This window comes from Priestia koreensis (assembly GCF_001274935.1).
Lineage (GTDB): Bacteria > Bacillota > Bacilli > Bacillales > Bacillaceae_H > Bacillus_AG > Bacillus_AG koreensis.
Genome location: NZ_LILC01000021.1, coordinates 57,672 through 115,342, shown reverse-complemented (window position 1 = coordinate 115,342; position 57,671 = coordinate 57,672). Strand labels below are relative to the sequence as shown.

At 40.9% G+C, this 57,671-nt stretch carries 59 protein-coding genes, 1 pseudogene and 2 other annotated features (2 of these 62 cut by a window edge); of the genes and pseudogenes, 47 read left to right on the top strand and 13 right to left on the bottom strand.

Annotated elements, in window-relative coordinates; genetic code table 11:
• The 3 genes from AMD01_RS16015 to fsa all read left to right on the top strand — a co-directional run.
• Positions 1-348: the 3' end of an aldehyde dehydrogenase gene (locus AMD01_RS16015; protein ID WP_053402470.1), read on the top strand. 1,041 nt of this gene lie to the left of the window's left edge; 348 of the gene's 1,389 nt are visible here — the last part of the coding sequence; the start codon falls outside the window, past its left edge; it ends in the stop codon at positions 346-348.
• 157 nt (positions 349-505) lie between these two features.
• Positions 506-2,002, top strand: a complete 1,497-nt coding sequence (gene zwf, locus AMD01_RS16010; RefSeq protein ID WP_053402439.1) for a glucose-6-phosphate dehydrogenase — start codon at positions 506-508, stop codon at positions 2,000-2,002.
• Positions 2,003-2,022: 20 nt separating this feature from the next.
• The gene (gene fsa / locus AMD01_RS16005) at positions 2,023-2,688 is read left to right on the top strand and encodes a fructose-6-phosphate aldolase (RefSeq protein WP_053402438.1); all 666 of its coding nucleotides are present in this window, start codon (positions 2,023-2,025) and stop codon (positions 2,686-2,688) included.
• A 36-nt stretch (positions 2,689-2,724) separates the two neighbouring features.
• Here the strand turns inward: fsa and AMD01_RS16000 are convergent, their stop codons facing one another.
• The 4 genes from AMD01_RS16000 to AMD01_RS24520 all read right to left on the bottom strand — a co-directional run bounded on the left by AMD01_RS16000 (position 2,725) and on the right by AMD01_RS24520 (position 5,908).
• Positions 2,725-3,324, bottom strand: a complete 600-nt coding sequence (locus AMD01_RS16000; protein ID WP_053402437.1) for a response regulator transcription factor — start codon at positions 3,322-3,324, stop codon at positions 2,725-2,727.
• A complete protein-coding gene (locus AMD01_RS15995) occupies positions 3,321-4,466 on the bottom strand; it encodes a sensor histidine kinase (RefSeq protein ID WP_053402436.1) in 1,146 nt (381 codons plus the stop codon). The genes AMD01_RS16000 and AMD01_RS15995 overlap by 4 nt, the downstream gene beginning before the upstream one ends.
• Before the next feature lie 93 nt (positions 4,467-4,559).
• On the bottom strand, positions 4,560-5,591 hold the full coding sequence (gene desA, locus AMD01_RS15990; RefSeq protein WP_053402435.1) for a Delta(5) desaturase DesA: 1,032 nt from the start codon (positions 5,589-5,591) through the stop codon (positions 4,560-4,562).
• A gap of 170 nt (positions 5,592-5,761) precedes the next feature.
• A complete protein-coding gene (locus tag AMD01_RS24520) occupies positions 5,762-5,908 on the bottom strand; it encodes a hypothetical protein (RefSeq protein WP_169775979.1) in 147 nt (48 codons plus the stop codon).
• A gap of 120 nt (positions 5,909-6,028) precedes the next feature.
• Here AMD01_RS24520 and AMD01_RS24760 point away from each other — a divergent pair.
• Positions 6,029-6,229, top strand: a pseudogene (locus AMD01_RS24760) (IS5/IS1182 family transposase); the annotation flags it as partial.
• 157 nt (positions 6,230-6,386) lie between these two features.
• Here AMD01_RS24760 and AMD01_RS15985 read toward each other — a convergent pair.
• Entirely contained in the window at positions 6,387-8,405 is a 2,019-nt protein-coding gene (locus tag AMD01_RS15985) for a penicillin-binding transpeptidase domain-containing protein (protein WP_053402434.1), read from the bottom strand.
• Between the two features lie 488 nt (positions 8,406-8,893).
• Between AMD01_RS15985 and AMD01_RS15980 the strand changes: the two genes are divergently transcribed.
• A complete protein-coding gene (locus tag AMD01_RS15980) occupies positions 8,894-9,799 on the top strand; it encodes a YitT family protein (RefSeq protein ID WP_053402469.1) in 906 nt (301 codons plus the stop codon).
• A gap of 27 nt (positions 9,800-9,826) precedes the next feature.
• On the opposite strand, the gene AMD01_RS15975 is transcribed toward AMD01_RS15980, so the two are convergent.
• Complete coding sequence (locus AMD01_RS15975) at positions 9,827-10,792, bottom strand: LCP family protein (protein WP_053402433.1); 966 nt, start codon at positions 10,790-10,792, stop codon at positions 9,827-9,829.
• A 449-nt stretch (positions 10,793-11,241) separates the two neighbouring features.
• Here AMD01_RS15975 and AMD01_RS15970 point away from each other — a divergent pair, with 449 nt between their 5' ends.
• The 4 genes from AMD01_RS15970 to AMD01_RS15955 all read left to right on the top strand — a co-directional run bounded on the left by AMD01_RS15970 (position 11,242) and on the right by AMD01_RS15955 (position 14,353).
• Entirely contained in the window at positions 11,242-11,595 is a 354-nt protein-coding gene (locus AMD01_RS15970; RefSeq protein WP_157052767.1) for a hypothetical protein, read from the top strand.
• Between the two features lie 2 nt (positions 11,596-11,597).
• Positions 11,598-12,104, top strand: coding sequence for a hypothetical protein (locus AMD01_RS15965; protein WP_053402431.1), 507 nt, complete (start codon positions 11,598-11,600; stop codon positions 12,102-12,104).
• 226 nt (positions 12,105-12,330) lie between these two features.
• The gene (locus tag AMD01_RS15960; protein WP_053402430.1) at positions 12,331-12,783 is read left to right on the top strand and encodes a hypothetical protein; all 453 of its coding nucleotides are present in this window, start codon (positions 12,331-12,333) and stop codon (positions 12,781-12,783) included.
• A gap of 301 nt (positions 12,784-13,084) precedes the next feature.
• Entirely contained in the window at positions 13,085-14,353 is a 1,269-nt protein-coding gene (locus AMD01_RS15955) for a glutathionylspermidine synthase family protein (protein WP_169775978.1), read from the top strand.
• A gap of 241 nt (positions 14,354-14,594) precedes the next feature.
• Here the strand turns inward: AMD01_RS15955 and AMD01_RS24240 are convergent, their stop codons facing one another.
• Positions 14,595-14,825, bottom strand: a complete 231-nt coding sequence (locus AMD01_RS24240) for a hypothetical protein (RefSeq protein ID WP_157052766.1) — start codon at positions 14,823-14,825, stop codon at positions 14,595-14,597.
• A gap of 225 nt (positions 14,826-15,050) precedes the next feature.
• Here AMD01_RS24240 and AMD01_RS15950 point away from each other — a divergent pair, with 225 nt between their 5' ends.
• The 18 genes from AMD01_RS15950 to AMD01_RS15865 all read left to right on the top strand — a co-directional run bounded on the left by AMD01_RS15950 (position 15,051) and on the right by AMD01_RS15865 (position 32,975).
• Positions 15,051-16,106: an oxidoreductase gene (locus AMD01_RS15950; RefSeq protein WP_053402428.1), complete on the top strand. Its 1,056-nt coding sequence runs from the start codon at positions 15,051-15,053 to the stop codon at positions 16,104-16,106.
• Positions 16,107-16,261: 155 nt separating this feature from the next.
• Positions 16,262-17,071 carry an MBL fold metallo-hydrolase gene (locus AMD01_RS15945; protein ID WP_053402427.1) on the top strand — a complete coding sequence of 270 codons (810 nt, stop codon included), beginning with the start codon at positions 16,262-16,264 and terminating at the stop codon, positions 17,069-17,071.
• A 47-nt stretch (positions 17,072-17,118) separates the two neighbouring features.
• Entirely contained in the window at positions 17,119-17,610 is a 492-nt protein-coding gene (locus AMD01_RS15940) for a DUF6843 domain-containing protein (RefSeq protein ID WP_245638963.1), read from the top strand.
• 143 nt (positions 17,611-17,753) lie between these two features.
• Positions 17,754-19,091 carry a sodium-dependent transporter gene (locus tag AMD01_RS15935; protein ID WP_053402426.1) on the top strand — a complete coding sequence of 446 codons (1,338 nt, stop codon included), beginning with the start codon at positions 17,754-17,756 and terminating at the stop codon, positions 19,089-19,091.
• Positions 19,092-19,123: 32 nt separating this feature from the next.
• Positions 19,124-19,660, top strand: coding sequence for a tetratricopeptide repeat protein (locus tag AMD01_RS15930; RefSeq protein WP_342666999.1), 537 nt, complete (start codon positions 19,124-19,126; stop codon positions 19,658-19,660).
• A gap of 183 nt (positions 19,661-19,843) precedes the next feature.
• Complete coding sequence (locus tag AMD01_RS15925; RefSeq protein ID WP_053402425.1) at positions 19,844-21,304, top strand: CAP-associated domain-containing protein; 1,461 nt, start codon at positions 19,844-19,846, stop codon at positions 21,302-21,304.
• A 107-nt stretch (positions 21,305-21,411) separates the two neighbouring features.
• Complete coding sequence (locus AMD01_RS15920; protein ID WP_053402424.1) at positions 21,412-21,858, top strand: GNAT family N-acetyltransferase; 447 nt, start codon at positions 21,412-21,414, stop codon at positions 21,856-21,858.
• Positions 21,859-22,088: 230 nt separating this feature from the next.
• Positions 22,089-22,682, top strand: a complete 594-nt coding sequence (locus AMD01_RS15915) for a TerD family protein (protein ID WP_053402423.1) — start codon at positions 22,089-22,091, stop codon at positions 22,680-22,682.
• A 46-nt stretch (positions 22,683-22,728) separates the two neighbouring features.
• Positions 22,729-23,304 (top strand): TerD family protein, encoded by a 576-nt coding sequence (locus AMD01_RS15910; protein WP_053402422.1) that lies wholly within the window; start codon positions 22,729-22,731, stop codon positions 23,302-23,304.
• 77 nt (positions 23,305-23,381) lie between these two features.
• A complete protein-coding gene (locus AMD01_RS15905; protein WP_053402421.1) occupies positions 23,382-23,960 on the top strand; it encodes a TerD family protein in 579 nt (192 codons plus the stop codon).
• 32 nt (positions 23,961-23,992) lie between these two features.
• On the top strand, positions 23,993-24,712 hold the full coding sequence (locus AMD01_RS15900; RefSeq protein WP_053402420.1) for a TerC family protein: 720 nt from the start codon (positions 23,993-23,995) through the stop codon (positions 24,710-24,712).
• A gap of 310 nt (positions 24,713-25,022) precedes the next feature.
• Positions 25,023-26,621 carry a YceG family protein gene (locus AMD01_RS15895; RefSeq protein ID WP_053402419.1) on the top strand — a complete coding sequence of 533 codons (1,599 nt, stop codon included), beginning with the start codon at positions 25,023-25,025 and terminating at the stop codon, positions 26,619-26,621.
• A gap of 20 nt (positions 26,622-26,641) precedes the next feature.
• Positions 26,642-27,736, top strand: coding sequence for a toxic anion resistance protein (locus AMD01_RS15890; RefSeq protein WP_053402466.1), 1,095 nt, complete (start codon positions 26,642-26,644; stop codon positions 27,734-27,736).
• A 270-nt stretch (positions 27,737-28,006) separates the two neighbouring features.
• Positions 28,007-29,152, top strand: a complete 1,146-nt coding sequence (locus AMD01_RS15885; protein WP_053402418.1) for a site-2 protease family protein — start codon at positions 28,007-28,009, stop codon at positions 29,150-29,152.
• Between the two features lie 114 nt (positions 29,153-29,266).
• A complete protein-coding gene (locus AMD01_RS15880) occupies positions 29,267-29,629 on the top strand; it encodes a cupin domain-containing protein (protein WP_053402417.1) in 363 nt (120 codons plus the stop codon).
• A gap of 18 nt (positions 29,630-29,647) precedes the next feature.
• Positions 29,648-30,514, top strand: coding sequence for an ABC transporter permease subunit (locus tag AMD01_RS15875; protein WP_053402416.1), 867 nt, complete (start codon positions 29,648-29,650; stop codon positions 30,512-30,514).
• Entirely contained in the window at positions 30,507-31,436 is a 930-nt protein-coding gene (locus AMD01_RS15870) for an ABC transporter permease subunit (protein WP_053402415.1), read from the top strand. The genes AMD01_RS15875 and AMD01_RS15870 overlap by 8 nt, the downstream gene beginning before the upstream one ends.
• A 372-nt stretch (positions 31,437-31,808) precedes the next feature.
• Positions 31,809-32,975 carry a C40 family peptidase gene (locus tag AMD01_RS15865; RefSeq protein WP_053402414.1) on the top strand — a complete coding sequence of 389 codons (1,167 nt, stop codon included), beginning with the start codon at positions 31,809-31,811 and terminating at the stop codon, positions 32,973-32,975.
• On the opposite strand, the gene AMD01_RS24235 is transcribed toward AMD01_RS15865, so the two are convergent.
• A complete protein-coding gene (locus tag AMD01_RS24235) occupies positions 32,969-33,118 on the bottom strand; it encodes a hypothetical protein (RefSeq protein ID WP_157052765.1) in 150 nt (49 codons plus the stop codon). The genes AMD01_RS15865 and AMD01_RS24235 overlap by 7 nt on opposite strands.
• A 190-nt stretch (positions 33,119-33,308) precedes the next feature.
• Between AMD01_RS24235 and AMD01_RS15860 the strand changes: the two genes are divergently transcribed.
• The 11 genes from AMD01_RS15860 (at position 33,309) to uptA (ending at position 46,140) form a co-directional block, all read left to right on the top strand.
• Positions 33,309-33,617 (top strand): MTH1187 family thiamine-binding protein, encoded by a 309-nt coding sequence (locus AMD01_RS15860; RefSeq protein ID WP_053402413.1) that lies wholly within the window; start codon positions 33,309-33,311, stop codon positions 33,615-33,617.
• Positions 33,618-33,890: 273 nt separating this feature from the next.
• Positions 33,891-35,501: a gamma-glutamyltransferase family protein gene (locus AMD01_RS15855; RefSeq protein WP_053402412.1), complete on the top strand. Its 1,611-nt coding sequence runs from the start codon at positions 33,891-33,893 to the stop codon at positions 35,499-35,501.
• A gap of 310 nt (positions 35,502-35,811) precedes the next feature.
• Positions 35,812-36,041, top strand: a binding site (T-box leader).
• A 37-nt stretch (positions 36,042-36,078) separates the two neighbouring features.
• Positions 36,079-36,295, top strand: a binding site (T-box leader).
• A gap of 124 nt (positions 36,296-36,419) precedes the next feature.
• Complete coding sequence (locus AMD01_RS15850) at positions 36,420-37,493, top strand: bifunctional 3-deoxy-7-phosphoheptulonate synthase/chorismate mutase (RefSeq protein WP_053402411.1); 1,074 nt, start codon at positions 36,420-36,422, stop codon at positions 37,491-37,493.
• Positions 37,494-37,585: 92 nt separating this feature from the next.
• Positions 37,586-38,752, top strand: coding sequence for a chorismate synthase (aroC, locus tag AMD01_RS15845; RefSeq protein WP_053402410.1), 1,167 nt, complete (start codon positions 37,586-37,588; stop codon positions 38,750-38,752).
• A 17-nt stretch (positions 38,753-38,769) separates the two neighbouring features.
• On the top strand, positions 38,770-39,624 hold the full coding sequence (locus tag AMD01_RS15840; RefSeq protein ID WP_053402409.1) for a prephenate dehydrogenase: 855 nt from the start codon (positions 38,770-38,772) through the stop codon (positions 39,622-39,624).
• A gap of 21 nt (positions 39,625-39,645) precedes the next feature.
• Positions 39,646-40,932: a 3-phosphoshikimate 1-carboxyvinyltransferase gene (aroA, locus tag AMD01_RS15835; protein WP_053402408.1), complete on the top strand. Its 1,287-nt coding sequence runs from the start codon at positions 39,646-39,648 to the stop codon at positions 40,930-40,932.
• A gap of 83 nt (positions 40,933-41,015) precedes the next feature.
• Entirely contained in the window at positions 41,016-41,780 is a 765-nt protein-coding gene (locus AMD01_RS15830; protein WP_053402407.1) for a class I SAM-dependent methyltransferase, read from the top strand.
• A 110-nt stretch (positions 41,781-41,890) separates the two neighbouring features.
• Positions 41,891-42,781 carry a carbon-nitrogen hydrolase family protein gene (locus tag AMD01_RS15825; protein ID WP_053402406.1) on the top strand — a complete coding sequence of 297 codons (891 nt, stop codon included), beginning with the start codon at positions 41,891-41,893 and terminating at the stop codon, positions 42,779-42,781.
• Between the two features lie 229 nt (positions 42,782-43,010).
• Positions 43,011-43,250 (top strand): hypothetical protein, encoded by a 240-nt coding sequence (locus tag AMD01_RS15820; RefSeq protein ID WP_053402405.1) that lies wholly within the window; start codon positions 43,011-43,013, stop codon positions 43,248-43,250.
• A 466-nt stretch (positions 43,251-43,716) separates the two neighbouring features.
• Positions 43,717-45,339 (top strand): M4 family metallopeptidase, encoded by a 1,623-nt coding sequence (locus tag AMD01_RS15815; RefSeq protein WP_053402404.1) that lies wholly within the window; start codon positions 43,717-43,719, stop codon positions 45,337-45,339.
• Between the two features lie 204 nt (positions 45,340-45,543).
• Positions 45,544-46,140, top strand: coding sequence for an undecaprenyl phosphate transporter UptA (gene uptA / locus AMD01_RS15810; RefSeq protein WP_053402403.1), 597 nt, complete (start codon positions 45,544-45,546; stop codon positions 46,138-46,140).
• A gap of 41 nt (positions 46,141-46,181) precedes the next feature.
• On the opposite strand, the gene AMD01_RS24965 is transcribed toward uptA, so the two are convergent.
• Together AMD01_RS24965 and AMD01_RS24230 are read right to left on the bottom strand one after the other, a co-directional pair.
• The gene (locus AMD01_RS24965) at positions 46,182-46,316 is read right to left on the bottom strand and encodes a hypothetical protein (protein WP_281176892.1); all 135 of its coding nucleotides are present in this window, start codon (positions 46,314-46,316) and stop codon (positions 46,182-46,184) included.
• A gap of 135 nt (positions 46,317-46,451) precedes the next feature.
• Positions 46,452-46,682, bottom strand: coding sequence for a hypothetical protein (locus AMD01_RS24230; protein WP_169775977.1), 231 nt, complete (start codon positions 46,680-46,682; stop codon positions 46,452-46,454).
• A gap of 368 nt (positions 46,683-47,050) precedes the next feature.
• Here AMD01_RS24230 and chrA point away from each other — a divergent pair, with 368 nt between their 5' ends.
• The 3 genes from chrA to AMD01_RS15785 all read left to right on the top strand — a co-directional run bounded on the left by chrA (position 47,051) and on the right by AMD01_RS15785 (position 50,775).
• Positions 47,051-48,229 carry a chromate efflux transporter gene (gene chrA, locus AMD01_RS15795; RefSeq protein ID WP_053402400.1) on the top strand — a complete coding sequence of 393 codons (1,179 nt, stop codon included), beginning with the start codon at positions 47,051-47,053 and terminating at the stop codon, positions 48,227-48,229.
• A 216-nt stretch (positions 48,230-48,445) separates the two neighbouring features.
• Entirely contained in the window at positions 48,446-49,717 is a 1,272-nt protein-coding gene (gene egtB, locus AMD01_RS15790) for an ergothioneine biosynthesis protein EgtB (RefSeq protein ID WP_211263403.1), read from the top strand.
• A gap of 170 nt (positions 49,718-49,887) precedes the next feature.
• Positions 49,888-50,775 (top strand): sporulation protein, encoded by an 888-nt coding sequence (locus AMD01_RS15785; RefSeq protein WP_053402399.1) that lies wholly within the window; start codon positions 49,888-49,890, stop codon positions 50,773-50,775.
• A 72-nt stretch (positions 50,776-50,847) separates the two neighbouring features.
• On the opposite strand, the gene AMD01_RS15780 is transcribed toward AMD01_RS15785, so the two are convergent.
• Positions 50,848-51,402 (bottom strand): GNAT family N-acetyltransferase, encoded by a 555-nt coding sequence (locus AMD01_RS15780; protein ID WP_053402398.1) that lies wholly within the window; start codon positions 51,400-51,402, stop codon positions 50,848-50,850.
• A gap of 127 nt (positions 51,403-51,529) precedes the next feature.
• Between AMD01_RS15780 and AMD01_RS15775 the strand changes: the two genes are divergently transcribed.
• Positions 51,530-52,165, top strand: coding sequence for an SDR family oxidoreductase (locus tag AMD01_RS15775; RefSeq protein WP_053402397.1), 636 nt, complete (start codon positions 51,530-51,532; stop codon positions 52,163-52,165).
• Between the two features lie 88 nt (positions 52,166-52,253).
• Positions 52,254-53,231 (top strand): phosphotransferase, encoded by a 978-nt coding sequence (locus AMD01_RS15770; protein WP_053402396.1) that lies wholly within the window; start codon positions 52,254-52,256, stop codon positions 53,229-53,231.
• Here AMD01_RS15770 and AMD01_RS15765 read toward each other — a convergent pair.
• Both AMD01_RS15765 and AMD01_RS15760 read right to left on the bottom strand, forming a co-directional pair.
• Entirely contained in the window at positions 53,228-53,584 is a 357-nt protein-coding gene (locus AMD01_RS15765) for a hypothetical protein (protein WP_053402395.1), read from the bottom strand. The two genes, AMD01_RS15770 and AMD01_RS15765, sit on opposite strands and share 4 nt — an antisense overlap.
• A 38-nt stretch (positions 53,585-53,622) precedes the next feature.
• A complete protein-coding gene (locus tag AMD01_RS15760; protein WP_053402394.1) occupies positions 53,623-53,979 on the bottom strand; it encodes a hypothetical protein in 357 nt (118 codons plus the stop codon).
• Positions 53,980-54,102: 123 nt separating this feature from the next.
• Between AMD01_RS15760 and AMD01_RS15755 the strand changes: the two genes are divergently transcribed.
• The 4 genes from AMD01_RS15755 to AMD01_RS15740 all read left to right on the top strand — a co-directional run.
• Positions 54,103-55,164, top strand: a complete 1,062-nt coding sequence (locus AMD01_RS15755; RefSeq protein ID WP_053402393.1) for a M50 family metallopeptidase — start codon at positions 54,103-54,105, stop codon at positions 55,162-55,164.
• Positions 55,165-55,230: 66 nt separating this feature from the next.
• Positions 55,231-55,554 carry an MGMT family protein gene (locus AMD01_RS15750; RefSeq protein ID WP_053402392.1) on the top strand — a complete coding sequence of 108 codons (324 nt, stop codon included), beginning with the start codon at positions 55,231-55,233 and terminating at the stop codon, positions 55,552-55,554.
• Between the two features lie 2 nt (positions 55,555-55,556).
• On the top strand, positions 55,557-56,432 hold the full coding sequence (locus AMD01_RS15745; RefSeq protein ID WP_053402391.1) for a PhzF family phenazine biosynthesis protein: 876 nt from the start codon (positions 55,557-55,559) through the stop codon (positions 56,430-56,432).
• A 163-nt stretch (positions 56,433-56,595) separates the two neighbouring features.
• Positions 56,596-57,671: the 5' portion of a SulP family inorganic anion transporter gene (locus AMD01_RS15740; RefSeq protein WP_053402390.1), read on the top strand. Its footprint extends 343 nt past the window's final position; 1,076 of the gene's 1,419 nt are visible here — the first part of the coding sequence; the start codon lies at positions 56,596-56,598; its stop codon lies beyond the right edge, outside the window.

Below are 57,671 nucleotides of genomic sequence, written 5' to 3'. Positions count from 1 at the left end.
GTTTTGAGCTACAGCGATCTAGAAACGGTTGTTAATTTTATTCTGAAACGACCAAAGCCACTGGCGCTCTATATGTTCACCACAAATAAGGAAAATGAGCGTAAGGTGATGGATGAAATTTCATTTGGAGGAGGTTGTGTGAATGATACGCTTATGCATATTGCCACTCCATACTTACCTTTCGGTGGAGTAGGTGAGAGTGGAATCGGAAGTTACCACGGTGAATCAAGTTTTACTACTTTTTCACATTATAAAAGTGTGCTGAAGCAAACGAATAAATTTGATTTTAGCTTTCGCTACCCAAATGCAAAAAACGGATTAAAAATTATTAAGAAGCTGTTGAAATAGCGAAGAGCTGTGGTGATACCGCAGCTCTTTTTTTGTTGTAAAAGTGGAAGAAACCCCCGCCATGTTTCAAGACCAAGTAGGGAATAGTAAGAATGGTGTTTCAAGCCGAAATAACACGCGCTCTCCCAAAAGGGTGTAAAGCAAGGGGAAAAGCAAATTGGAATCAATGACATTTGTTTTATTCGGAGCAACGGGAGATCTTGCTAAACGAAAGATTTTCCCCGCGCTCTATAACTTATACATCGATCAAAAAGTGCCAAGCGCTCTTTCTGTGATTGGACTCGGTATGGATGAAATGACACTTGCTGATTTTCATCAGCATGTCAAAGACGCAGTGACATCGTTCTCACGCCGAGACCCGAGCGAAAAGGAGCTACAAGCCTTTTTAGAAAAAATCGTCTACACAACGCTAGATGCGAAAAAAGAGGACGACTACATCAAGCTTTTACAGCTCGTAGAAGAGCAGGAGAAAGCATACGATATTCCTGGTAACCGCCTCTTTTATTTATCGGTCGCCCCGATGTTTTTTGACACGATTGCCCTTCACATAAAGAAAAGTGGGCTCGGATCGACAAAAGGGTTTAAACGATTAATCATTGAAAAACCGTTCGGACATGATGTGGAGTCCGCGCAAGAGTTAAACAATCACTTGAATCATGCGTTTGAAGAAGAAGAAATTTACCGCATCGATCACTATTTAGGAAAGCCAATGGTTCAAAATCTCGAAGCACTTGAGTTTGCAAACCCCGTGCTGCAAGCACTTTGGAATAACCAGTACATTGCAAACGTTCAAATTACCGCGAGTGAAACCGTCGGAGTAGAAAAACGAGCAGGATATTATGACGGAGCTGGAGCAATTCGGGATATGTTTCAAAATCATATGCTTCAACTTCTAATGATGACAGCGATGCACCTACCGAAGAAAATTTGTGCAAGTGATATTCGAGATGAAAAACGTAAAGTGATTGAATCTCTCCGTCCGCTCACCTCAACAGACATTCAACAAAGCGTTGTAAGAGGACAGTACGGAGCAGGAGAGATAAAAGGAAAGACAGTGCCTGCTTACACGGACGAACCAGGTGTTAAGGAACATTCACAAACCGATACGTTTGTTGCCGCTCGTCTATGGATTGACAATGAATTTTGGCAAGGTGTCCCGTTCTATATTCGAACAGGGAAGCGTCTAAGTGAAAAATCAACGCGAATTGTGATCGAGTTTAAAAATCCATTAAAAGATCTGTACGTCGATCAAAATCAAGAGGTCGCACCCAATCTCTTTGTGATCCAAATTAATCCGAATGAAAGCATGTCTCTTCAACTTAATAGTAAAAATCCGCTGAAAAATGGTCAGCTTGAAACGGTCTCCATTCATTTTTCAAGTGATCAAGATGAAATTCCAGAAGCCTATGAGCGATTAATTTATGATGTGTTTCGTGGGGATTCCACGTTTTTTGCTCATTGGAAAGAGGTAGAGCTTGCATGGAAATGGATTGACCCGCTTTTACAAGCATTTCAGAACAATACGCTTCCGCTAAATACGTATGAAGCAGGAACAAATGGACCAAAAGAAGCAGACGAACTCGTTCAAAAAGATGGATTTACATGGTGGACTGGAAAAGATCCCGCAGAATCGAAATTATCGGTTAATTTATAACTTATTTGGAGGGTACCATTATGAAATTTTTTATTGATACAGCAAACATTGATGAAATTAAACAAGCGCACCGATTAGGTATTTTATCAGGCGTAACGACAAATCCGTCATTAGTAGCGAAAGAAGGAATTAAGTTTGAAGATCGTATCGAAGAGATTTGCAAGCTCGTTCCAGACGTTGAATCTGTTTCAGCAGAAGTGACACCTGATATTACCAAGTCAGAAGAAATGATCAAACAGGCAGAAGAGCTAATTAAAATTAACGGCGGAGACAAAAAAATCACCATTAAACTCCCGATGACGATGGACGGTTTGGAAACATGCCGTTATCTAACAAAAAAGGGTGTCAAAACGAACGTTACGCTCATTTTTACCGTGAACCAAGCTCTTCTTGCCGCTCGGGCTGGTGCAACGTATGTATCACCGTTTTTAGGGCGTCTTGACGATATCTCAGAAGACGGAGTACTTCTGGTAGAAAAAATTGCGGAGCTATTTTTAATTCATAATTTAGATACGCAAATTATTGCGGCATCTGTTCGCCACCCAGATCACGTGACACGTGTAGCGTTAGCGGGGGCTAACATTGCGACCATTCCGTATAAAGTAATTGAGCAGCTTACACAGCATCCGTTAACAGATCAAGGAATTGATAAGTTTGCGGCGGACTGGGCGAAGGTAGGGAAATAATAGAAAAAAGAAGCGGGAGGACAACCCGCTTCTTTTTTATTTGAACCAGCCTTTTTCGGTAAAACGAGTAATGGCTTCGATTCGATTTTTAACTTCTAGCTTATCTAAAATCGTGGAAATGTAGTTGCGAACGGTTCCGGTTTTAATGGAGAGTTCGGTCGCAATTTCCTTTGTGTTTTTGCCATCTGCAATAAGCACCAGCACTTCTTTTTCACGAGCAGTGAGCGGATTCTCTTCACCATATGCATCGTCGACAAGCTCGGGCGCATAGACGCGTCTTCCTGACATCACGCTTCGAATGGAGCTAGCTAGCTCATCGCTTGGACTATCTTTTAACAAATAACCACTTACACCTACCTTTAAAGCACGTTGAAAATAGCCTGAGCGGGCGAACGTGGTGAGGATAATGACTTTGCAATCTAATCCTTTTAATTCCTCTGCTGCTTCTAAACCGGTTTTAATCGGCATTTCAATATCCATAATGCATATATCAGGCTGATGTTGTTTTGCGAGTGCAACGGCTTGTTCACCGTTTGATGCTTTTCCGACTACTTCCATATCATCTTCTAGATTAAGAAGGGAACCTAGCGCTCCGAGCATCATTTGCTGATCTTCTGCAATCACAATTCGAATCATTTTTCTACCTCCTTGACGTGTGTTAAAACGTTAGGAACTTTGATAATAAGGGTGGTACCGTTCTCCGTTCGTACATCCAGTGTTCCGTTTACAAACTGAAGCCGTTCCTGCATACCTTGAAACCCATGTCCTCTAGAGCGAAAATGCTCATCCTCAATTCCAATCCCATCGTCACAAATAATAATTTGTACTTCTTTGACGGATTGCGCAAGCGTAATCGTGCAGCGAGTAGCCTTACTGTGCTTCACAATGTTTGTAACCGATTCTTTTACACACATACTTAAAATGTTTTCTACAAACAAGGAAACGCTAGAGAGCGACGTTTTTTTCACGACGTTTAGTTCGATTTCAGCTGCTTTTAAAATTTGCTGTACGTGAATGAGCTCATCGTCTAAGCGAATTCCTCTCATCTGTGAAACCATTTTTCGTACTTCATTGAGTGCTGTCCGAGCGGTTTGCTGCACATCCTTTAGTTCTGATTTTGCCTGTTCGGGATCCTTATACACAAGCTTTCGTGCCAAATCACTTTTTAAACCGATTAGCGAAAGTTTTTGTCCGAGCGTATCGTGCAGGTCTCTTGCGATGCGCTGGCGTTCTTCATGCTTGCTTAACTCGGCAATGCGCTGGTTCGCATCTTGAAGCTTTTCTTCAAGCAATCCACTTTTTTTTCGGTTAAAAATACTAAAGGGAAGCACGACTACGCTAAGGGAGATAACAAAAATGAACGGAAGCTGACGTAAAAACACTTCTGCCTGAATGGCCACGTTGACATTCACACTAATGACCGTAATGACTAAATGCACGATATATAAAATTAAAAACGTTGACCGCTTTTCAATGTTGCCAATAAAGTAGGCAATGAAAAAGGCGAAGTAGAATGCAAAATAAATATAGTTAAAAAGAAAGGTTAGCGTAACGGATAGGGCAATGAGCAAGAACGTCCAGATGTAAATGCTTCGGCCACGTGAAATAAAGGCAAATCGGTAAAAAATAAAAAAGAGAATGGTACACAAAATTCCTAAAATGATGTGGTTGCGGGAGGTAGACTGCACAATAAAATAAAAAGGCAAAATACCAAAGATCGTCCAAATAAACGGGGAGAGACCCGTAATTTTGTGGAAGAAAGACTGCTTTTTTTTCATCAAAAAACCTCTTTGTCTGATAACGTTTATTTCAGTGTATCATAAAACATAAAAAAGGAGTCAAGCCTTATAAGAAAAGGCTTGACGGTTTCATTATAACTCTGCTTTTGTTCGCGTCGCAAACGATTGTTGACGTTGTACTTTCGCGTCTTTAAAACGTACAAAAGTTTTCTGACCTTCATCCCATAATCGGAAGCGTAGGGAAGTAAGACTTGTTTTAAGCGTAATCGTCGGAACATGCTGTAATGGAACACTGCTATTGTGAGCCGCTTCTAAATGATAGTTAGGGACACGTGGGCTTAAGTGATGGATATGGTGGTATCCAATGTTCCCTGTCAGCCACTGCAGTGCTTTCGGCAGTTTATAAAAAGAACTTCCTTCCACAGCTGCCTTCACATATTCCCATTCATCATTTTCTTCAAAATAAGAATCTTCGAATTGGTGCTGTACATAGAACAACCAAATGCCTGCTGCTCCGGAGATCCAAAAAATCGGTAACTGTACAAGAACAAATGCTTTCCAGCCGACAAGTAGGCACATAAGCGCTACAACGCCAACGATCGCTACGTTTGTTACATACGTATTTAATCGTTCTGCTCGCTTAGCACCGCGTCTGTTAAAACGATTCTTTAAAAGGAAGACGTAAATTGGACCAAGACCAAACATGATGATAGGATTTCGGTACAAACGATAACGTAGTTTTGTCCAAAGAGAAGCGTCTTTATATTCTTGAACGGTCAGAATCCACATATCACCTACACCGCGTTTGTCTAAATTTCCACTTGTTGCGTGGTGAACGGAATGATCATGTCCCCATTGATGAAAAGGAAATAGCGTTAGTACACCTGTAATTGTTCCGAGTATTTTATTATGTGAGCGTTTCTTGAAAAACGAGTAGTGACAGCAATCATGAAAAATAATAAAAATCCGAACGAGGAATCCGCCCGCTACGACCGCTAGTAAAAGGGTAAGTGCATAAGAAACCGCTAAACTTTTATAGGCGAGAAACCATAGAGCCATAAAGGGTAAGATCGTGTTTATGAGCTGTTGAACGCTTTGTTTTGTATTTGCTTTTTCGTAAGGAGCCATGTCTTTTCGTAAATTTTTTTGCTGTTGAATAGTCATTATTATATCTCCTCTAAACGTGTTAATAGCAGTATAGAGGAAAAAAGAAACCGCTTTAAGTCATACATGTAATAGTACATATATGACAAATGTCATATATGTATGAAAATTCAATAAAAAGGTGGCAGTAAAAAAAGAAACTGGAGCGATGGATGCCACCAAAAAAGTCCTTAAAGGATTACGTTCATAACAGAGTCGGTTGCTTTCCACTCCAGGTCGCTTCGCTTTCCGCGGGGCGTGCGGTGAGCCTCCTCGCTGCGCTGCGGTGTCTCACCTGCCACGCTAATCCCGCAGGAGTCTCGCACCTTCCGTTCCAAACAACCTATAGAGCGGCTGCATCAGATGTAATGGCCGAGTTTCCGTTTTGAAAGGAACTTGGCTGTCTTTTGTTTTGTAATAAAGAAAATCCATTTATTCAAAAGGGTGGTTCCAATGATTCTGTTTCATTGACGTCAACGGAACAAGCACCTTTTCAAAAAGGAGCATACTTCAAGAATAAATCCAAGGGACGGTCTAAAAATTGAAGGGAAGAATAGCGAATTCAAGCGTAGACACGGATATGATGTAGCCACATCCACGGGTCTCGTTCGCATGGAGATGCAAATGGCATTTTCACCGTCAACCTAAAAAGAATGTGAAAGCGAATGAAGGAAAACAAGGGAAGAAGAATGAATAAAAAGCTGGATCGATTCCAAAGAGCGAAATCGATCCAGCTTTTTTGTCTTACGTTCTACTGATCATCTAAAAAATCCGAAGTTTTTCAGTGGCCCCGGAGCGATGCCCAGTTTCTTTTTATCAGTTATTGTTCGCAAAATACTGTTCAAAAATTGATTTTACCTTTGGTACAACATAATGACTGCCGCCTTTTTTAACATCTGCCACCATCATAGCTACGAGAAGGCGAGGATTATCGGTATTAACGGCTACAAACCAACCGTTTTCTTTTCCGCGTGTTCCTTGCTCTTCTTTTAATTCTGCTGTACCGGTTTTAGCTGCAAGCGTCATATTTGGCAGTTTGGCCGCATGACCCGTACCGTTCGGTGCTTCAACTACTTGAATAAGATCCTGTTTGATAATGGACGCTGTTTCTGAAGACATCGCTTGCTTCTTCCAAACTTCACTGTCTTTGCTATCGGCTAAAAGCGTCGGTTTGATGATATTCCCATCGTTCACTAACGCTGTGTACATCATGGCTAAGTGAAGGGGATTTACTAAAACCTGTGCTTGACCGTAAGCCGTATTTGCTAAATCAATTTCAGAACCTAGAGAGCCGCTGTTGGAAAGCTGTGATTTTTTGAAGGCTGGGTATTCAATCGGCAGTGATTCACCGAAGCCGAATTTTTTGGCGCCTTCTTCGTATTTTGTAAGTCCTAGCTTAACAGCTGTTTCCGCAAAATAAATGTTGTCAGAGGTTACGAGCGCATCGCGCAAATCCACTTCAGGCATACTGCCTACACGGTTTACGTGGAATTTCCCCCAGCTTTCATCTTTTTGCCACGGACCATCAATCTTTAATTTTTCATCAGGCTTAATCGTTTGATTATCTAAAATAAGCGATGATGTTACCATTTTCATCGTTGAACCGGGTGAGAACTTGCTTGTAATTCGATTAATTAATGGTTTTTTCGGATCATTTTCAAGCGCCTGGTAATCGTTTGATGAGATACCGAGTGCAAAATCATTGGAGTCGAATGATGGTGCGCTTACCAATCCAATGACTTCACCTGTTTTAGGCTGAACAGCTACGCCAACACCTGTTTCTGTTTTTAACTGGTCGTACATGGCAATTTGGGTGTCTACATCGATTGTAAGCTTGATGTTTTGCCCATTTTTCGCTTCTGTTCGGGCGATTTCTTTCTTTCGATTACCGCGAGCATCTTGTAAATAGATGAATGCCCCATCCACAGCACGAAGCTTGTCTTCATAGGCCTTTTCCATACCTGCACGCCCAATGGTAGACTGCGCATTGTAACCATCTTTTTCTTTTTCCTTTAAAACATCTGCTGTAATGGAACCTGTATAACCTACGATATGTGAACAAGCTTCTCCACAAGGATACACGCGCGCGTTGATTTGATCTGTTAGCACTCCTTGCAATTTTGTGACTTTATTTAAGAGACTTTGATTGTCAAGCGGTACTGTTTTTAACGGTACAAAGGAATCTTCTTTTGCCCATTTTTGACTGAGCTGCTGGTTAATCCACTCAGAAGAGAGTCCGAGCTGTTGACTAAGAGCTGCTACGGTTTGCTCTTTTTGATCACCTAATTTACCTGGGATAATACCAATGCGCGTTGCAGTTCCATCAGTTGCTAGGGCACGATTATCACGGTCAAGAATATCTCCGCGCTTCGCTTTTAATGTTTCCACACGAACTTTATCATCCTTTGTAAGAGATGGGAAAATAAGAGAAGGAGACCAGTTCACATACCAGTTCTCATCATCCTTTTGTTTTTCGTTCGTTACGTTTACGTTTTGAGAAAAGGAGACCTTACCAGCCACTGTTTGCATATTTACATCAACCTTAAGCGGCAGTTCTCCGTCTTTTTCTTTTACATCTTTTTTCGACGTCACTTTTACGGAAAGATCTTTTACATCAACTCCGCTGTAAATTCGCTTATAGCGGTCTACAAACTCTTTTTTCGAAATTTGTTTTTTTGACTTTGTAGATAAATACGAATACATATGATCAAAATCCTGCTTGTTCCACAGGCTGACATATTCATCGAGTCGCTTTTTGCCGTCATCTGTATTGGAGCAGGCGGCCAAAGCAAAAATGACCATAAGCATCATGGCCAATGCGATGATTTTTTTCATTTAGAATCCCTACTTTCTTTCGACATCAATTTCCATTATATACGATTTTCATTAAAAACATGGAATAAGAATCTCTTTTTTAAAAAAACATACTAGATATACCTTTCTCACAATTCTTGCTTCGTACTCAAAAAGAGGGGATGGAGAGTTTTTAGGCATATACAGATCGCTGCTTGCAAAGTATACAAGGAGTGGGCTTTTTTGATACATATTTTTGAATGAATATAACATGGTATTCGTTTTGTGAAAAAATTAGCAGTGCGTTTGTTTGGTCAGTATAAAGGGAGTTTACGGGATTTTGATGTGAAATCTATTCGTACAGTAGTGCGTATGAGGTGACGGTTATAGGAAAGTTCATGTATACTAGACATATACATAAATAAAGTAAACGACGATAGGAGGCAAGTAGAGGTCATCTTAACAGCACAAGTTCATAAGTAATGAACAACAGCCGGAGATGACAGTTGATTTATTATGAAAAGGGAGGGATGCACATGGAATTAGCGCAAAAAAAACAAGATGCACACGTACAGTCTGTGCACCGAAAATTACCGAAAAGCGCCGTTTTAAAGCGAACGATTTTTATTACGTTTGGTGCGATACTCATGGCATTAGGGCTAGAAGTTTTCCTTGTGCCAAACAATGTTATTGATGGCGGAATTACCGGGATTTCGATTATGCTGTCACATATTACAGGACTAAGTCTAGGGATTTTCCTCTTCTTACTTAACCTACCGTTCTTTTTCCTCGGCTACAAACAAATCGGAAAGACTTTTGCATTTTCCACTTTATATGGAATCGTTGTATTATCTGTCAGTACCGTTCTTCTTCACGATGTGCCAGGCGTAACACAAGATACGCTGCTTGCAACAGTGTTTGGAGGCATTGCGCTAGGAGTCGGAGTAGGGATCGTCATTCGCTACGGAGGATCATTAGATGGAACAGAAATTTTAGCGATTTTGTTTAACAAGAAGCTGCCTTTTTCCGTTGGTGAGATTATCATGTTTATGAACCTGTTCATTTTAAGTGCTGCAGGATTCGTGTATACGTGGGACCGTGCAATGTATTCCTTGATTGCCTATTTCATTGCCTACAAGACGATCGATGTAGTTGTCCAAGGGTTAGATGAATCGAAATCGGCATGGATCATTAGCGATGCGTATCAGGATATTGGTGAAGCGATTATGGCTCGACTTGGTCGTGGAGTAACCTATCTGAACGGAGAGGGTGCTTATACGGGAGATGACAAAAAAGTAGTGTTTTGCGTCATCACACGACTCGAAGAAGCGAAATTAAAATCGCTTGTGGAAGATCACGATCCAAATGCGTTTCTTGCGGTATCAAATATCGCAGAAGTTCGCGGAGGACGATTCAAAAAGAAAGATATTCACTAAAAAAACTGGGCTCTCGGCCCAGTTTTTTTATTCATTCTTATTCGTTTTTTGATCGGATGGTTTTTGGGATAAAAAGTCCTGCATTGCTTCTTTGTTTTTATCAAGATCAATTTTGAGAACGGATCCTGCATTTTCGTAGCGTGCATCTTCATAGCTTCCGTTTACAGGAATACGAAGTGACTCAATTTTACCCGCTTGTTTCGTAATAAAATCTGTACCAATTGACAATAAAGTCATGTTTGGAACGTTACTGTCTAAATAGGGATCCATTGTTCCTAACAACTTCGGTAATTTAACAATACTTGAGACGCTGATCGCCTCGTCTTTTAATTTACCGATCACTTCTTGTTGACGACGCACACGACCGAAATCACTTTCGCGGTCATGACGGAAACGAACGTAGCCCAGCAACTCTTTACCATGGAGTTTTTGTTTACCAGGGTATAGGGTTAAACCAAGACCGTGAGACATTTTATACGGAATGTCTACTTCAATTCCATCCGGTGCGACAATATCCACCATTTTCTCAAATCCTTTAAAATCAACGATTGCATAGTATTGGATATCAATGTCAAAGTTTTCTTTGATCGTTTGGCGTAGAAGTTCTGGACCGCCAAACGCATAAGCAGCGTTAATTTTATTTTTTCCGTGACCTGGAATGTCGACATACGTGTCCCGCATGATGGATACGACCTTTGGTGTGTTCGTTTTTCCGTTGTAGTGAGCAATCATGATCGAGTCTGTACGCGCATGTTTTTCTCCACGAGAATCACTTCCAAGCAATAGTACGTTTATGTTATCAATATTAGGCACTTTTCCGTTGAAGGTTAAATTTCCATCTGATTTAAAGCCATCTCCAGCTTGGGATTTTCCTTGGTAGAATTGAAATACGGAGCATCCGCCAATAATTAGTATTAATAATAACAGTATGGGTAGAACTATTCTTCTAAATCGTTTCTTTTTCTTTCTTCTGGTTCGTCTTTCATTTGTCATTTTCGTTTAGCACCTCTATTAATGTCGAATCTTCTCAAACCTTGGCATATTAAGGCAAATAATATTTATATTACCATACTACTTCAAAAAGGAAAGAAGTTTATCAATAACTTTTTGTTTTAAAGCGAACGATGCCATCATTGTAACATTGAAATATGGTTCAAATATGTTTAAATACCAAAAATGAACCATAATCTTGCGATAGTAAGGAAGAAAAAAAGCGGTTTCTCTATTATTCATTTGCTATTGTGGGAGGGTTTATGCCTTAAATGAATACCTGGCTTGGATTAACACAAACTAAAGTACGATAAAAATTAGGACAGGGACGACAAATTGGGATGACTTTTTTCTTATATACAGTTCTTTCATGGGTAGCAATTATCTGCTGGGTAAGGTGTTCAAAACCATTATCATTGCTCAACAATATCTTTTTGTTTTGTGTCTTTTCCATGCTTACAATGAACGTGATTACAATTCTCGGGTTAAATCTAGGGTTGTTGAAAGTTAATACAGATTATGAGGCGTTTTTATCACTCGTTTTATATCGAAATTTTATCATTCCTTTAAGCTTTCTGTTTATTATTAACAAGTACGTGAATGCTGGCTCAAAAACGAAGAGGCTTTGGGTGATCTGTCTCGGTGAAGGAGTGCTCGTACTAGAAGATTTACTTGCACAATATATGAATGTTTTAACGTATATAAAATGGAGCACATGGTACTCACTAGGCACCATTTTTCTTTACATGGTAGGGGGAATTTACTTGGCACGTTGGTTTGAGCGGGTTGAAAAAAAGGAGGCGTAAGTATGATTACGTATGATACGCATTTTAATGCGAATGAATGGTTTGTGATCATCCTTTCTATTGTTTCTTACGCGCTTGTTTGGTCATTGCCTAAGTATTTCTTAAAAGCTGAAACGATCACGTATATCGCTATAGGAGGATTCATTGGTTTTTTCTTTGATCATACCATTTCTGTCCAACCATTCAATTTTTATGACGTTAATGATCGTTCTGTTTTTCAGTTTATGGATTTTTTGTCCTATGTGATGTACGGACCGTTTGCTTATTTCTTTTTATACATATGGGCGCGTTGTCAGCTGAAGCTGATGAATGCACCAATTTACATTTTTGTGTGGTCGTTTTTTAGTATGCTAATGGAATGGATCGGAGTAAAGTGCGGCGTGTATCATTATCAAATGGGGTACAAGCTTTATTACTCATTTGGCATTTATATTGTTACGCAAATTGTGTTATTGTCGTGCTACTATGTCATACAAAAGCAACTCATTAGCCAAGAAAATAGCGGATAACATCATCTACGGATAGGCTGTTATGATCCGTTAAAGCCTTTTAGGAATTATTTTAAAAAGATGATATAGCAGAGAAACGGGAATGAAAGCCGTTCACTTGCATAGATAAAAGGGGTGCAGAAGGAATTTATTTTAGGAAAGCGTAAAAATATCATGGACAAGCTTATAAATTGCGTGGTAATTTAATAAAATGGATAGGGGAATTTAGTGAAGGTGTGATTCACTTATGATGTACGTAATTATTTTCATTATTACTTTATTCGAGATTGCTTATGTAGTGGTGAATAGCCCTGTCTACGCAAATGTTCCACCAGTAGCCCTGTATTTAATTCCACTTATTATAATCTTAGTAGTGGTTTGTTGTTTGATGAAATTTCGACCACGAATGTCCAAAGTTGTTCGGCGTAGCATTTTAACCGTAGAAATTGTCGGGCTGCTAATCGTTCCAACAGCATACGTGAGAGATGTGCCACTTTATACATATGGTGAAGCGCGTGAGATTATTTCACAGCGTGAGAAGGTCTTCCCAGAGCAATTTAGCAAACGCAAGCTGCTAGAGCTTCCTCATAGAGAAGACGGTCAATACTTATATGTATTGAAAGTAAATACAGGTCAGGATGCTATTTATTATGAGTTTAATCCTTATAACGGCGGATATCATCAACGTATAGAAGAATAAAAGTAAGGAGCTGACCCGCGTGCGAGCGGGTCAGCTTTTTTTGCCTAAATACAAGCAATGTAGTCCTTTCAAAAACCTTGTTTATTTCTTCTCTTATTTGCAGAAGCCTGGCGCAATTTGCGAAATTAAGTGTCACCTGTGAAATCCATACGTATTATACAAATAGAGTAGAGAATTTATATCGGAGCGATCCATTATCCAGACCGTTCCTCATCTCATCATAAGCTTATTGATATTGATGTCATTGTGACTTGCACGGGATGCAGAAGGATCTGAAAAAATGGTTATTTGGGGGGAGAACATGGATCATCGGCACAAAGAAAAGCGACAACAATTTTATGAAGGAATACAGGATTTTTGGCCAGATTTATGCAATCAAGAATATGCTCTATATGACATTAAAGTGGAATCAAAAGCGCAAATTGATAAAATCCGTTTGGCAACGGGCAGGGTAGGCCATATTTTCTTCAAAACCGCTAGGCTCATGAGACATTTAGATGATGAAACGTTGTTGCGTCTAGGTTTCCAAAAGAAAATGCTTTCTTACATTCGCCTTCAAACCATCGCCATGGAAACGGTCGTGTCACGTATGGAGTTTGCCGTGAATAAACGCAGCGTGAAGCTCCTTACGCTACATGCTAATACACCACTTTTGATAAAAGAGAGCTTTTCAGTTAATGGGGATGTGTGTAGTCATTTTAACGTGTTAAATCCAAACGCAGGACTAGAAGAGGATTTGCAAAAAGCGCTGCGTAGCGCCATCTCTTACACAAAAGGGTATGTAGGGAAGGGAAGGAATGCAAATATTGTGTTCACATCGTATGAAAAAAGCCTTGAAGATTACTTAACGACTCAATATTTGATGAAAGTAGCGAATACAGAAGCGCAATATTTGCCGTTTTCGGATCTCCGCTTAATCGAGCAGTCGCTTTCTGGAAATAAAGAAGTGTTGTTTAAAGCGGGTTTGTACGATCCTAAGGGCGATTACGTCGATATTTTGCTTCAGCGTAATCAGTTTAGTACATCTGCTTCTAAAGTAGGGAAAATGGAACATATGGTAATGAGTTTTGTAGAGAGTGGCGTGCTGGGAATTATTAATCCACCATCTGCTTTTCTACTGCAATCAAATGCTGTCCAGGCGCTGATTTGGGGACTGCATGAGGAAACACACCCTTATTTTACGAAGAAGGAACATACGTGGATTGCACGTTATTTTGTGCCGACCTATATGGAAGAGGATTATTTCAAGAAAAACAACGTTAAGTACGTGGAAAAGGATTTGTTCAGCCGAGAGAGTGGTGCGGGACAGATAGGTGTAACAGGTGGCGAGGGTTGGATAGGGAAGGAAATGAAAAAACAGTCTGTGTATCAAAAGCATGTGGATCTTCCGAGTCATGAAGTAAAAACGACAGAGGGATTAAAAGTAGTTAATGTGTTGTACAGCTGTTTTTTAGTGAATGGAAAGCCGAGTGCAGTTAGCATTTTAGCCAAGAAAAATCCGGGTGATCACTGTGACTATTATCTGCCAATTGGTGTAGAGCATCCGGTAGAAGAAAATAAGGAAGAGTAAAAAAGGCGCTTTTTTAAGCGTCTTTTTTGTGTGAGGAAGTAGGTGGTTTCCTTGCTTCTGGATTAGGAAACGTTTGGTGGAACGATGAGTTCCGATTTCCTCTACAGATTGCTCCCTTTCCGCAGGGCAGCCGCTGAGCTTCCTCGTCGCTTCGCGTCCTGCGGGATCTCATTTGGTCTGCTAATCCTGCAGGAGTTTCGCATCTTTCGCTCCAATCCCTGGTGTAGGGAATGGTTGTTTTTTAACGAATGTGCCTCCATTCATCTCTCTTTTTGTAGGGGTATTTAGTCAAACGGTGAGTTGGGATTTCCGCTACAGATTGCTTCGCTTTCCACGGGGCGAGCGGTGAGCTTCCTCGTCGCTTCGTTTCCTGCGGGATCTCACCTGACTCGCTAATCCCGTAGGAGTCTCCGCATCTTCCGCTCCAATCCTTGGTGTGGAGATGGTTGTTTTCAGACAAATGTGCTTCCATTTATCTTTCTTTTTGTAGGGGGCAGTAGAGTGGTGGGGTGGGATCTTCGCTACATATCGCTTTACTCTAATCTTTAGTGTGAGAGAGGGTTCTTTCAGTATAAAAGGCGTGTGTGATGAGTTTTTGATTGTGATGCTAAAAGGTTCGGTAAGCAAATGAATTGAAAGATTAGATTCTCCTTGATAGAATAGGCAACACTTACTTATAGAAAAGGGGAGAGAAACGATGACAAAATACAGTAAATTATTTGAACCAACTAAAATCGGCGCATTTAATTTGAAAACTCGCATAGCAATGGCACCAATGACACGCTCTTTTGCAGATGACAATACGGGAGTAGTCAATGATCAAATCGTCGAGTATTACCGTAAGCGTGCAAAAGATGGAATTGGCTTAATTATTAGTGAAGGGGTCGTCGTTACTCCACGCGGAAAAGGAAACCCAGGCGTGCCTGGATTGTATTCTCGTGAGCAAGTTCATGCGTGGAAACGTGTGACGGACGCCGTTCACGAAGAAGGAGGCACAATCGTTGCTCAAATCTGGCACGTAGGTCGCTTATCTCATCATGAGCTCATTAAAGGATCTGCGCCTGAAGCACCAACTGCTATTCAAGTAGACGCGCTTGTTCCGCGTTTCCGTAAACCGTACGATAAGCCGGAAGAAATGACGATTGGTCGCATTAAAGAGGTTGTGTCTCTTTACGCAGCAGCTGCGAAGAATGCGATTGAAGCTGGTTTTGACGGTGTTGAAATTCACGGAGCACACGGTTACTTAATTGATCAGTTTGCTTCTGACGTTTCAAATAAGCGTACAGATGAATACGGCGGAGACCTTGCAGGTCGTTTAACATTTATGAAAGAGGTTATTAAAGAAGTGATTGATGCAATCGGCGCAGATCGCACAATCATTCGCTTCTCACCTCATAAAGTTGATAACGTTGAGTATCGCTGGGAAGATGCAGATGCAGCGATTCGCACATTTACAGAAGCGTTCAAGGAAGTGGGGGTAAAAATTATTCACCCGTCTGTTCTTGACTTCACAGAAAAATTTGCGGGAGATCAAACGATTTATGATCTTGCTCGTAAATATTGGGATGGCCCAATCATTGGTGTAGGTAGCTTAACGCCAGATCTTGCTGAAGAAGCACTTGAAAAAGGTGTGATTGACGTAGCGGCGATTGGTCGTCCATTGATTTCAAACCCAGATTACCTTGAAAAAGTGAAAAATGGCGAAGAGCTTGTCGAATATGATGCAAAAACTCATTTACCAGAACTTGTGTAAATAAATAGAAAGACTGAAAGCGCGTGTGCAAAGAAGTTTGTACACGCGCTTTTTTTGAGTGAAATTCACCGAAATGAATCTTTTTTTACAAGATGAATGCTTGAACGCCCAGTTTTTCATATAATGAGTGAAAAGAAGTAAGGGAGGATGGAACAATGAAGCACTATATTTGTCAAACGTGTGGAACACAGTACAATGCAAAAAGGCAACCGATCGCGTTCTGTCCCATTTGCGAAGATGAGCGCCTGTATGTAAAAGACGATGGTCAAACGTGGACGACGATTGAAGAAATGAGAGAAAACGGCTATCAAGTTGAGCATCGTGAGGAGGGGGAAGGACTTATAGGGATTGGAATTAGCCCCGCCTTTGGTTTTGGGCAGCGAGCACTATTGCTTAAAACCGAGCATGGAAACATTTTATGGGATTGTATTTCGTACATGGATCAAGAAATCATTGCGATGATTAAAGCGGAGGGAGGAATTGATGCCATCGCCATTTCTCACCCTCATTACTATGGAAGCATGGTCGAATGGGCAGAACAATTTGATTGTCCAATCTTTTTGCATGCGGACGATGCGGCTTTTGTTATGCGGGAAAGTGATCGAATTACCTTTTGGGAAGGAAATCGTCACGTTATTAATGAGGATGTTACAATTGTCCGACTTGGGGGACATTTTCTTGGTAGCGCCGTTCTGCATTGGGAAAAAGGGGCTGACGGAAAAGGCGTTCTCCTTACGGGCGACACGATTCAATTAGTGGCAGATAAGCGCTGGGTAAGCTTCATGTACAGCTATCCGAACCAAATTCCTCTACCCATTCGTGAAATTAAACAAATGATGAAGCGATTAGAATCGTATCCGTTTTATACCCTCTACGGAAGCAAATGGGGAGAGATAATACGTGAGGATGCGAAAGTGCGTGTGAAAAAGTCAGCGGTTCGCTATATTCAAGTGTTAGATAATTAAACGTACATAGGAAATTGACACTCTTCGTACATACATTTTTAAAAAGTATGAAACACTATGGGAAAACAGCTGCGAAGGGTATGGTTGAAATGAAAAAAAGTATAAAAATCATGCTAGGATGTATGATGTGCGCGGCAATGCTTGCGTTAGCTGCTTGTAAAAACGATGAAGCAGGCGAGCCGAGTCTTTATTTAATTCCGAAAGATTACACGGGATGGGTCAACATTAAATATGATAAAGAACGAGGCGACAAAACAACGCGTGAGGGAAAATACGTTGTATTTAAAATTAATAAGGACGGAAATTGCTTAACGAAATCGTTGCTTACTCATAAAGGCTGGGCTACAAACCAGTATTACTACGTTGACGATAATGGAAAGCGAACGAAACTCCATCCAGGCAAGCGAATTCATGGTGCGACAGAAGGAAATCAAAATAAAAATTATACGGAAGAGCACTTCTTTGTCGGTTCAGCAAAAGAGTTTTCCAAAAGCGAGGATTATCGAAGAACGGAAAAGCAGCTAAAAGAGGATGAATAAAAAACAACGGACGAAACACGTCCGTTGTTTTTTATAATTATATTATGTAAACAAAAAACTAGAAATGATCTTTTCCACTCCATTGATCTGTGATATAGTATGAAAATTACGTATTAAAAGATAAAAGACGAAAGGAGAATACAATGAGTCAGAACGCTCAGTGGGCCTCTAAGATTGGTTTTATCCTCGCATCAGCAGGTTCTGCAATTGGAATTGGTGCTATTTGGAAGCTCCCTTATGTAGCAGGAACAAGCGGAGGCGGCGCTTTTTTTCTATTGTTTATTTTATTTACAGCCGTTATTGGACTTCCATTATTAATGGGTGAATTCGTGTTAGGTCGCCATACGCAAAAGGAGGCCATTCGTGCCTATCAGGCAGTTGCCCCAAACAGTGGTTGGAGCATTACAGGATACATAGGTGTCATCACATGTTTTATTTTACTTTCTTTCTATAGCGTTGTTGGTGGGTGGATTATTCAATACGTAGTTTCAAGTATGACAGGTCAGCTATTTCATGTGACAGACTACGCCGCACATTTTGAGAAAACGATTGCGAACCCATACGTGGCCGTTGGATCACAGTTATTGTTTATGCTGATTACGATTTTAGTCGTATCAAGAGGGATTCAAAACGGGATTGAAGCGGCCAATAAATATTTAATGCCGGGATTGTTTGTTCTATTTATCGCCATTATTTTTCGATCTCTTACGCTTCCACATGCGATGGAGGGTGTGTCATTTTTCTTAAAGCCTGACTTTTCGAAATTAACTTCGAGAAGCATACTGGATGCAATGGGTCAGTCGTTTTTCTCGTTAAGTGTAGGGGTGTCCGTTATGCTCACCTACAGTTCCTATTTAACGAAAGAACAAAACTTACCCAAATCAGCGGTTTCCATTTCCATTATGAATATTAGCATTTCCCTTTTAGCTGGACTCGCGATTTTTCCGGCCGTGTTTTCGATGGGCTTTAAGCCTGAAGCAGGACCTGGACTACTATTCATTGTGTTGCCTTCAATCTTTTCACAGCTTCCATTTGGCGTAGTCTTTCAAGTATTATTTTTAGCCCTATTTTTATTCGCGACGCTAACATCCGCGTTTTCGATGCTTGAAATAATCGTTGCCGCTCTTGCAAAAGGCGAACAAACGAAGCGAAAAAAAATATCCTGGAGTGCAGGGCTCATTATATTCCTAGTTGGAATTCCTGCTGCTTTGTCGTTTGGGGTATTAGGAGACGTGAAGATAGCGGGGAAAATTATTTTTGATGCCGAAGACTTTTTAGTTAGCAACATTTTAATGCCGCTTGGTGCATTGCTTATCTCCATTTTTGTTCCGTTAAAAATGAAAAAAGAGGTGCTCATCCAAGAATTTAGCTATGGATCTTCAAACGTAAAGCGCTGGTTTGCCCTCTGGCTGTTAGCACTTCGCTATATTGCGCCTATTTTAATTATCATTGTCTTCTTAGACGTATTAAATATCATTTAAAAGGAACGGCGCATTCGATGCGTCGTTCTTTTTTGAGGAAACATTTCCTTTTGTTTGATAAAATAACAAAAAAAGGGGTGTTTGATGTGAAGGAATTGTTGCTAGCAATTAAAAAAAGGGAGCAGGGAGAAACGCAGGATGCGAGAGATCTTCTTTTGTCTCTTGTAAAGGAGTATCCAGAAAATCCAGAAGTTCTGTATCAAACGGCTTGGGTTCATGACGCGCTTGGTCTGGAAATAGAGGCAGTCCCGTATTATGAAAAGGCGCTTCAAAACGGTTTAGACGGAGAAGACAGAAAGGGAGCCTTTTTAGGTCTTGGAAGTACCTACCGAACAATTGGTGAATACGATCAGGCGAGGCGAACACTTGAACAAGGAATGAAAGAGTTTCCTGAAGCTGCTGAATTAGCGGTGTTTTGTTCAATGGTAATGTATAACCAACACGAGTATGAAGGCGCGATGACGCTTTTGCTTACCGCGGTAGCGGAAACATCTAATCACGAAGGCATTCAAGCATATAAAAAAGCAATTTTATTTTACTCCGATAAGCTAAACGAAGTGTGGAAGTAGGTCATGGGTCTTTTTTCTTATTTTAGTTAGTTGCCGATAGAAGTTATTCCTAGTATTACATCCTAATTTATGGGGAAAACACGTCTTTGTAATCAATTATGGAAAATTGCATACTCGTTGGTCAAGTTTCGTTCGATAGTTTGTTATAATAATTTGTGAGATTGATAGGGAGGTGACAGTCGATTGAAAAAACTTACAAGTTTCCTTGTAGCACTTTTCCTTTGCTTACATATTCCTCTGCATCATAAAGGAGACGTGTCAGCTAAAAGCGGCGCAGCGTCTTATTCTGATTATAGTCAGACTGCTTACTGGGCAGATTCAATGTCTTGGGGAGTAGAAAAAGGCATCATCCAGGGGTTTAAAGGAGAAGGAAAGTTAAAACCGACTGCGCAAGTAACGGAAGGTCAGTATGTAACCATGCTCCTTCGATATTTGGATCCGAAAAATCTGGAAGCAACGAGTCAGCCTTTTGCTCAGTACAAGTTAGCGAGTCATTATCAGCTACCAGTAAAAAGCGAAACAGAGGCTAAACCACTCCGACGTGGAAACGCAGCGCGAATTTTAGCAGACGCCGTAACAGGGAAAGATCTTTCAGAGTATCAAGCTATTCAATGGTTTTATACGAATCAATTATCAGCAGGTACAATCAAAAATGGTAAAACGGTTAAAACATATGAAGCATTTAATCCAAACAGTACGCTTTCAAGAGCAGACGCCGTAACATTTATCTACCGATTGTCTACAAGCTCTGTGCCAAGCACGATTAAGAAGGTAGCGCAAACAACACCGAAACTACCAAAAGCGTATTCAATCCGTGGAATTAACATTGATGATTCCGCTTCTACCGTAAGAGGGAAATTTGGTGCGCCTATTCGCGCCACACAAAACGAATACGGTGCACAGTGGAATACGTATCATCAAAACTATCAGAATTTCTTTATGGTAAGCTACCATAATGGAAAGGTTGGAGCGCTGTACACAAATCAGCCTGTATTTAATGGACCAAAGGGAATTAAAATTGGTTCTCGTAAAACGCAGGTTCGTCAAGTGCTAGGTGCACCTCTGAAGTATGTTCAAAAAAATGGAACAAATTATGAGATCGCCGATGATCAGTATGATACGTATCTAATAAACGGTACGTATGTAACGTTCTTTTATGATAAATTCCGCAGCAATACGCTAACAGCGGTACAATTAGTCAAAAAAGAAGTTGAAATGAGCAAGAGCGGTTATTATGGTTCCAAAAGCCTTTCTGTTCAACAAGGTTTCGCTTACCAATTGTTCGATTTAACCAATGCGACTCGCAAAAAAGAAGGATTCTCTATTTTAAAATGGAATTCGACTGTTGCAGGAACAGCAAAGCGACATAGTGCGGATATGGCAAAAAACAATTATTTTGATCACTACAACAAGCAAGTAGAATCACCGTTTGATCGTATGCATAAGGATGGCATTCGCTATTCAATTGCAGGTGAAAATATTGCAATGGGTCAGTTCAGTAGCATTTATGCGCACGAAGCGCTGATGAACTCCATGAGCCACCGCACCAATATTTTACAACCAAAATGGACGTATCTTGGAGTTGGTGTTGTCTCAAACAAAGACAATCTGCCATACTACACAGAAGATTATTTTACTCCATAAAAAGCAGGCCCCGCGGGGTCTGCTTTTTTTATAGGAGAATTATCTGTTTGTTTAATTCCATTTTATGTTAAAATGAGCCCAAGAAAATAGCGAAAGAGGAGATGGAAATGGCTCACGTGGTGTTACGGAGCGTTAATAAAGGGAACTGGAAAGAGGTCGCCCGGTTATCGCTAAAGGAAGAACAGAAATCATTTATTGCCTCGAATCTATATTCGATGGTAGAAGTACAGTTTCTTGAAAACTTCAAAACAAAAGCCATTTATCGAGATGAGGAAATGATTGGTTTTACGATGTACGGAATTGATGAAGAAGACGGAAATTATTGGATTTATCGCTTTATGATTGATCAACGTTTTCAAGGTAAGGGCTTAGGAAAAAAGGCGATGCTACTTGTCATTGAAGATATTGAAAAATGGAATTCTACCAACATCCCATGTATTATGATTGATTACCATCCTGACAATATTGGTGCCAAGAAGATGTACAGAAAAGTTGGGTTTGTTGAGACAGAGCGAGGACCTGGAGGAGAGCAGTTTGCCATGTTTACTCTTTAGCGAAAGTACATAGTTAACTAAAAGTGGTTCCTTCTGTTCAATATAATTACTGAATTCTAGAAAAATGACAAAATTGTGGCGAAAAATGAAACCTTTTGATGAATCAAAACGTAGAACTAGATACAGAGGTACTAAAAACAAAAAAGGAAAAAAATGTTTAAGGTATTATCCATCGGTGGTAATATGTCTGAAAACTATGCTATCCTTATGAAAGAGTAGGAGGAGTACACATGGCAATTTCGTTAACAAAAGGTCAAAAAATTGATTTAACCAAAGGTCAGCAGGGACTGTCTAAATTGTTGGTGGGTCTAGGCTGGGATCCTGTAAAGAAGAAAAGTTTCCTTGGATTTGGTGGAGGCGGAGCGAACATTGATTGCGACGCTTCTGTGCTAATGCTAGATGAAGATGGAAAGCTTCGCAGTCAGCGCAAAGTTATTTATTTTGGAAACAGAGAAAGCGCTTGTCAAAGTATTCGTCACTCTGGCGATAATTTAACAGGACACGGTGACGGAGACGATGAACAAATCTTCGTTGATTTAAAAAAAGTGCCGTCTATTGTACATAAACTAGTATTTGTTGTGAATATTTACGATGCGGACAAGCGTCATCAAGATTTTGGCATGATTCAAAATGCGTTTATTCGAATTGTCGATGCGTCTTCAAACAATGAGCTTGTTCACTATAACATTACCGACAATTTTTCGGGGCTAACAACACTGTTTGCGGGAGAACTTTATCGCCATGGCGGTGAGTGGAAATTCTCCGCCGTCGGTGAGGGAACAAAAGACATCTCCATTTCTCAAGTTGCTAGCAAATACTCTTAATAGAAGGTATGGTAATCATTATAATTAATTGAAGGAGAGATTAACGATGGCTATTAATCTATCAAAAGGACAAAAGGTTGATTTAACAAAAACAAATCCTGGTCTAACAAGCGTTGTTGTAGGATTAGGGTGGGACGTAAATAAGTATGACGGTGGCAACGACTTTGACCTAGATTCTTCTGTTTTCTTGCTAAATGAAAATGGGCAAGCTGCTTCAGAAGCAGATTTTGTTTTCTATAACAACACAACAGGTGCAAATGGGGCAGTTGTTCATACAGGAGATAACCGCACAGGCGCTGGATCAGGTGATGATGAGCAAGTAACGGTTAACCTTAAAAATGTACCAGTGAACATTAAAAAAATTGCCTTTACGATCACGATCCATGAAGGTGAAGAACGCAATCAAAACTTTGGTCAAGTAAGCAACTCATACGTTCGTATTCTAAACGAATCAACGGGTGAAGAACTTATTCGTTACGACCTTGGGGAAGATTTCTCTATTGAAACAGCGATCGTAGTAGGTGAGCTTTATCGCCACAATGAAGAATGGAAATTCAGCGCAATCGGAAGCGGTTATCAGGGCGGTCTAGGAGCTTTAGTAAAAGATTTCGGATTAGCGTAAGTAAATGCATAAAAAAGGGAGGATAATGGGCAGGGCGTCCTCTCTTTTTTAAAAAGATGTAAAATGGGGGAATAAATATGTCAATTACACTATCAAAAGGTCAGCGTGTTGACCTGACAAAAACAAACCCTGGTTTGACAAAAGTGGTCATTGGACTTGGCTGGGATACAAATAAATATAGCGGGGGCCACGACTTCGACTTAGATGCATCAGCGTTTTTAGCTAATGCATCTGGTAAAGTAGAAAACGATGAAGAGTTTATTTTTTATAACAACTTAAAAAGTCCTACGGGTGCAGTTGAGCATACAGGCGATAATCGCACTGGTGAAGGAGAAGGCGATGATGAGCAACTAATCGTCGATTTTGCCGCGATGCCTTCCCACGTTGAACGGGTGGGAATTACGGTTACGATCCATGATGCTGAGGCTCGCCGTCAGAACTTTGGTCAAGTCTCAAATGCGTTTGTTCGTGTGGTAGATGCGGATTCAGACCAGGAAGTTATGCGCTATGACTTAGGAGAAGATTTTTCAATCGAAACAGCGGTTGTCATATGCGAACTTTACAAGCATAATGGAGAATGGAAGTTTAATGCGATTGGTAGCGGCTTCTCAGGTGGATTAGCTGCGCTGTGTCGTAACTATGGGCTACAGGTGTAAAACCTGTGAAAAGAAAAAGGAGATAGTAAAAGATGAATGACTTATTCTTTACCATTGGAGCTGTTGTGTCGTCAGGCGCATTAGTTGCTCTAGTCAAAATTATCCTTATTGATATTATTTTATCAGGGGATAATGCGGTCGTGATTGCGATGGCAACAAGAAGTTTGCCGAAAGATCAGCAAAATAAAGCGATCTTTTGGGGGACGGTTGGAGCTGTTGTGCTCCGAATTGGTTTAGCAGCTATTATTGTGTACTTATTAAAAATTCCGTTCGTTCACCTTATCGGTGGTCTTTTACTTGTGTGGATCGCGTACAAGGTATTAGTAGAAGAAGAAGGCGAAGCAGATATTAAGTCTAGTAACAGCTTAGCGAAGTCAATTCAGACAATCATCATTGCTGATGCCGTTATGAGTCTTGATAACGTCGTGGCGGTAGCAGGAGCTGCTCACGGTAACATCTTAATGATTGCAATCGGAGTTTTAATCAGTATTCCAATTATGATTTTCGGTTCAAAAGCAATCGTAAAGGCAATGGAGAAATTCGCGTGGATCGGTTACATCGGAGCAGGGATCTTAGCATGGACAGCAGGCGATATGATTCTTAAAGATGAAAGCTTGAACGACCTTGTGAAACTTCCTCATGGTGTAATTGGCTACGTTATCGTGGGAATTATTACAGCCCTAGTTTTACTTGCAGGATATCTTACAAATCGTAAAAATAGCCAAAAGAATAAACTAAAAGAATCTGCGTAATCGGCGAGCAAAGCTTCTTGCAAAGGAATTTGTATAGGTCATCGTACCATGAAAAGTGGTGAGAAGAGGGAAGGTTCATTCTGTGAGCTTTCCCTTTTTTTATCTCCTTTATAGATCTCATTGGGAAAAAGATGTAAACAGGTGTATGATAAAAGTATCTATGAAAGGGAGAGAGAAGGACTGAAAGCCTTTCTTCTCTATGCAAGTAATGGCAACGAAAATCGAAAGAAGTGAGGCCATCATCTAGAGGGTTTTCCATTAGACATAAGAATAGGTGGCACATTTTTAGAAGAAAGGAGATTGAAGCAGAGTGTCCAAGCAGTTTCAATTTCAACCCATTCCATTAGAAAACGTGGACTGGATCGATCTCGCATCAACAGCAGCGCTGGCGCGAAAAGGCTATGAAGAAGGAGAAAATGTCTACAAAATCCCTCAAGTAGCAGGTCGGTTTTTAGGAGTTCCTCACAATGAGGATGAATATGCGGAAATGCTATACGCGTTAAAAAATGAAACGGCCAACAGCATCGTGCTGAGCGGGAACCTTAACAAGGTTATTACAAACGAACATCGTCAAGCAATCCAAAAAATGCTCATGATTCATACGGAAGAAAAAGGTCTTTCCATTAACCGGTTCATTGCCTTTCTAGAAGGAGAGCGTCTATTACCGAAAGGAAGCGACGAATCGTATTCCGTTCATATTCGTCAATCATTTCGAAACGTATTAGAATTGTTTGCAAGTCAGCATGAAAAGGGGCTGTTAGATGCTGATTTCCGACGCGTATTTACGGACTTGGTGAAATGGCAGTTTAACCATATTTCTATATGGCTCGCAGAGAATACTCGCCCTGTGATTACATGGTACGGGGACGCGACAAAAAGCGAGCAGTATTTTTTACTTTACTTATTATTACTTGGATATGATGTGTTAATGTTTCACCCAGAAGCAACAGACATTATGAAGCAATTGGATCACGCTGAAGTCTTTAGCAAGGTGTTCCGTTATCCAAAAACAAGCCCGTTAAAGCCATTTCCGGAAACAAAGCCAGTCCGAAAAGGAACGGTCGCGTTTCGTGCGTCACAAGAAATTGACGAGCTGTTGCATCAAGATCAGTCCATGCTGTATAAGTCTTGGCAGTTCCGGGACTATCTCTCTCGATCCATTACGTTAAAGACGACGTATGATGAGCTGTACATCGTGATGCGTGAGCGTGCGTTCATCCGACCAAACTTCGAAGTGGCTGATGAAACGGTCTATGTTCCGACTATTTTTTCGAAAGTGTCAGGAATTTCAAAGAACAAGCGCCATTACTGGGATCGGATTCATGAATTGACTGAATATGAACTAGCGTCCACTATTCGCGCGTTTCCATTTACAAAAGAAGTGAAGGGGAATAATCACTTTCACTATCAAAATGCGCTTGATGAGACAGGGAGACTGAATCCTGACAAAATGATGGCGGCAAACTGGTGGCGATACCGAGAGCTGCCGAGTGGTTTACAAAAAAACATTGCAAGCGCGATTTCACGTTACTGTGAACTGCCGAAGTTAAAGCCAATGCCACATGAAAACATGTATGAGTTGCAGCTGTATTTGTTCACGCAGTCAATGGAAATATCACCGCAGTTATTGCGAATGCTGCAGCAGTTTGATTATTCTCAATCTGTTCCGCGCCTCATTTTGTTTAATACGGATAAAAACGGCAAGTTGTCGCGTTCAGACAGTGCTGAGCTTCTACTAATGAACGAGCTTGGCGTAGATGTTGTCTTGTTTAATCCGACCGGACAAAATGATATCGAGCAATTTGTGTCAGAAGATTTATATGATGACCATTGGTTAGAAGATGTCAGCTTTAACGAAGAGTTTAAAGAAGCATCGTTATTGAAACGAGTAATTAAAAAAATATTTTAAAAAGGAGCATACATATGTCAATGAATGTAAATGAGCTACAAACGCTCGGATTGGATAAGCAAGAGGAGCTACTTGAACAAAAACCAAACGAAATTAAGCTACAGCTGCGTCAAGAACCAGACGTTCAGCGCTTAGCGGATGGCATCGATCATCGTAACCAAATCGCGCTACTAGAGTACGGGAAAGAGCCAGCGGATGAAATCTCTGCGTTTTCAGGGCGTATTTTAAACTCCATTAAGTCGAGTAGTATGGAAGAATCAAGCGTTCTATTAACACAGCTAGGAAAAATCATGGACAAGTTTGATAGCAAAGATTTTGTAGAGGACAAAGGTCTTTTTTCAAAGCTATTTAACCGTGGCCAAAAACTCATTGAGAAGCTATTTGCCAAATATCAAACAATGGGTTCTGAAATTGATAAAGTATACATTGAAATTAAGAAGTATGAAGACGAAATGAAAAAATCAACCCTGACGTTAGAAGATTTATATGAACAAAACTTTCAGTATTACATTCAGCTAGAGAAGTATATTGTGGCGGGAGAAATGAAGGTTGAAGAAGTGAAAAAACAGCTTCCTGGTCTTGAAGAGCGTGCAGCAAGCGGACAGCAGCTAGCTGTAATGGAGCTTGATTCCCTACGTAATGCGATCGAGCTAATGGAGCAACGCGTATATGACTTAGAGATTGCCAAACAAGTAGCTTATCAGTCTGCGCCGCAAATTCGCATGTTGCAGCGCGGGAATACGAAGCTTATTGCAAAGATTAACTCTGCCTTTGTGACGACGATTCCAATTTTTAAAGCCGGATTAATTAATGCCATTGCGGCAAAACGTCAAAACATGGTCGCAAAATCGATGAGCGAACTTGACAAGCGTACGAATGAAATGTTGTTACGTAACGCACAAAACATTTCTCAGCAAAGCGTAGATATTGCGAAGCTCGCAGGCAGTCCTAGTATAAAAATTGAGACGATGGAGCAAACGTGGGATATCATCGTAAAAGGAATGCAAGAAACGAAAGCGATTGAAGATGAAAACAAACGTCTTCGTGAAGAAGGAAAAGTTCGCCTTGAAGAGCTTCAAAATAAGTTTCAGCAGATGAAGCAAAATCAGCGATAATAAGGAGGTCATGAGATGGATTTTTTGCTGCAGGCGATCGCCTGGGCGGGCGTTATTTTCATTTTGTTGATTATAACAATCGCGAAAACCATTCATGATCGAAAAAAAGAGAAGAAATGAAGCGCTGGTGTGTATCCAGCGCTTTTTTATATGGCAAGATGAAACCTTTTAACTCATTCCTCCGTATATAAGGTAACAGCTAGAGCAAGTGCTTATAAAAGTAGATGGTGACAACAATCGTGCATAGAGGAAGCAGAAGGAGTGGGGTACATGAAGAAAAAAACAGCCGGCATAGGAGCTGCTTTGCTGTTTTTAGCCAGTAAATTTAAATGGCTGGTGGTCGTTTTAAAGTTGACCAAGCTATCAACGTTTATATCGATGCTCATTACACTAGGAGCGTACGGACTGTTTTTCGGGTGGAAGTTTGCCGTTGCTCTCGTATATTTGTTGTTTGTGCATGAAATGGGCCACTTAGTTGCGGCAAGGAAAAAAGGAATTGCTACGTCACCTGCGATCTTTATTCCGTTTATGGGTGCTGTAATCGGGATGAAGGAGTTGCCAAAAAATGCGAAGGATGAAGCGTATATTGCCTTTGCTGGTCCGCTCTTTGGACTGCTGTCATTTTTACCTGCTATTCCGTTATATTTTTGGACGAAGGATCCGCTATGGGGACTCATTATCGGGTTTGGAGCACTTTTAAATCTATTTAATTTATTTCCTGTTTCACCGCTAGACGGCGGTCGGATCGTGACGGTTTTATCCACAAAGATTTGGCTAATCGGGCTTATTGTCCTTATTCCGTGGATGATTTATGATGGAAGCGCCATTATGATTTTAATCTTTATTATCGGTTTAAGCACGTGGTGGGCGCGCATTAAGGAACTATATGAACAAAAACAGCTTGAAACAGAGCTTGCGGTTCTAAATGAAGTAGAAGAAGTGTTTCATGAAGTAGATGACAAAAGTCCGTATCTTTCACTATACGAGCCTATTCGTTCAGAGCTCATGCGCCGTCATTTGATTCAAAAAGCAGAAGAGTTTGGTCAAAAGGAGTTTGACTACAATCAACTGCTGTATGTGATGAAAAAACGATATATTCCATTTAAAGACGATAAGAAAAAGCTACAACGAGATGAATATGCGTATCGAGTTAGTGCGTATTCAACGGCCAAAAATTTCTTGCGTCAATGGTCATTAGGGTTAACGTATTGGGAAGAGGACACGCCGTTTAATTGGCTAGATAAGGAAAAGGAAAAAGTAACAGAGCGTTTAACGAAGCTACAGACTTATTATTTAACATCCACAAAGGAGAAAATTCTATGGTTAATAGCGTATCTTGCACTCGTTGGAATCCTAACAGGGTTTTACGTGTGGGGACACGACATACTAGAGAGTAGTCGACTTTTAGTAGGATAGCGTTGAGAGAAGCTTTAATGAGCTTCTCTTTTTTAGTATTTTGTGTTTTTTCTAAACTATCAGTATAATAGAACTAGTCTGTCTGGAAAAATATGTGTGGAAGGAGTGAGAAGAATGGAGATTTATCGATTTGATCAGGGTGTGTGTCGAACCGTTCATAAATACGACTCTAATTTCCTCATGACAAAGCTATTGGTAACAGAAGGCATCACTCACATTGGATGTATGTATATTGAACCGGGTGAGGTAGTAGGGTATCATCAGGCAACAGTTGATCAATTGTTCATCGTTGTGCATGGTGAAGGGGTAGTTCGCACGACAGAGGAAGATCGGACTGTCATTCAAAAAGGACAAGCAGCGTTTTGGAAACAGGAAGAATGGCATGAAACAAAAGCGACGACGAGTATGGTCGTAATCGTGACAGAGGCAGAAAATATGAGGCCGGAACATTTCTTGCAGTTGGTTTCCGAATCGTAATAGGGGTGTAGAATACATATGTTAAAAACCATATGGAAGGTGATTTTTGGTGTTTTACTAATTACCATTATCGCTGGATTTCCGTTGTTGCAAGATCCAGAGAGAGCGTCACTTATTCCGCAGTTTAAAAATGCGTTGAATGTCATACGAGAACTTCGACTTTCGTCCTTTACAACGTATACAAATGCTTATTCCGAGATGGGAATGCCGCTATCAAAAGGACAGCTGTGGCAGGATATCGTCCCTCTTGCCATTAATTCGGGATTGATGCTTTTTTATAGCTTAATGATTGCCCTTGTTGTAAGCATGATTTGTGGCTATGTGTTTCATCGGGCCTTTTTATCTAAAATGGTGAGAGGCATTATTTCATTGCTAGCGATTATTCCTGATTTTGTCTACGTGTTGCTTGGAATTTATGTTGCTATTGCATTGTATAAAAAAACGGGTATTCTCTTAATGGTGCTATCGCCAAAAGCATCACTAGACTTTCCACTTTATCCGCTCATTTTTTTATCACTGACGCCAATGATGTATTTAATTAAAATGCTCGCATACAAGTACAAGGAGCTGCTAACTGAGGATTATATTCGTACAGCGATGGCGAAAGGATTGTCCAAGCAGTACATAGATCTACAGCACGTATATAAAAATTTAAAGCCTTTCTTACAGGCCGACTTAAAGAAAGTCATCTCATTAACGGTCGGAAGCTTGTTTATCGTGGAATATTTATTTCTTATTCCAGGTCTGACAAAGCTTATTTTTATTGGATATGAATTCCCGAAAGTACTGATTGCTTTGTCGATTTTAACGATCATTGCCGTACTAAATTATTATGTTATTCAACTCTTTTTATATTTATTTGAGAAGGTGTTCATTCGTGGGTAAAACGAGAAATTATTCATTGTATATTGGAGTATTCTTCGTATCCCTTATGCTAATAGGAGGTATTATTGGTCCTAAAGTTGCCCCACATGATTTAACCTATAATTCAGGGGTGTATAGTGAAGTCATTGACGGGAAATATACGCTTTTTTCACCACCATTTCCTCCATTTGAAAGCAAGGAATACATATTAGGAACGGATTATTGGGGCTATGATCTCTTATCGGAGCTTCTTTATGGCATGCGGTATACCGTTATAATTGGCGTTTCCGTTGCGTTAATGAAGGTTCTGCTCGGAACCATTATTGGAATCGGCATTGGCATGCTAAAAAAACAACCAGTATGGTGGGAAGCATTTGAAGAGACATGGGGATATATTCCAAGCTTTTTAATTGTTTATTTTATGCTTGTAAACATCACCATTGAATCACCCTTTACACCTCTCCAATTAAGCGCACTGTTTGCGTTGGTAGCGGGAATAGTGGGAGTGCCAAGTATCGTCTCGACGGTTCGCCATAAGACGATCGAAATTAAAAAGCGTCCGTTTATGGAAGCTGCAGTCGTAAGCGGTGCAACAAGAATGACGATGATCCGCAAAGAAGTGTTTCCTCACTTACGATCGGAAATGCCGTACTTACTTGTTGTTGAAATCGTCCATACGCTCTCGCTTATGGGGCAACTTGCATTGTTTAACTTATTCATTGGTGGAACAAAATTCGATCCTGAATTTAACACGTTTGTGTCCGTCACAAAGGAATGGGCAGGGCTAGTTGGACAAGCACGACCAAGCTTAATGTGGGGACAAAGCTATTTAATGTTTGTTCCGCTTGCTTTTTTGCTGTTTATGATTTTATCGTTTACGCTCTTAGCGCACGGCATTAAAGTAAAAGCGCAGAAAACCTATTTTAAAGCACCATGGTATTAAAATATTATTCTTAAATGCTTATCTAACTTAGATAGGCATTTTTTATTATTTTTAACGTCTTATTTTTCAATATAATCTAATTTTTTAAAATAAATAATGTAAATATAAGTAAATAATAATATATTATTTTCCAATAATAAGAGTCGAAAAGCATAGAAAAAACTGTATCTAAAGAGAAAATTAAGGAAATAAAAGTGAAAAAATAACCATTTTTATGACAAAATATTAAAAAATGAACCGTTAGAAGCAGAAGGGTTTTGTCGTTCCTTGTAACAAAACTGTAATGTTAATGCGTTTTTCTTGTAATATAATATTGCTACAATGTAAACCGTCAGCGAATTAGTAGATTATGACACTGGAGGATAAATTTCTATGAAGAAGTTAATATATTCTATTGCATTAGGTTCGACACTTACAATTGTACCAACGATCAGCCACGCGGCTCTTGGAGATACAACTTTAAAATATGGTATGAAAAGCCAAGATGTAAAACAACTACAACAATCGTTAAAAAATAAGGGTTACTTCTCAGCGGGAACAACCACATATTTTGGAAGTATTACAAAAGATGCCTTAATGAAATTTCAACGTGCAAACCATCTTTCAGCAGATGGAATTGCTGGTAAAAATACATACCGTGCTTTATTAAGTGGCGCTACTGTAAGCAGTTCTACAAAAGTAAGCAGTACAGGCCTTTTAAAACAAGGTTCACGCGGAGCGGCTGTACAACAAGTACAACAACTTCTAAAAAGCAAAGGCTATTTCAAAGCCAATACAACAACATACTTTGGCCCAATTACTCGTGATGCAGTAATGAACTTCCAACGTGCAAACCACTTGTCGGTAGACGGTGTAGTTGGTTCGGCTACGTTAAAAGCGCTTAACGGAGGCGGAGCATCTGCAAGCACAGTGAGCTCAAGTACGTCAAGCAGTGCAACATTAAAACTTGGAATGAGCGGTTCTTCTGTTACGTCACTACAATCAAAGTTAAAGAGCAAAGGTTACCTAAAAGTAAGCCCAACTGGTTACTACGGTTCTTTAACAAAGAATGCGGTTATGGCGTTACAACGTGCACACGGCTTGTCTGTTGACGGAGTAGCAGGTCCAGCAACAATGCGTGCACTTGGTTCAGCTTCTTCTGTAAGCTCAACGTCATCAGTGAAAGGCATTACGTCTCAAGATAAAGCAACACAAATCATTTCAATCGGTAAGCAATACATGGGAGTTCCATACGTATGGGGCGGTTCATCACCAAGCGGCTTCGACTGCAGTGGGTTCATCAACTATGTATTCGCTAAAGCAGGCGTAAGCGTACCACGTACAGCTGCAACGATCTATAGCGCTGGTCAAAGCGTATCTTCTCCATCTGTAGGGGATCTAGTATTCTTTGAAACATACAAGCCAGGTCCATCACACGTAGGGATCTATCTTGGAAACGGCCAATTCTTAAATGCATCGTCTTCTCGCGGTGTAACTATTACAGATATGAACACTTCTTACTGGCAGTCTCGTTATTTAGGAGCAAAAAGCTACTATTGATCGGAAGTAGGTTGCTGTTTCACAAGTAATGATCTGTTGTAAGTTTCCGTGCGTTCGCAGTGCTGAACAATCGAGTGTTTTACCATACAAACCGTTACTTCTGAGACAACAATCGAATAAAAATAGACATGGTTTTCATTCACCGTGTCTATTTTTTTCAAACTTTGCCAAAATGGGTTAGCAAGTGGACAATATTCTTACGTTTTAGGGAAATAAAAAGTCTAGTTACTAATTCGCTGAACGCTGTCATTCATTTATCTTTAATCGTTCTATTTCATTCTCTTTTTTAAACTATGGTATGATAGGAAAGACACTTATACTGGAGGGATTGAAATGGCTATTATTGATATGACAATTATTCCGCTTGGGACTGAAACACCGAGCATGAGTCATTATGTAGCAGATATTCATAAGATTCTGGACAACCACAAAGACCGCGTTACATACCAGCTCACACCGATGAGTACGCTTATTGAAGGAGAACTGAGTGATCTATTAGAGCTTGTAAAAGAGCTTCATGAAGTTCCATTTGATAAGGGAATTCAGCGCGTATGCACAAATATACGTATCGACGATCGTCGTGATAAAAAGCATACAATGGCTGGGAAATTAGCTTCGGTTCAAAGTAAAATAGAAGGATAATAAGAGTAGGGAACGTATTCCCTGCTCTACCTTTTGTTTTAAAAAAACGCAATTTGTCGATTTATATCTTAAATTGTCTGAAAATTATAAAAATATTTCTAGGGAAATAAATGGAGAAGCAGCTGCTGTTTTTGAGGGATTTTAATCATTGGTCACGCTTATTTAGAGAAAAGTAAAATGGACCTCTCTCGCTCATTGTGAGGAAGCGTGATGCAAAAGTCGTTTTAGTCGATTGAATGGATCAACATTTTAACGTAGAGAGAAGGAATACGAATGGAAAAGACCCTTTATACATATCCTTATGCTTCACAGCGAATGACATCAATTGCACGTAATGGAATGGTAGCCACGTCACAACCGCTTGCTGCACAGGCGGGATTGGATATTTTAAAACGTGGTGGTAATGCAGTAGATGCAGCCATTGCAACAGCTGCTTGTTTAACGGTAGTAGAACCAACGTCAAATGGAATTGGCGGAGATGCTTTTGCGATTGTATGGATGAACGAGTCCCTATACGGGCTAAATGCGAGCGGTCCCGCTCCAAAGGCGATGTCCATTGAGGCAATAGAAGAGCTAGGATACTCAGAAATTCCTTCTCACGGGTTCATTCCGGTAACGGTGCCAGGAGCACCTAGTGCGTGGGTAGAGCTGTCAAAACGCTTTGGGCGTCTTACGCTCTCACAAGTACTTGAACCCGCTATTCGCTATGCCCAAGAAGGCTTTCCACTCTCACCAACGCTTGCAGCAGGATGGGAGCGTGCGTATGAGATCTTTCAGGAGCGCTTAAAAGGTGAGGAGTTTCAATCGTGGTTTGATACGTTTGCACCAAATGGAAAGGTTCCAAAAGCGGGAGAAATGTGGCATTCACTCGATCATGCGCGAACGCTTCTTTCCATTGCGGAAACGAACGGGGAATCGTTTTATCGTGGTGAATTAGCTGATCAGATTGATGATTTTTCACAAAAATACGGTGGATTTATTACAAAAGAAGATCTCGCTGCGTATCATCCAGAGTGGGTGGATCCTATTTCTGTCTCCTATAAAGGACATGAAGTGTGGGAAATTCCACCTAATGGACAAGGTCTTGTTGCGCTTTTGGCATTAAAAATGCTTGATCAGCAAGAATTTGCTGGGAAAGAAGTCGCGGAAACATATCATCAACAAATTGAAGCAATGAAGCTTGCTTTTGCTGATGGGATGCGCTACATAACAGATGGTAATCATATGCAAGTAGCGATTAAGGATTTGCTTTCAGAAGAGTACGCAGCCACAAGACGTTCATTGATTGGGGAACGTGCGAGACAGCCTGAATGGGGAGAGCCGGCGAAAAGCGGAACGGTTTATCTGGCCACAGCGGATGGTGAAGGGAATATGGTGTCATTCATTCAAAGTAACTACATGGGGTTTGGTTCAGGTCTTGTTGTTCCAGGAACAGGGATCGCTCTGCAAAATCGCGGTCACAATTTCTCTTTAGACCGAACGCATCATAACCGATTAGATCCTGGTAAAAAGACATTCCATACAATCATTCCTGGCTTTTTAACACGCGGCGGCAAAGCTGTCGGGCCATTTGGGGTAATGGGAGGGTTTATGCAACCACAGGGCCATCTGCAAGTTGTGATGAACATGGTTGACTTCGCAATGAACCCACAGTCTGCACTCGATGCTCCGCGCTGGCAGTGGATCAAAGATAAAAAAGTATCGTTTGAACAAGAAGTCGCACCACATATTTTGAATGAGCTTACAAGAAGGGGTCACGACGTATCATTAGCACCGAGCAGAACGAGCTTTGGTCGTGGACAGATTATTTGTCGTGATCAGGAAACAGGAGTGCTCTTTGGGGGAACCGAAGCACGTACAGATGGTCATATTGCACTATGGTAATATAATTTTGGATTGGCTGCTACTCACGCGCGTGGGTAGCAGCGAAAAGGCAGTTTATTTGCTTACCCGTACAAGAATAAAGGGCAGAAAGTGGCTGTGTAGCTGTAGTAGAATGGCTTTTAGAAACTGCTGATGCAGTGAGGGAAGCAATGAGGTACTAAAAACGTTTTTGATTCAATAATGTTAAAGAATGAGCAAGCGAATAGAAAAAGTTTTAAAAAAATATGCAAAAACCTATTGACGAATGTGAAAATAAGGTTCATAATACAAAACAACATCACATCAACAAACACAACCAATCTTACATATAGATTTTGCGAAGAGAGGAATTGCAGTAGCATTTATTTCCCTGTTAAAGAGAGCTGACGGTCGCTGTGAGTCAGTACAAAAATAAATGTGAATTACGATCCTGGAGCTTCTTTTTCGACATAAGGCGTTTGTCTTATCTAGGGAAAGACGGTGATGAACCGTTATTTCAATGAAGTGGTGAACGTTTTTGTTCACAACTAGGGTGGTACCGCGATCTCTCTCGTCCCTACTGTTTGACAGTAGGGATTTTTTTTATAACTAAATACAGTAAAAAGCGATGAAAAGGGCATTAGTAATATGACTCTCCCTGTTTTCCAGAGAGCTGATGGTTGGTGAGAATCAGCACAAAGAGCATATGAATTACATTCTTGGAGCTTTCTTTTTCGGATTATTTCGAAAAGACGGAGAACTTCCGTTATCTTAATGAAGAGGTAAGCAGCAATGCTTGCAACTAGGGTGGTACCGCGAATTTATTCGTCCCTACTGATGATACAATCAGTAGGGACTTTTTTGTTTCTCTGATTGTATCCGGAGTGTGATGAACCATCTTCATTTAGGGGAAACTCTGAATGGCAAACAGACTAAATCAAATTTCAGGAGGAATTTATTATGACAAACCCAACATTACAATCTTTACGTGCACAGGTAGATGACATTAACTTAGAAATTTTAAAATTACTAAACGAGCGCGGTCGCGTTGCACAAGAAATCGGAAAAATCAAAAGTTTACAAGGTGTGAATCGCTTTGATCCAGTTCGTGAGCGTCAATCATTAAATCTTATTCAAGAGCATCACGATGGTCCATTCGAATCATCAACGATTCAACACATCTTCAAGGAAATCTTCAAAGCAAGCTTAGAGTTACAAGAAGACGATCACAGTAAAGCACTTTTAGTATCTCGTAAGAAAAAGCCAGAAGACACAATCGTTGACATTAAAGGCGAAAAAATTGGTGACGGAAACGTGAAATTCGTAATGGGGCCATGTGCAGTAGAAAGCTACGAGCAAGTTCGCGAAGTTGGTTTAGCGCTTAAAGAGCAAGGTATTAAAGTAATGCGCGGTGGAGCATTCAAGCCACGTACATCTCCATACGATTTCCAAGGGCTTGGTATTGAAGGGCTAAAAATTCTACGTCGTGTAGCAGATGAGCTAGATCTTGCAGTGGTAAGTGAAATCGTCACACCACAAGACATTGAAATCGCGGCAGAATACTTAGATGTGATTCAAATTGGTGCACGTAACATGCAAAACTTTGAATTACTAAAAGCAGCTGGTTCAATCGATAAACCAATTCTATTAAAACGTGGTTTAGCAGCAACAATCGACGAGTTCATTAATGCAGCAGAATACATCATGTCTCGCGGAAATGGAAACATTATTTTATGTGAGCGCGGAATCCGCACATACGAGCGTGCAACACGTAACACATTAGATATCTCAGCTGTACCGATCTTAAAGAAAGAAACTCACTTACCAGTTGTTGTGGACGTAACGCATTCAACAGGTCGTAGAGACTTATTATTACCATGTGCAAAAGCAGCGATTGCAATTGGCGCAGATGCAGTAATGGCGGAAGTACATCCAGACCCAGCAGTAGCATTATCAGATTCTGCTCAACAAATGGATATTCCACAATTCAACGCATTCATGGAAGAATTAAAAAGCGTAGCAGCAAAGTTCTAATATAATAAGGTAGAAAGTCGGATTTGTTACACAGGAGAACTCGTCCCGCATACGAGGGAGGAGTTCTCTTTAGTTAGAAGGGAGACAGAATAATGAGATATTTAACAGCCGGAGAATCACATGGTCCACAGCTTACAACGATTTTAGAGGGCGTACCTGCAGGACTTGAACTATTAGCAGAAGATATCAATACAGAGTTAGCGCGTCGTCAAAAAGGTCATGGTCGCGGTCGCCGTATGCAAATTGAAACGGATCGTGCGAATATTACAAGCGGCGTTCGTCACGGAGTAACGCTTGGGTCTCCAATCGCCCTTGTCGTAGAAAACAAAGATTTTACGCACTGGAGAAACATTATGGGTGCAGATCCTGTTGATAACCAAGAGGAAGTAAAGCGTCAAATTTCAAAGCCTCGTCCAGGGCATGCGGATTTAAACGGGGCGATTAAGTACGGTCATCGTGATATGCGTAACGTACTAGAGCGCTCATCAGCACGTGAGACAACGGTTCGTGTGGCAGCAGGGGCAGTGGCAAAAAAACTTTTAAAGTCGCTTGGTATTGAAGTCGCAGGTCACGTATTAGAAATCGGCGGTGTGAAAGCAGAGAATACGTCTTATGACTCCATTCAACAGCTTCAAGAACTCACAGAAGCGTCACCTGTTCGTTGTTTAGATGAGGAAGCGGCTCAACAAATGATGAAGGCGATTGATGATGCGAAGGAAAACGGCGATAGCATCGGTGGCATTGTGGAAGTAGTCGTTGAAGGTGTCCCAACAGGTCTTGGTAGTCACGTTCACTATGATCGTAAGTTAGACGGGAAATTAGCATCGGCAATTATGAGCATCAACGCATTCAAAGGTGTCGAAATCGGCGTTGGTTTCGAAGCAGCACGTAAGCCAGGAAGCCAAGTTCACGATGAAATCCTTTGGAGTGAAGAAGAAGGCTATACGCGTAAAACAAACAATGCGGGTGGTTTAGAAGGCGGCATGACAACAGGTATGCCGATCGTTGTAAGAGGCGTAATGAAGCCAATCCCAACGCTTTACAAACCGTTACAAAGCATTGATATTGAAACAAAAGAACCGTTCCAAGCGAGCATTGAGCGCTCTGATAGCTGTGCGGTACCAGCGGCAAGTGTGATTGCAGAAGCAGTGATCGCATGGGAATTAGCGAATGTGATTATTGATCAATTTGGTCATGATCGAATGGATTTAATTCGTGAAAATATTGAGCGTCACGAAGAATACGCACGAAAATTTTAAGTAAGAGAGGATCAGCGATGACAAAAGTATTGCTAGTTGGAGTCGGATTAATTGGTGGTTCAGTTGCATTAAGTATGAAAAAACAGCAAGACATTGTTATCGCTGGTTATGATATACATACATCTAACTTAGAGATGGCAAAAAGTAAGGGTATTATTGACGAAATGGTATTAGACGTGCAAATAGAGGCTGAACGGGCAGACCTTATTATACTAGGAACGCCCGTTGAGCAAACGATTCAATTTATGGAAAAGCTTGCTGAGTGGGACTTGAAGGATCAGGCAATCATCACAGACGTTGGCAGTACAAAATGGTCCATTATGAAAGCAGCAGAGCGACTAAATGAGTCGGGAAAAACATTCATCGGAGGTCACCCGATGGCTGGATCACACGAAAGCGGTGCTGTTCATGCGAGGGCAGATTTGTTCAGAGGCGCTCGCTATGTGTTAACGCCTTCTGCTGAAACGACCGTAGCGCAATTAGAAATGCTAACAAAGTGGTTGAGTGACACAGAAGCAAATTTTATTACAATGGACGCGAAAGAGCACGACCAAGTTACAGGGGTTATCAGTCATCTCCCTCATATGATCGCAGCAAGCCTTGTTCGGCAAGTAGAAGAACACGCAAACAAAAATAATCTTGTTCGCCAAATGGCGGCAGGAGGATTTCGCGATATCACACGAATTGCCTCAAGCAGTCCTGTGATGTGGCGTGATATCTCCCGCCAAAATCGAGAAACGCTATTAGATCTTTTAGAGGACTGGATGAAGGAAATGCAGCAGGTCAAACAGCTGCTTGAAAAATCTGATCAGCAGGAGCTGTATACTTATTTTTCAGATGCAAAAACGTTCCGTGATTCGATTTGCATTTAACATTGAAAGGAGTGGATTTTTATGACAAAAGTGTTATCAAAAGCAACATCAAGCTTAAATGGAGTGATTCAAGTTCCAGGAGACAAATCGATCTCTCATCGCTCTGTTATGTTCGGTGCCATTGCGAGAGGAAAAACAACGGTGACCGGTTTTCTTCCTGGTGACGATTGCCTCAGCACCATTGCTTGTTTTCGTGAGCTAGGCGTTACGATTACGCAAAACGGTGATCAAGTTGAAGTAGAAGGAAAAGGTCTAGATGGTTTAAAAGAAGCGCGAAATGTGTTGGACGTAGGAAATTCAGGGACGACGATGCGTCTCATTTTAGGAATTCTTGCGAACACGCCGTTTCATAGCACATTAATTGGGGATAGCTCGATTGCAAAACGTCCGATGCAGCGCGTAACAAAGCCTCTGCAATCAATGGGGGCGAAAATTGATGGGCGTGAAGAAGGAAACTTTACACCGCTTTCTATTCGCGGCGGACAAACAAAGGGGATTCACTATCAATCTCCGGTAGCTAGTGCGCAGGTAAAGTCATCTATTTTACTTGCTGGTCTACAAGCGGAAGGAACGACAAGCGTAACAGAACCAGAAAAATCTCGTGATCATACAGAACGCATGCTTCAAGCTTTTGGTATCGAAGTGAAAGTAGATGGACTGACGGCATCGTTAGAAGGTGGCCAAACGCTAAAAGGGACTCATATTGAAGTGCCTGGTGACATTTCGTCTGCAGCGTTCTTCCTAGTGGCAGGTGCGATTGTTCCAGGAAGCCGTATTGAATTGAAAAAAGTAGGAATGAATCCAACGCGCACAGGGATCATTGATGTGTTGCAAAATATGGGTGCATCGATTACGTTTGCTAATGTGAACGAAGATGCAGTCGAGCCGTATGCGGATATTATTATTGAAGCATCACAGTTAAAAGGAACGGAAGTAAGCGGCGACTTGATTCCGCGCTTAATTGATGAGATCCCGATTATTGCCCTAGCTGCAACACAAGCAGAAGGAGATACGGTTATTAAAGATGCAGCAGAACTAAAAGTAAAAGAAACGAACCGTATTGATACGGTCGTAAATGAGCTAACAGCACTTGGTGTGAAAATTGAAGCAACAGAAGACGGCATGATTATTCGCGGAAAATCTACTTTAACAGGTGGAAAAGTAAGCAGTCATGGTGACCACCGCATTGGGATGATGTTAGCCGTTGCTTCTTGCCTTGCAGAAGGTGACGTGGAGATTGAAAACGGAGAAGCGGTTACCGTTTCATATCCAAACTTTTATGAGCATCTGGCATCGCTACAGCGATAATGAAAAAGACGCAGTCCTGCTGCGTTCTTTTTTTAGTTAAAATAAGACTGAATATTCTATTTTTGAAGGGAAGGTGATAACGAATGAATACAGATCGCTGGAATGCTAGTTTGTATGATGAAAAACACTCGTTTGTCTCAAGGTATGGAGGTGACATAATCGATTTATTGGACCCACGGCAAGGTGAACGTATTCTAGACTTAGGATGTGGAACGGGTGACTTAGCTTATCAATTGTACAAGAGGGGAGCAAATGTAATCGGAGTAGATAAGTCAGAAAATATGGTGATGGAAGCAAAGAAAAAATACCCTGAACGTTCATTTTTCGTAGGTGATGTCACCGAATTATCTTATCATGAAGAGTTTGATGCAGTATTTTCAAATGCGACGCTTCATTGGATAAAGACACCTGAAAAAGCTCTTCAACGTATCGCTCAAAGCCTCAAGCCTGGAGGTCGTTTCGTAGCTGAATTTGGTGGGAAGGGAAACGTCCAAACGATAACAAATGAAATCAAACATCAGTGCTACCTTCACCATGTAACGTGTACGGACGAAGAATTTCCCTGGTATTATCCGAGCATTGGTGAATATACCACATTAATGGAAGCGCAAGGGTTTCACGTTACGATGGCCTGTCATATTGACCGTCCTACCCCTTTAGAAGGAGAAAACGGGTTAAGAAACTGGATTGAGATGTTTGCTGGTGCACTCTTACAACATGCTACGACAGAGGTAAGAGAAGAAATGGTCTCTCAAGCTGAACAGCGTTTAAAAACCGTTCTTTATCATGATGGAAGCTGGATAGCGGATTATAAACGCATTCGAGTGAGAGGAATTAAAGCAACATAGTTTGCGTTAGAAATGGAATTCGTGTTCCTTCGAACTCTTTTCTTAAAATCAGTCCCCTTCGTATGTTATAGTAGACGTTGATGTGTACCGAGAAACAAAGGGGGGTTTTGATGAGATATAGAGTTTCTGCTGTGCAATATCACTTGCATACGATTGAAAGCTTTGATGATTTTGCTAGCCAAGTCATTCACCACGTAAAAACCGCACAGGAATTTAATGCGGATTTTGTCCTGTTTCCTGAGTTCTTAACGACTCAGTTGCTATCATTTAAAGTAGATGGACGTGAGCAAACCATTGAGGATTTGCCATCATATACAGAGTATTATTATCAGCTGTTTACAGGGATTGCTAAACAGACAGGTATGCATATTATTGGCGGCACGCACGTTATTGAGGAAGATGGAAAGTTATATAACGTTGCCCATCTTTTTTACCCAGATGGGACAATTGGAAAACAAGCTAAGCTTCACATTACGCCGACAGAAGTAGAAGAATGGAACGTGTCACCTGGTAAAGAGGTGAATGTGTTTGAAACGGAAAAGGGAACGATTGCTATTTTAACGTGCTATGACATCGAGTTTCCAGAAGTTGTTCGTATGGTTCGTGCGATGGGAGCGGACGTAGTGTTTTGTCCATCTTGCACCGACGATCGCCAAGGCTTTCACCGCGTTCGTTATTCAGCGCATGCGAGAACGATTGAAAATCAAATTTATGTCGTCACAACAGGGACAGTGGGATCATTGCCAACGGTTGATTTTATGCGCGCAAACTTCGGTCAGGCGGCAATACTGTCACCGAATGATATCCCGTTTCCACCGCAGGGCATTGTGGTAGAAGGTGAAATGAATAATGACATGATTGTAACAGGTGACGTGGATCTACAGCTTTTACACGATGTTCGTGCAAAGGGATCTGTTACAACATGGCGAGATCGTCGCAACGATTTATATCCAGATTGGGTCGAACATGTGAAAAAAACAAAGGGAAAAAGAATTGAATGACAGCGAGAGGCCTATTCTTTTTATAGAATGGGTCTTTTTCTAGGGTCAATTAAAGAAGAGAATTCATTAATATTTCGATGGTAGTAAAGCGACCATGTAGTTGGCAGTTAAAGTGAGAATGCTAGGTAGAACGTATCGGGAAATATAGTTGACAATACCCTTTATGATGGTAGAATTTCAAGTAACACAATGGAGTGTTACATTATGATTTCATTAGGAGCTACTAAAAATGGACAAACAAGGGCAAGAAATGTTTTTAGATTTTATTTTACAAAGAGTTCAAGAAGGAAAAGAAGACGAAGCTAGAGAAATTTTGTTAGAAAACTTCAAGAAACAAGATGAAGGTAACTTTTCACAGGAAGATATTCAAGCCTTTGTCCCAAAGATGATGAGCCTATTAAAACCAGAGAAATTAACTGAAGTACAAGCAGTAGTGAAGAATTTTTCAGGTGGTTTTGGCAATAAATGAGTTTCATGTATCAAATCACGATGTGTTCTAATGCATTCTAAGCGCCCCTTGCCAGAGTATAAAATAAGGGATTAGATAGTAAAAGAATAAAGGTTTACGATGGAGAGCCATTTAGGGGTTCTCCCATTTTTTTAGAATTTATAGTTGGTATTTGAATGGTTAAATTTAAAATTTAATGGATATTTTCTAAAAAAAGGGTCATCAAACTCATTTTAATGACATAAATATATTCAATTTTTCAGTAGTAAATTAAAATTTACACAACATAATTTTCATTTTATTCGCTAAATAAAACTGAAAAATCAGAAATATCTTTCAAATTCGCGATAGAATCGATTCCTTCGACCTATAGAATTTAGAAATTTGTCTAAAATAAGGTTTTTCTTCATCAAATTTTTTCGATTTTTTCTCAATACCGCAAAATTCTATTTGATGCTATGATTTTCCTATCACAAGCGAAAGGATGATGAAAGTGAAAAAGAAATTAGTAACTTTAGGATTGGCAGCAGGTTTAGTAGGGCAGGCAATTATTCCATTTAACGTTTTAGCAGCACCAAAAGAAGATGTGAAAGTGAACTACAATAAAGAAACCGGAAATGCGCAATTCTTCTCAGGTCATCTTAACAGCAAAGCGGCAAGCAACAAAGAAAGTCTTGTTTATCAATTCGTTGAAGAGAACAAAGCGAAATTAAACCTTGATTCTCAAATTGCAAAAAAATCGTTAAAAGTAATTGATGAGCAAAAGGATGAGCTTGGATTCACGAACTTCAGACTTCAACAGTACTATCGTGGAATTCCAGTATTTGGCTCAACGGCCACTGCTCATGTAAATAAAGACGGGGTGTTAACATCCTTTGTTGGAGAGCTTGCACCAAATTTAGATAAAAAACCAGCTTTAAAAGCAAAAACAAAATTAGATAACGCTCAAGCAATTGAAAAGGCAAAAGCGGATCTAGTAAAAACTGAAGTTAGCTCCGCTCCTACATATGAAGTGGCGCCATCTGCTCAGCTATCAATCTATGTAAAAGACGATGAACCACGCCTTGCGTACGTAGTAAAATTAAATTACTTAGCACCAAGCGCAGGTAACTGGATTTATGCAGTAGATGCGGTAACAGGTAACGTTATCGACAAATACAACAAAATTGATACAGCAACTGCGGTAACAGCTAGCGGAAAAGGTGTACTAGGAGATACAAAATCTCTTAAAGCGCTGTACTCTACGAACTACACGCTACAAGATACGACAAGAGGAAACGGTATTTATACGTACACTGGAAACTATCGCACTACTTTACCTGGATCAATCTTCGCAAGCACAAGCTCTGTGTTCGGTGACCCAGCAGCAGTAGATGCTCACTACTATGCAGGTGTGACGTATGATTACTATAAAAATACGTTTGGTCGCTATAGCTATGACAACAACAATGCTCAAATTAAATCAACGGTTCATTACAGCACAAACTACAACAACGCGTTCTGGAACGGCTATCAAATGGTATACGGAGATGGTGATGGCTACACGTTCCGTCCATTATCTGGAGGCCTTGACGTTGTAGGTCATGAGTTAACGCATGCGGTAACAGAATACACGGCAAACTTAACGTATCAAAATGAGTCTGGTGCGATTAACGAATCTCTTTCTGATGTCTTTGGTACATTAATAGAGTACTATGATAACCGTAATCCTGATTGGGAAATTGGGGAAGATGTGTACACACCAGGTACTGCTGGTGATTCTCTACGCTCTATGTCTAACCCAGCGAAATACGGTGATCCTGATCACTATTCTAAACGCTATACGGGTACGCAGGATAATGGCGGGGTTCATACGAACAGCAGCATTATCAACAAAGCTGCCTACTTGATTAGCCAAGGTGGAACACACTACGGTGTGACGGTAACGGGTATTGGCACAGCAGCAACAGGAAAAATCTTCTACCGTACGTTAACTACGTATTTAACAGCTAACTCTAACTTCAGTCAGCTTCGTGCTGCGGCTACACAAGCGGCAACAGATCTTTACGGATCTACAAGCGCTCAAGTAACAGCTGTTAAAAAAGCGTTTGATGCTGTAGGCGTATATTAATTCATACGTAGTTCATAATGATCACATAAGATAGAAGCGTATCTTCACTTTGAAGGTACGCTTTTCTTATTTTTGGTTCGTCAATAGGATATGTATTGATGAAACGCTTCAGATGGATTATAGTAAAAAGTATTGTGAACCGTAAATCGGTTACAGCAATTGTGCCTAATCACATAGAGCGGGCAGGGAGGAAGAACAGTACATATGAGTTCAATTGTGTCATCACTTTTAAATTGGTTAATGGATTTAGGTTATCTTGGAATTGCCCTTGGACTAATGGTTGAAATTATTCCGAGTGAAATTGTTCTTGCATACGGAGGATACATGGTTTCTCAAGGCTCGATTACAATTATAGGAGCAGTTATTGCGGGAACTATTGGTGGTGTTATCGCGCAATGGTTTTTATATTGGATCGGCTATTGGGGTGGACGTCCGTTCCTAGAGAAGTACGGCAAATTTTTATTAATCCGAAAACATCATCTGGACATGGCTGAGCGATGGTTTCAAAAATACGGAGCAGGTGTTGTCTTAACCGCTCGTTTTATTCCTGTTGTTCGCCATGCTATTTCAATTCCAGCAGGTATTGCAAGAATGTCTTTTGCACGTTTTACGATACTCACAACGGTGGCGATCGTCCCGTGGTCCATCTTATTTATTTATTTAGGCATTAAGCTTGGTAGTCACTGGCGTGATATTGGCGATGTGGCGAGTAAATATACGCAGCCAATTGCCATTGTGGCTATTTTGGTCATCGTCGTTTACTTAATTATAGCGGTACGAAAAAAGAAAAAGCTAAGGTAGTGAAAAGGGTCGTATTCAGCATGCTGAGTACGACCCTCTTTTTAATTATTAATAATAACGTCTTCTACATCCACCGCAGCAAAAGAACCAGCAAGGATTGAAGCAACAGCGTGGTCGGCAGCATGGTCGACAGCATCTTCTACGACGGCATCCACATACGTGACCGCCGTGGCCATAGTCGCCTCCGCCATGACGTCCATCTTGTTGATAAGGGTCTTCATAATGATATCCCATTTTGATTATCCCTCCTTTACTTTAATTTATCTTATGTGAAAACTAGTAAAGTGTTTGGGTGTTTGGCCAAGTTCTCGTTATTTATTTGAAAGATTAATAGGAATGATGGTGACAAGGCGATTTGTGATGACAGCCGCAATGTTGTTTAGGTTCGCAAACGATATAAACTTTGCATTTTTTTTCGCAGCATCCGTGATGATGCTTGTGATGGCAGTGGTTATGATGATGAGAATGCTCGTCATCAAAAAAAGCCTCTGTTGGGATACGTTTGGTTTCAACCGCATCTTTTCCATACACTTTAATTTCATAATAATCGCCGCCTACGCTTTCACAGCGATGTGGCTGCTGGTTTACAAAGAAGTTCTCACAAGAGTGACAGTGTTTTTCTTCGTGACACTTATTGCAAGAATGGCACTTGCATGTGCAGCAACACTCGTATTTTTGATGATGGTTCCACATATAATCTCCACCTTTCTCTCTAGCAGTATATGAAAATAAGAGAGGAAGGGAATAGGGAAGAGCCCGGTTGATAGAAAAATTGAACGAGATTTCTATCATTAAATACTCTTTGTCTAGTAGAGATGAAATTCTTATCAAATTTTTTACATAGTTACAATAGAAGCTTTAGAGAAATATGTTAACATTTTGCACATATGAAAATAGGAGTGAAAAAAATATGAACCAACCGATATGGCGCCGCTGGCTCGAAATATGGCTTGTGTCAACAAAATTAGGTTTTACATCGTTTGGAGGTCCTATCGCACATTTAGGCTATTTCCAACATGAGTACGTCCAAAAGCGAAATTGGTTGGATCAGAAGAGCTATGCTGATTTAATCGCTCTTTGTCAGTTTCTACCTGGTCCTGCAAGCAGTCAAGTTGGAATATCAATTGGCATCATCAGGGGCGGAGTGATAGGTGGTGTCATCTCATGGCTTGGCTTTACAATGCCGTCAGTTCTGATACTCATGATTGCGGCATCCTTCTTAACAGGACACAATGTTGAGCAGGAAGGAATCATAAGCGGGTTAAAAATTGTGGCAGTAGCTGTAGTCGCACAAGCAGTGTTAGGAATGGGAAAGACGCTTACACCTGATCGTCCTCGTTTGGCTATAGGGATCGGGTCATCCGTTGTACTGTTAGTATGGCCCTATACATTTGTTCAGATAGGGGTGATTCTTTTTGCCGCCTTGCTTGGTATTTTTATGTATCGACAGGTGTCTGCTGAAGAAGAGAGTGAGCTTCCGATAGTCAAGTGGAAGGGAGGAGCGATCATTTCTCTTAGCTTATTTTTTGTTTTGTTAGCCGCCCTGCCGCTGCTAAGCTGGAAATTCTCCTCTACTTGGTTCGACATGATGGATACGTTTTACCGAGCTGGAGCTATTGTATTTGGTGGTGGACATGTTGTTCTACCAATTTTACAACAGGAAGTTGTCCCGCACTTATTAAGTAAAGAACATTTTCTTGCCGGTTACGGTGCAGCTCAGGCCGTTCCTGGACCACTGTTTACTTTTTCAAGTTATATTGGAACGGTTGTAAAAGGATGGAGCGGGGGTTTGGTGGCCACCTTGGCGATTTTTTTACCTTCATTTCTCCTCGTCATGGGCGTTCTTCCGTTTTGGAATGGAATCCGAAGGAATAAGAATGTACGGGGCGCTCTTTTAGGTGTAAATGCCTCTGTGGTCGGAATTTTGCTTGCTTCTCTTTACGATCCTGTATTTGTAAGCGCCGTGTCAAACGGACATGACTTTGCTCTTGCATTAATTTGTTTCGGCCTACTGGTCTACTGGAAAGTCCCTTCTTGGGTAGTCGTGATCCTTGGCGTAGCGGGTCGTTTTATACTAAACTATACGTGAATTTTGTCAAAAAACTAGAAAATAAACGCTGTTTTCTAGTTTTTTTTGTTATTTTATGTTTAAATTTGGCAAAAGTGGATAGATACATACTATTGGATAATGGGGGGCATTCCATAAAAATTCAAAATGGCTTGTTTTAGCAAGCAAAAACGTTTGAAATACATCATTCAAACGTGAGCGATACACGGGTATGAACAAGTAAGGGAGATGAGTAACATGCAAGAAATAAAATCGCAAATTTCCAGCCGGATGGCCCATCATTTTCATCTAATTCGTCAAGCAACGCTTCGCCTAGTCGATCCACTTCAGACAGAGGATTTTACCATACAAGCAAGTGAGAATGTTAGTCCAACCAAGTGGCATTTGGCTCATACAACTTGGTTTTTTGAAACGTTCGTTTTAACGAAATATTTGAGTTATTATCGAGTATTTAAGTCGAACTATGATTATCTCTTTAACTCTTATTATGAATCTGTGGGTCCTTTCCACTCGCGAGAAAACCGCGGGCTTTTAACGCGTCCTACCGTAGAAGAAATTTATAGTTATAGGAGCTACGTGGATCACCATATGATGATTTTGTTAGGGAGCAACCATGAGGAGATTAAAGATATTGAAGCCCTCGTTGAAATCGGTCTTAACCATGAACAGCAGCATCAAGAGCTTATTCTGACCGACATCAAATTTAATTTCTATCAAAATCCACTGCTTCCCGTTTACAAAGAAACGATCGATCGCACTCCGCACGCTCCTGCTACCGATGAAATGATTCCGTTTCGTGGCGGGCTCGTTGAAATTGGGACAAGTGATTCTACGCGCTTTTCATTCGATAACGAGCGACCGAGGCATAAAGTATGGTTAGAGCCATTTAAATTAGCTGCGCATCCTGTCACAAATAAAGAGTACATCGCGTTTATTGAAGACGGTGGATATGAAAATCCGAGCTACTGGTTGTCAGACGGATGGGCAACGGTTAAAAGAGAGAGCTGGAGAGCACCGTTGTATTGGCGAGAGCAGTGGGGGAAATGGATGATTTATACGTTATCTGGAGAGCAGCCGTTAAAGCTAGAAGAGCCCGTCTGTCATGTGAGTTTTTATGAGGCTGATGCGTTTGCTAGGTGGAAAGGAAAACGATTACCAACAGAAGCAGAATGGGAACACGCGGCTGAGCCCGTAAAAGTAGAGGGGAATTTCGCTGATCACGGTTACGCTCATCCACGCTGTCATTCATCTGAAAATGAACAGCTTAAAAAAATATATGGAGACGTATGGGAGTGGACGCAAACACCATATACGCCGTACCCACGCTCTAAACCGCTAGACGGGGCTCTTGGAGAATATAACGCAAAGTTTATGTGCAACCAAATGGTTTTGCGCGGCGGCTCTTGCGCGACACCTCTTTCTCATATTCGACCTACATATCGAAACTTCTTTCAGCCTGAAACACGCTGGCAGTTCAGTGGCCTGAGGCTAGCGGAAGATGCAGAATAACTAGGCTAAAGGAGACGAAGAATTAGCCGTAAAATAGAGATTCTGCTGTCATAACCATCAGCAGAGTCTCTTATTTTTTAAAAAATGAATAAATTATTCTTTATTTTTGAAACAAAATGAGGAGATGACCCGTATATAAGGAGAGAAGCAAAAGTATTGGAGGGGGACAGGTGTTAAAAAAGGTGATGGCTAAAATTGGTTTTGGTACGGCAAAAGTAGATTTACATATGAATAAGCATGAATTTGTACTTGGTGAAGAAGTACGGGGGCATGTGAAAATGATAGGAGGGAGCATGGAACAACATATAAAGAATCTTCAGGTTGAGTTTTGGATACAAGTTTACTTCAAAAATGGACAAGTACAACCTCATCAGATTACAACTATTCCACTGTCTGCATCCTTTCTTATAAAGCCAGGAGAGAAAGAGCGGTTTGAGTTCTCTTATCAGCTACCTAAAAACTTACCCATTTCTCGAGGGAACGTATCTTTTTTCTTCAAAACCAATATGGAGATAGAAGGACTAGTAGAACGATCAAATAAGCAAAGCATTCGCGTATTACCCGCAGAGCCATTTACCTTGGTTGTCAAAGGGTTTCAGGCGCTTGGATTTCAAGAAGTCAGCCATTCAGGATACTTTGATGGATATCACCAGAGATTCATCTTCATCCCTACAGATGATTTAAAGGGGCGAGTGAAAGAAATAAAAGTAGAGGCAGCGATTCGAAATCAGGGAGTGGAGCTAGAATTAGAACTAGACATCCCCTCGTTTAGAAGAGATCGCGAGTTATTCTGTGATATCATTCTTCCAGACCAGATGCTTCAAAACAAAGAAAAGCTCGCTAGTTATTTGCACGGTATGATGGAAGAAATGCTGTTAAATGAACAGCGCTATCGATATAATCGTAAGCTACATGGACATTTAGAGGGGGCGATTGGTGGCTTTGCCGGTGGAATGTTAGGCGGAAAGCTTGTGGATGAATGGTTTGTTGATAAAATGGAGACCATTTATGATGCAGAAGAACCGTACCTATTATCTCAATCTGCAAAGAAGAGATAACGCTAGAAAGGAGCGAATATGTGTACCCATCGATGTGAGGGTGCGCATATTTGCTCCTTTTGTTCTATGTATTTATGGTTGTTGAATGTAATAAACAAAATTGTCTACCCACTCGTTGTTTTCACACGTAAAGGCTTTTCGAATGCATTCAAACTTCATTCCAGCGCTTTTTGCTAGATTAATAGAGGCCCGGTTATCGAGGTTGATATGGGCTTCAATACGGTGAAAATGCAATTGCTGAAAAGCTAATTCAAGCGTTCCCTGCAAACTTTCTTTTCCGTAGCCCTGTTCCCAGAACTGATTGTGAATCGTATAGCCAATTCGCGCCCACTGAAAATCATCTCGCATTAGCGTAGACATATCCATAACGCCGATATGAGTACCGTTTCGTTTATGAAAGACGCCAAATACGTAGGCTTCATCATTCAAAGCCATTTGCGTTTGTTTATGGATCATTTCTTCAAACCATTCTCTCGTACACGTTGACATATCGAGCTTTCCCTCGTCATATTTATGCTGAGCAGGCAAGCGATTCTCATACTGAGTGAGCCAATTCTCATAATCTGACGTCTCATATGGACGAATCAGTAGACGAGCCGTTTCTTGATGGAGCTTTTGCTTAATCATAGCGAATCCCTCCTCGTAATCGACACATTAGGCATAGCGTAACAGTTGCTGAAAAACTTTCTTTTCTTTCATAATAGAAGAATAGAAACAGATATTCAATACAAAATCGTTAAAGGAGGAATAGAACATGAAGATTCTCGTTGCAGGCGCTAATGGAAAGACTGGGAAATTAATCGTTGAGGAACTACAGAAACACACGGAATACAACACGAAGGCGATGATTCGAACAAGCGAACAGCGAGCTTATTTCGAAGAGTTAGGAGTGGAGACTGTTGTAGCTGATTTAGAAGAAAGCATTGCACACGCATTTGAAGATGCTGATGCAGTCATTTTCGCCGCAGCTGCAGGTAGCGGTGGCCACGACGTGAATGCAATTGATCATTTAGGTGTGATAAAAGCGGTGGATGAGGCGAAAGCGAAGGGAATTCAGCGCTTTATTTTGATTAGCTCTCGCTATGCGGATCGTCCGGCAGAAGGTCCTCCATTTTTAAAGCCTTACTTGGAAGCGAAGGAAAAATCAGACGCTTATTTAGAAAGAAGCGGATTGGATTACACGATCATTCGCCCAGGGGGTCTTTTAGACAGTGAGGGAACAGAACACATCCAAGCAGCCTTTCGCGTAAAAGGAGAGGTCGGAATGATTTCACGTGCGGATGTGGCAAAAGTAGCGGTGGCTTGCCTAAAAGAGCAGGGTACGACCGGAAAGGCATTTGAACTTGTTTCGGGGGAAGATGGCATTTATGATGCATTAAAAAGTGTTTGAAAAACGGGAGGTATTCTTTAAAAGAGTACCTCCCGTTTTTTTTAGTTCTTTATGTTAAAATATTACATGTGGGATATTTTAGGGGAAGGTGGGGGACATCATAAACGTTCATTTAATAGAAGAAATCTTTCATGCCTACGACCTTCATCACGTTAATCAGATTCAGATTATGCGTGACCAACCGAAGAAGAATAGTATCATCAAATGTCAGTGCAACGGACAATGGTACGTGTTAAAAATCTATCAAGATGGCTGGACAACGGAAGACAAGCTTCAAAAATCAGGGGAATTCAACCGATATTTGGCGGATGCGGGAATGCCGGTTGCTAAAATGTTAGATCGGGACGGATGGTACAGCTACCGTTCATATCTAAATGAAGAAACTCAGTTAGTGAGTATAGAAGAATACATAGACGGAAAAGAAATAGACGAGGTAACGGATGGGATTGCTCAGCAGCTAGGGAGGTTATTAGCGGAGCAACATGTTAGTAGCGAACAGAGCGGTTTTACTTTTGGCTACAGCAGTGAATGGACATTGATGGACGGCGAGCGTGTTACATATGAAGAGATTTCTGAAAACTACGAATGTTTTTTAGAGCTAATCGAAAGCGCAAAAGGATATGGATATGATGAGGCGCTTTTATCTAAAATAACGGATGCGTATTATGAAAAAAGAGGGATGCTTGAAAAGGTTTGGCATGAGCTTCCAAAAGGACCGATACAAGGGGATTGGTGTCCATACAATATGGTCGTGGATTCGACAGAGAAAATCATAGGGATTTTTGACTTTAACATCGCGGGAGATGAGGCCTTTGTGAATGAACTTGCCTCTTTGCATGCTTATTACGGAGAACGAGGCAGTGACTTTCTTCAGGCGTATGAAACGATTCGACCACTAAGCAACATTGAAAAGGAACTATATCCCGTTTTGTTGAGCGTAATCGTTCCCTTTCGCTTTGATCGCACGAATTCGATTATTGCGCTTATGAAGGAGAATGAAGAAGAAGCAGTCAAGAAGAAACTTGAGGAAACGTTGACGTTGCTTACTAAAGCAAGCGCTACTTAATCCGTAGCGCTTTTTTTGGCAAGCTTCATCATCGTAAAACCTGTGACGACAGCGGTTATATATCCAATGACTGTGAAAATGCTCGTAAACGTATCATTCATTTGAACATACAGTGCTACTAGTACGATAAGCATTGAGAGCATCCATATCCCTAGTTTTAGAAGGGAACGTTCAAGTGAAATCCTACTCCCCGGATGCTTCATCCGTTTTAGAAGTTTTGCTAAGGATAAATAGAGTCCAACAATAAAAAGTGCGAAAAATGGAAATAGAAGGGCTCGATCGGAATCATCAAAGGAGTAGATTTGAGCAGAACCGATTAGGTGAAGCAAAAAAAGCAGGCCGACTAGGTACACGGTACCTCCTAGTAAATAAACGAAGTTTCTCAGTATAATTACCTCTCTTCTATTACAAACGGCAGATAAAGTTGTTCTGTTCCAATAAAAAAGGTTGGAATCGTTAAGCTCCTATAAGTAGGGACGTATTGATCATCGTCAGCAATTGAAAACTGAGATTTCATAACAAATAGAGCATCAAATGTTTGAGATGCTTTGACAAGGTCTTTTGATACATCATCCAGCGAAACAGACGTAAACGACACTTTTTTCGTATGAACAGTCGGAATTTCACCTACGACTGCAATGGATAATTTCGGACCTTTATACTCGGGAGCAATTGCGTCTGCTTGCTGACAACCAGCTGATGCTAATAGGACTAAGACAACAATTGCTTGTAAAAGCCATTTCTTCATACCTTTCTCCCCCTTCACGTATTTACATTTCGACAATATCCATAAAAATCCTTTTGAAGGAAATGTATGAAAACGCTGTGCTATAATGAATAGGAAAAATAGATAAAATTTAGGAGGGGGAATATGAGTTCAGTAACAAAGCCGTCTGTAGTGACGCTGTTAACCGTTCTACTTTCCATCGCTCTTTGGATGTGGAATACGCAAACGTTTAACTATATGCCGTCTATATGGCTTTTTATATTTGCATGGTTTGTAGCCGTTACGCTTCATGAACTTGGACACGTGCTAGTAGGCATTGGCCATAAAATGGCGTTTATTTCCTTTACGATAGGCCCTGTCACGATTTCAAAAGATGGGAAACGCGTGCGTATTGAAGAAAATCGATCGTGGATGTTTTACGGAGGCGTCGCGGTATTAAATTTTTCAGAAGAATATTGTCACAAATCGTTATTCTGGATGACGATCGGAGGACCACTATTTAGCATCGTATTTACGTGTATCTTTGGAGGGCTTTCACTCATAACAGATGGTTCTTATTTTCTGCCTTTCTGTATCATGAACGGCGTTATTTTTCTTGCGACGATCATTCCATCTAAAGGAAGCGATGGGGCACACCTGCTGGCATTTTTAAAAGGAGGAGACGAAGCGAAGCAGAAGTTAGATCGTGCCATGGTAGAAAAGGAGTTAATGAGTCGAGAAGAGCCGAAAAATTGGAAGGTTGAGCAAATGAAGCATCAACTTGATCCGACACACGTTCCGCATCTTATGCTTTTGATCTATTATTATGCCCATAAGGAAGAGTATAAGCAGACTCAGTTATACATAGAAAAGGGGTTACAGCTGCCCCCTACGAAGGAAATGAAGTATGCACTCAGCTTTTTTTATAATATGGAAGTTCTGCATCAATTTCTCTTTGGAAAGCCCTCCCTCGATGAGATGAAGAACGCAATTTCCCACGTTCTGAAGATCGATCTGTATTCCTACTATCGTACGAAAGCCATCGTTTCTTATATGGAACAGAAGTTTGATGAAGCAGACGAGTATATGAGGAAGGCAGATAAACTTCTTCAGCGCCACGCTCGATCTGGTTTAGGATTTTGGGTAGCTGAACAGCATTTGTTTGGATTACTTCAAGAAAAAATGGCCAATGAGGACGTCCTTTTTCACACGAACCACATCTTGTGAGACAGTAGCTCGTCTTTTTTGGTAGACTGTCTTTTATAAGTGATTAATTCAAGGATGTGAAGAAACGTGACGCCATTTACAGAACAAGTGATTAACATCATCAAGAAAATCCCTAAAGGAACCGTCATGACCTACGGGCAAATTGCAGCACTTGCAGGCAGTCCACGCGGAGCAAGGCAGGTCGTGCGTATTTTGCATTCCATGAGTAAAAAATACCGTCTTCCGTGGCACCGCGTCGTAAACGCAAAGGGTGAGATTGCGCTCGGTGATGAAGAAGGGCGATATACGCAAAAGGCACTTTTACAGGAAGAAGGGGTTTTGTTTGTGGACGGCGATCGAATAAATCTATCTGTATATCGGCACGAGCCGGTTTTAGAAGGGGAGCGATAGAAATGAAGGTTTCAACATACATACTACAAGCTTTTACAAAAGATGGAGCGGGTGGAAATGCGGCAGGCGTTGTATTGGACACGCAGCATGTAACTGAGGAAAATATGCAGGCTATTGCGAGTGATCTGAACGTTTCTGAAACGGCTTTTTTATTTTCATCCACAGTTGCAGATTATCAGATTCGTTATTTTACTCCTGCTGAAGAGGTGGATGTATGTGGACATGCGACCGTCGCGTTGTTTTCATTGCTGAAGCAGCGAAATGAGATTACAGAAGGTTCATATATAATTGAAACAAGAGCGGGTCTTCTGCAAGTTAAAATAGATCGGAACAATCGTGTGTTTTTGCAACAAAACCTACCACAATTTTTAGAGATCATTCCGCCTGAGAGCATTGAGCGCTCCCTCAACATCTCGAGTGACATGCTAGTGGAGGATTTACCAATTCAAATTGTGTCAACGGGGCTACGTGATATCATCATTCCGATAAAAACGCGTTTGGATTTATTACGCATACAGCCGAATATGAACGAAATCGCTAAAATATCGAAAAAATATGGTGTAATTGGCTATCATGAATTTACGCTTGATACGTTGCACAACAGCTCGGCACACTGCCGGAATTTTGCTCCTGTGGTGGATATCCCCGAAGAGAGCGCAACAGGTACATCCAATGCGGCTCTTGCTTGTTATTTAGTGAAGCATGGCTACGGAGAGGCGAATCAATCCCACCATACGTTTTATTTCGAACAGGGATATTCACTAGGAAAACCTTCTGAAATAATGGTGCAGCTTTTTACAAAGGATCGTCGTATCTCCAATGTTTACGTAGGTGGTTACAGCTCTATGGTGACGAAACAGAAAGAGTTTAGTGTATAAAGAGGAAAAGCAGGAATGCTTTTTCTCTTTTTGTATGCGGTGAAATTTCCCTTCAAAAATTTGCTCATTCATGGTATTATAAAATTCGTTTTAAACGGCCCCGACTTTTGTGAGAGTCAGAAGTCAAAAAATAATACTAGAGGTGATGTGCGTTTTGAGCAAGATGACAATTAAACAACAGTGGTTTTCAAACGTCCGTGCAGACGTTTTATCAGGGCTGACCGTAGCATTTGCGTTAATTCCTGAATCGATTGGTTTCTCCATTATTGCGGGAGTAAGCCCGATGATTGGATTATATGCATCGATCTGTATTGCCATCGCTATTGCATTTACAGGTGGTCGTCCTGCAATGATTTCTGCCGCGACAGGTGCAACAGCGGTCTTGATGGTTTCCTTAGTGCGAGATCATGGGCTAGAGTATTTGTTCGCTGCGACCATTTTGACCGGGGTTATCCAAATTGTATTTGGTGCCTTAAAGATCGGTCGGTTGCTTTCATTTTTACCACAAACCGTGTTAACAGGATTTGTGAATGCGCTGGCGATCATTATATTTACCGCACAGCTGCCGCAGTTTCACGGTGCAAACTGGCTTATGTATGCGATGATCGGGGCAACGCTGCTCGTGATTTATTTATTTCCACTCGTAACAAAGGCCGTTCCGTCTCCACTTGTCGCCATTATTGTGATGACCATTGTGGCATTCTTCTTTAAGCTGGATGTAAAAACGGTAGGTGATATGGGGGGCATTACGCAAGTGCCGCCAATGTTTCACCTACCACAAATTCCAATCACGTTTGAAACGCTTCAGATTATCTTCCCAACTGCGCTTGGAATTGCGATTGTTGGGTTAACAGAGTCGCTTGTAACGGCAACGATTGTGGATGAGTTCACAGGCACGAGTTCAAATAAAAACCGTGAAGCACGCGGTCAAGGGTTTGCGAATATTGCATCAGGTTTATTTGGAGGTATGGCAGGCTGTGGAATGATTGGCCAGTCCGTTATTAACGTACAATCAGGTGGGCGAAACCGATTGTCTACCTTTGTAGCAGGGGCTGGGCTGTTAGTGCTTATTATGGCTTTTGGTGACGTGGTCAAACAAATTCCGATGGCGGCCCTTGTTGGGGTTATGATTACAGTGGCAATTGGTACATTTGATTGGAGTTCCGTCCGCCACTTTCATAGATACCCACTGTCTGAGGCGATTATTATGGTTGTAACGGTTGGGATTGTGGTCTATAC

Bases quoted from the DNA above. Each gene is read 5' to 3' on its own strand.
- fsa (WP_053402438.1), top strand. From the start codon at position 2,023: ATGAAATTTTTTATTGATACAGCAAACATTGATGAAATTAAACAAGCG.
- AMD01_RS16000 (WP_053402437.1), bottom strand. From the start codon at position 3,324: ATGATTCGAATTGTGATTGCAGAAGATCAGCAAATGATGCTCGGAGCG.
- AMD01_RS15995 (WP_053402436.1), bottom strand. From the start codon at position 4,466: ATGAAAAAAAAGCAGTCTTTCTTCCACAAAATTACGGGTCTCTCCCCG.
- desA (WP_053402435.1), bottom strand. From the start codon at position 5,591: ATGACTATTCAACAGCAAAAAAATTTACGAAAAGACATGGCTCCTTAC.
- AMD01_RS15985 (WP_053402434.1), bottom strand. From the start codon at position 8,405: ATGAAAAAAATCATCGCATTGGCCATGATGCTTATGGTCATTTTTGCT.
- AMD01_RS15980 (WP_053402469.1), top strand. From the start codon at position 8,894: ATGCACATGGAATTAGCGCAAAAAAAACAAGATGCACACGTACAGTCT.
- AMD01_RS15975 (WP_053402433.1), bottom strand. From the start codon at position 10,792: ATGACAAATGAAAGACGAACCAGAAGAAAGAAAAAGAAACGATTTAGA.
- AMD01_RS15970 (WP_157052767.1), top strand. From the start codon at position 11,242: ATGCTTACAATGAACGTGATTACAATTCTCGGGTTAAATCTAGGGTTG.
- AMD01_RS15965 (WP_053402431.1), top strand. From the start codon at position 11,598: ATGATTACGTATGATACGCATTTTAATGCGAATGAATGGTTTGTGATC.
- AMD01_RS15960 (WP_053402430.1), top strand. From the start codon at position 12,331: ATGATGTACGTAATTATTTTCATTATTACTTTATTCGAGATTGCTTAT.
- AMD01_RS15955 (WP_169775978.1), top strand. From the start codon at position 13,085: ATGGATCATCGGCACAAAGAAAAGCGACAACAATTTTATGAAGGAATA.
- AMD01_RS24240 (WP_157052766.1), bottom strand. From the start codon at position 14,825: ATGGAAGCACATTTGTCTGAAAACAACCATCTCCACACCAAGGATTGG.
- AMD01_RS15950 (WP_053402428.1), top strand. From the start codon at position 15,051: ATGACAAAATACAGTAAATTATTTGAACCAACTAAAATCGGCGCATTT.
- AMD01_RS15945 (WP_053402427.1), top strand. From the start codon at position 16,262: ATGAAGCACTATATTTGTCAAACGTGTGGAACACAGTACAATGCAAAA.
- AMD01_RS15940 (WP_245638963.1), top strand. From the start codon at position 17,119: ATGAAACACTATGGGAAAACAGCTGCGAAGGGTATGGTTGAAATGAAA.
- AMD01_RS15935 (WP_053402426.1), top strand. From the start codon at position 17,754: ATGAGTCAGAACGCTCAGTGGGCCTCTAAGATTGGTTTTATCCTCGCA.
- AMD01_RS15920 (WP_053402424.1), top strand. From the start codon at position 21,412: ATGGCTCACGTGGTGTTACGGAGCGTTAATAAAGGGAACTGGAAAGAG.
- AMD01_RS15915 (WP_053402423.1), top strand. From the start codon at position 22,089: ATGGCAATTTCGTTAACAAAAGGTCAAAAAATTGATTTAACCAAAGGT.
- AMD01_RS15910 (WP_053402422.1), top strand. From the start codon at position 22,729: ATGGCTATTAATCTATCAAAAGGACAAAAGGTTGATTTAACAAAAACA.
- AMD01_RS15905 (WP_053402421.1), top strand. From the start codon at position 23,382: ATGTCAATTACACTATCAAAAGGTCAGCGTGTTGACCTGACAAAAACA.
- AMD01_RS15900 (WP_053402420.1), top strand. From the start codon at position 23,993: ATGAATGACTTATTCTTTACCATTGGAGCTGTTGTGTCGTCAGGCGCA.
- AMD01_RS15890 (WP_053402466.1), top strand. From the start codon at position 26,642: ATGAATGTAAATGAGCTACAAACGCTCGGATTGGATAAGCAAGAGGAG.
- AMD01_RS15885 (WP_053402418.1), top strand. From the start codon at position 28,007: ATGAAGAAAAAAACAGCCGGCATAGGAGCTGCTTTGCTGTTTTTAGCC.
- AMD01_RS15880 (WP_053402417.1), top strand. From the start codon at position 29,267: ATGGAGATTTATCGATTTGATCAGGGTGTGTGTCGAACCGTTCATAAA.
- AMD01_RS15875 (WP_053402416.1), top strand. From the start codon at position 29,648: ATGTTAAAAACCATATGGAAGGTGATTTTTGGTGTTTTACTAATTACC.
- AMD01_RS15865 (WP_053402414.1), top strand. From the start codon at position 31,809: ATGAAGAAGTTAATATATTCTATTGCATTAGGTTCGACACTTACAATT.
- AMD01_RS15860 (WP_053402413.1), top strand. From the start codon at position 33,309: ATGGCTATTATTGATATGACAATTATTCCGCTTGGGACTGAAACACCG.
- AMD01_RS15855 (WP_053402412.1), top strand. From the start codon at position 33,891: ATGGAAAAGACCCTTTATACATATCCTTATGCTTCACAGCGAATGACA.
- AMD01_RS15850 (WP_053402411.1), top strand. From the start codon at position 36,420: ATGACAAACCCAACATTACAATCTTTACGTGCACAGGTAGATGACATT.
- aroC (WP_053402410.1), top strand. From the start codon at position 37,586: ATGAGATATTTAACAGCCGGAGAATCACATGGTCCACAGCTTACAACG.
- AMD01_RS15840 (WP_053402409.1), top strand. From the start codon at position 38,770: ATGACAAAAGTATTGCTAGTTGGAGTCGGATTAATTGGTGGTTCAGTT.
- aroA (WP_053402408.1), top strand. From the start codon at position 39,646: ATGACAAAAGTGTTATCAAAAGCAACATCAAGCTTAAATGGAGTGATT.
- AMD01_RS15830 (WP_053402407.1), top strand. From the start codon at position 41,016: ATGAATACAGATCGCTGGAATGCTAGTTTGTATGATGAAAAACACTCG.
- AMD01_RS15825 (WP_053402406.1), top strand. From the start codon at position 41,891: ATGAGATATAGAGTTTCTGCTGTGCAATATCACTTGCATACGATTGAA.
- AMD01_RS15820 (WP_053402405.1), top strand. From the start codon at position 43,011: ATGGACAAACAAGGGCAAGAAATGTTTTTAGATTTTATTTTACAAAGA.
- AMD01_RS15815 (WP_053402404.1), top strand. From the start codon at position 43,717: ATGAAAGTGAAAAAGAAATTAGTAACTTTAGGATTGGCAGCAGGTTTA.
- uptA (WP_053402403.1), top strand. From the start codon at position 45,544: ATGAGTTCAATTGTGTCATCACTTTTAAATTGGTTAATGGATTTAGGT.
- AMD01_RS24965 (WP_281176892.1), bottom strand. From the start codon at position 46,316: ATGGCCACGGCGGTCACGTATGTGGATGCCGTCGTAGAAGATGCTGTC.
- AMD01_RS24230 (WP_169775977.1), bottom strand. From the start codon at position 46,682: ATGAAATTAAAGTGTATGGAAAAGATGCGGTTGAAACCAAACGTATCC.
- chrA (WP_053402400.1), top strand. From the start codon at position 47,051: ATGAACCAACCGATATGGCGCCGCTGGCTCGAAATATGGCTTGTGTCA.
- egtB (WP_211263403.1), top strand. From the start codon at position 48,446: ATGCAAGAAATAAAATCGCAAATTTCCAGCCGGATGGCCCATCATTTT.
- AMD01_RS15780 (WP_053402398.1), bottom strand. From the start codon at position 51,402: ATGATTAAGCAAAAGCTCCATCAAGAAACGGCTCGTCTACTGATTCGT.
- AMD01_RS15775 (WP_053402397.1), top strand. From the start codon at position 51,530: ATGAAGATTCTCGTTGCAGGCGCTAATGGAAAGACTGGGAAATTAATC.
- AMD01_RS15760 (WP_053402394.1), bottom strand. From the start codon at position 53,979: ATGAAGAAATGGCTTTTACAAGCAATTGTTGTCTTAGTCCTATTAGCA.
- AMD01_RS15755 (WP_053402393.1), top strand. From the start codon at position 54,103: ATGAGTTCAGTAACAAAGCCGTCTGTAGTGACGCTGTTAACCGTTCTA.
- AMD01_RS15745 (WP_053402391.1), top strand. From the start codon at position 55,557: ATGAAGGTTTCAACATACATACTACAAGCTTTTACAAAAGATGGAGCG.